Here is a 54,086-nt window from a genome sequence, read left to right on the forward strand (position 1 = left end):
GGAGGGCACCGCGGTCGACGTCGCTGAGCCGGGCGCGCTCGTGGTCGACACCGACGAGAGGCGGCGACGCGTCCACGCGGGCGACTGCGAGCACCTCCGCGACGCGGAGTGACGGCGGCCGGCCGTCCGGGGGGCGCGGCGACCGAGTCGTCGCGGCTCCCTATCCCGTCTCGGTCGCGTCGGAGACCGATCCGTCCGCGTCGGTTCCGCCGACGCTCGCGGAGTCGGTCGCACTCGCGGAGTCGGTCGCGCTCGCCGCTTCCTCCTCGTCGCCGATCCGGACGGTCAACACGGGGACCGACGACCCGCGGACGACCTTCTCCGCGACGCTGCCGAGGAGGAGTCGGTCGATTCCGCCGCGGCCGTGGGTCCCCATCACGACGAGGTCGCAGCCCGTCTCCTCGGCGTGAGTGATGATCTCGCGGCTCGGCGACCCCTCGACGACCGCCGTCTCGACGTCGACGCCGCGGTCGGCGGCCAGCTCCTCCACCGTTTCGAGCGCGGCCTCTCCGTCGTCGTACAGCAGGTCGCCGACGCCCTCCCACGTCGTCTCCATCGGCATCCCGGCGTACCGCGCGGTGTCGACCACGTAGATGGCGCGGACCGAAGCCCCGTGGACCGCGGCGAGGTCGAGCGCGTGGCACACCGCCAGCTCCCCCTCCGAGGAGCCGTCGGTCGGGACCAGGATCCGGTCGTATAGGGGCATGTTCACGTGTACCATGTCACCGACGACGGATAACCCTTTGCGGTTCTTGCCGGTTCCTCGCCCTCAACGGGCGCCGTCAACGCCGATCGACGCTCGCGGCGACGGTCCCGACGAGGCGCGCGTTTATGCGGCGTCCCGCCGATGGGACGGTATGTCCGACGAGATCAACCTCTCCCGGCTCGAACCGACGCTCGAATCCCACGCGTACCCCGCCGAGCGCGAGGCGCTCGCCGAGTCGTTCGCGGGCACGACGGTGTTGTTCGCCGACGGCGACGCCGACCTCGGTGACCTGCTCGCGGACGTCGACCAGCAGACGTTCGAAAGCGCCGCCGACGCGGTCGCCGCGCTCCAGAACGTCCTCCCGATCGAGGCGCTCGGGGAACCGGGGCAGTCCGACGGCGACGCCTGAGCAGTCCGACGGCGACGCCTGACCGCCCCCGAATCCCGCCCCTCGTCACCGCTCCCCACGCCACGGCGCGTCTCGCATCGCTTTTTACCGCGGATCGCGCACTGGTGGTAATGAGCTACCGGATCGGACTCGTCGGCAAACCCTCGGTGGGGAAGTCGACGTTCTTCAACGCCGCGACCATGAACGACGTGCCGGAGGGCGCGTACCCGTTCACCACCATCGACCCGACCGTCGGCGAGGCGTACGTCCGCGTCGACTGCGCCGCGCCCGAGTTCGACGAGACCTGTACGCCGAGCGTCGGCGTCTGTAGCGAGGGCACGCGGTTCGTCCCCGTGAAGCTGGTCGACGTGGCCGGGCTCGTCCCGGGCGCCCACGAGGGGCGCGGGCTGGGTAACCAGTTCCTCACCGACCTCAACGAGACCGACGTGCTGATCCACGTCGTCGACTTCTCGGGGAAGACCGACATCGAGGGCGAGGCGACCGAGGGCCACGACCCGCGCGAGGACATCGACTTCTTGGAGGAGGAGTTGGACGCGTGGTACCTCGACGTGTTAGAGAAGGGACTGGAGAAGTTCGAGACGCGGTACCACGGCGCGGACGCGGCCATCGAGCGGGAACTCGCCGAGCAGATGTCCGCGTTCGGCACGGACAAAGACCGGATGAAGCGGACCATCCTCGCGCAGGGGCTGGAGCTCGACCCCGAGACGTGGGACGAGACGGACAAGGTCGAGCTGGCCCGCGAGATCCGGAAGCGGACGAAGCCGATGGTGATCGCCGCCAACAAGATGGACACGCCCGAGGCGCAGGCCAACTGGGAGGAGATCACGACCGACCCCGAGTACGACCACCTCTCCTTCGTCCCCGCGAGCGCCCACGCGGAGAAGGCGCTGAAGAACGCCGACGACGCCGGCGTCGTCGACTACACCCCCGGCGACGACGCGTTCGAGGTCGTCGGCAACGTCTCCGGCGAGCAGAAGGCCGGACTCGATCAGATCGGCGAGTTCGTCGACGAGTACGACGGCACCGGGGTCCAGGGGGCGCTCGAAGCCGCCGTCTTCGACGTGTTGGGCTGTATCGCCGTCTTCCCCGGCTCCGCGAACGGGAGCAAAGACGAGAAAGGGGTGTTCCGCGACTGCTTCATCCTCCCCGAGGGGTCGACCACCGAGGACTTCGCCTTCCACATCCACTCCGACATCGGCGAGGGGCTACTCCACGGCACCGACTGCCGGAGCGGCCGGCAGGTCGGGACCGACCGCGAGCTCTCCCACCGCGACGTGATCGAGCTGGTCTCGACGAACCAGGCCGCGCCGTAGTCGGCCCGGAACTCCCCGGTCCCCGCCTCCGGGAACTCCGATCAGCTATTACCCGCCGCGGTCCAACCCGACACCATGGAACGGACCGTGACGGTCGAACCCGAGGCCGGACTCCACGCGCGACCCGCCTCGAAGCTGGTACAGACGGCGAACCGATTCGACGCCGACGTGTCGATTGGCCGCGCCGCCGACGGCGACGACGGACTCGTCCGCGCCGACAGCATGCTCTCCGTGAGCGGGCTAAACGTCGAACACGGCGAGTCGGTCCGCGTGGTCGCCGAGGGTCCCGACGCCGAGGCGGCGCTGGACGCGGTCTGCGACCTGCTCACGAGTCCGGTGGAGGAGGACGCGGACGGGAAGGAAACCGAGACCGACGGCGACGACACGGAGGACGCCTCGTGAGGACGCTCGACGGCGTCGGCAGCACGCCGCGCTCCGGGGTCGGGACAGTGCGCTGGTACCGGCCGGACGCCGACCTGACGCTTCCCGACCGCCCCGACCCCGAGTCGGTCGACGTCGACGCCGAACTGGAGCGGTACGAGACGGCCCGGGACGCGGTCAGGTCGGCCCTGCGCGACGCCCGCGACCGGACGGCCGAACGCGTCGGCGAGGAGGAGGCCGCGGTGTTCGAGGCTCACGAGGGGTTCCTCGACGACCCGACGATAATCGAGGACGTCGAGACCGCTATCCGCGACGGGACGCCCGCGGCCCACGCCGTCGCGGACCGGTTCGACGAGGCGGTCGCGCAGTTCGAGGGGATGGAAGGTCGGATGGCCGAGCGCGCCGACGACCTGCGCGACGTCCGCGACCGGCTGCTCCGCGCGCTCCTCGACGCAGACGGAGGCGGGCCGGCCGCCACCGACCTCGCCGCGCTCCCGGCCGGCACGGTCCTGCTGGCGGAGCGGCTCACGCCGAGCGACACCGCCGCGCTCGACCCCGACGCGATCGCGGGGATCGCGACGGTCGAAGGGGGCCGGACCTCGCACGCCGCGATCATCGCGCGGTCGCTCGCCATCCCCGCCGTCGTCGGCGTCGGCGAGGCGCTCGAATCGATCGCCGACGGTGAGACGGTCCTCGTCGACGGCGACGCCGGAACGCTCGTCGTCGACCCCGACGACGAGCGCCGCGCCGCGGCGGAGGGGACCGGACCGGCGGTGATCTCCGAGCGCGTCGCGACCGCCGACGGTCGGCCGGTCGAGGTCGCGGCCAACGTCGGCGGAGAGTCCGAACTGGACCCGGCCGCCGAGCGCGGCGCCGACGGAATCGGGCTGTTCCGGACCGAGTTCCTCTTCATCGACCGCGAGGCGCCCCCGACCGAGGCGGAACAGTACGAGACGATCACGGCCGCGCTGTCGGCGTTCCCCGAGGACCGCGTCGTCGTGCGGACGCTCGACATCGGCGGCGACAAGCCCGTTCCGTACCTCGATCTCTCCGACGAACCGAACCCGTTCCTCGGTCGGCGCGGGGTCCGGCTGTCGCTCGACGAGCACGCCGACCTCTTCGAGACGCAGCTCCGTGCGCTGCTCCGCGCGGCCGCGACGGAACACGGCGACGACCTCGCCGTGATGTTCCCGCTGGTCACGCGGGTCGAAGAGGTCGAGCGCGCGGTCGAGACGGTCGAATCGGTCGCGGCCGACCTCGCCGACGAGGGCGTCGACCACGCGGTTCCCGACCTGGGCGCGATGGTCGAGACGCCGGCGGCGGCGTTCGTCGCGGACGCGCTCGCCGACCGGCTCGACTTCCTGAGCGTCGGGACGAACGACCTCGCCCAGTACGTGATGGCGGCCGACCGCGGCAACGACGCCGTGGCCGAGTACCACGACCCGCTCCACCCGGCGGTGTTGCGCGCGCTCGACCGCACGACCGCGGCCGTCGAGGAGACCGACGCGTGGGTGGGGATGTGCGGCGAGATGGCCGGGGACCCGGCGCTGACGGAGCTGCTCGTCGGACTCGGCTTCGACGAGCTCAGCATGAGCGCGGTGACGGTCCCGGACGTGAAACGGCGGATTCGCGAGGTCGACGCCGACGCCGCGGCGTCGCTCGCGATCGACGCGCTCGCCTGCGAGACGCGCGGCGAGGTGCTGGACGTGCTGGGACTCGACGACCGCGAGGGGTAGGCCGACGGGAGGATCGGGACCGGCGGCGGAGGGGGCCGGGACCGGTGGCGGAGCGGTCCGAGACCTACAGCTTCTCGATGTCGCGGGCGGCCTCCGCCTGCTCGCGGACGGACTCGACCGTGGCCGACGGATCGGTGGCCGCGACCGCCGCGTTGACCGCGCCTTCGAGGACGGGTGCGTCCGCGATCACGGCCTCCGCGTCGCTCAGTTCGACGGCGACGTCCGCGTTCATCACCGCGCTGCCGAGGTCGACGAGGACGACGACGCCGTCGGACTCGGTCGCGTCGCCTCTGTCCTCCGCGTCGGTCGCGTCTCCCTCGTCCGTCCCGCCGGCCGCGGCGTCGATGGCGTCCCCGATCGCGTCCGGGACGGTGCCGATCCCGCCCTTCCCGTCGCCGCCGACCGGTTCGATGCGGGTGTCGCCGGCCATCTCGGCGGCGACCTCCGCGATCCCCTCGGCGGCGCGCTCGCTGTGCGAGACGACGACGATCCCGACCATCAGTCGTCCTCCGAGGCCGCAGCGGGGTCGTCGCTCGCCTCCTCCGGGTCGTCGTCCGGGATCGTCGGCGAGGCGGCGTCGGTCTCCGGCACGTCGACGTCGAGCCGCTCGGCGGCGACCGCGAGCAGCTCCTCGAGGATGATCAGCGCGCTCGTCGCGCCCGGGTCCTGGTGGCCGACGGAGCGCCAGCCGAGGTAGGAGGCCCGGCCCTTTCGCGCGCGGATCGGGACGGTGAACGCGACGCCGCGCTCCGCGGCGTCGACCGCCTTCGCGAGCGCCTCGATCGGCTCTACGTCGTCGACCTCGATCGACTTCTTGAACGTGTGGACCGCGGGCGTCAGCGCGTCCACCATCGTCTGGTCGCCGACGCGCGCGTCGCCTCTGTCCTCGACCTTCTCGAGGTACGTCTCCGCGAACGCGACCGCGGTCTCGGGGGTGACCCCCTCGTCGAGCTCGCCCGCCGCGAACACGAGCGACCCGCCGAACAGCGGGCCGGCCGCGCCGCCGACCTCGGCCATCAGCGTCTTGCCGACCGTCTTCGCGACGGTCTCGGCGTCCGGGTCGTTGAGGTCGCGCGCGGCGTCGGCCGCCTCGGCCCACCCGCGAGCCATGTTCCCGCCGTGGTCGGCGTCGCCGATGGCGGAGTCCAGTCGGGTCAGGTGGTCGCGCTCCGCCTCGATGCGCTCGGCGACCGCGTCGACCGCCGCCACGACGGCCGCGCCGTCGTCGGTCATGTCGTCGTCAGCGCCGGGGTGTCGGCCGGCGCGTCGAACAGCTCCTTCAGTTCGTCGTCGACCGCGCACACCGTGATCGACGCGCCGGCCATGTCCAGCGAGGTCATGTAGTCGCCGACCCACGCGTCGTAGGTCTCGAGGCTGCGCTCGCCCAGCAGCTCCTGAAGCCGCCGGTTGACGACGAACAGCTCCATCTGCGGCGTGGCGCCCATCCCGTTGACGACCGTGAGCACCTCCTGCCCCTCGTCGAGGTCGAGGTCGTCGAGGACCGCGTCGGTCAGCTCCTCCGTGACCGCGTCGGCGGGCATCGCCTCGGTGCGCTCGGTGCCCGGCTCGCCGTGGATCCCGATGCCGAGTTCGATCTCGTCGTCGCCCAAGTCGAAGGTGGGTTCGCCCTTCTCCGGGGTGACACAGGAGGTGAGCGCGGTGCCCATCGTGCCGACGTTGTCGACCACCTTCTCGGCGACGCGTTTGACCTCCGAGAGGTCGGCGCCCTGCGCGGCCTTCGCGCCCGCGGCCTTGTGGACGAGGATCGTCCCGCAGACGCCGCGGCGGCCCGAGGTGTACAGCGAGTCCTCGACCGCCACGTCGTCGTCCACCACGACGCTCTCGACCTCGACGCCCTCCATCTCCGCGAGTTCGATGGCGGTCTCGAAGTTCATCACGTCGCCCTCGTAGTTCTTGATCACCGCGAGGACGCCGTCGCCCGCGTCGCAGGCGCCGATCAGCTCCTCGAACTCGTCGGCGGTCGGCGAGGAGAACACGTCGCCCGCGGCCGCGCCGTCGAGCATGCCGTCGCCGATGTACCCCGCGTGGGTCGGCTCGTGGCCGCTTCCCCCGCCCGTGACGATCCCCACCTTCCCCTCGACCGGCCCGTCGTCGCGGACGAGCACCTGCGTGTCCGGCAACCGCCGCAGGCGGTCGGGATGCGCCGCGGTCATCCCGTCGAGCATCTCGTCGACCACGTCGTCCGGATCGTTGATCAGCTTCTTCATGTTCGATCGAAACGACTCGCCCGGACCGGTTAAACGTAGTGGGAAACGGGGGGTGTCACCCCCGCCCGCGGGCGGTCCCCGCCCTCGCTCGTCCGCTCCCCGCCCGTCGCTGGTCCCCCTCGTCGCTCGCCGTCGGTCAGTTCGGTTCGAGGTCGAGGGAGCCGCACTCCCGACAGCGGAACACGCCGGCGTCGGTCCGGTCGGGAACGCGGAACTCGTGGCCGTTCTCGCAGACGCCGCCGTCGTCGAACGCCTCGTCGCTCGGTTCGAGGTCGGTCGACTCGCAGGCCGGGCAGGCGAACGCGCCGTTGCTCAGCTGCGTCGGCTCGACGAAGTAGTGGCCCTTCCGACACCGCCCGCCGTCCTGAATCCCGTCCGTGCTCGGCGAGACGTTCTTGACGTTGCACTTCGGGCAGTAGTACGTCCCGTCGCCGGCCTGCTTCGGCGACGCGAAGTAGTGGCCGTTCGTACAGCTACCGCCGTTGTCGAAGGGATCCATACCCCGCTCCACGGGGAACTGCGTGTAAACTGCTGTGGTCGGGGTCGTTCAGGTATTTCGAAACGAAACTCAATACGGCCGTGACGAGAGCAACGAGAACGGCTATCCGCGGGACGTGAAGGGGTCGATAGTCAACAGCGTGCCGGCCTGGGAGGACCAGCACGAGACGCTCGTGGGCGCTGACGGTAGGTACGCGCTCGTGTGGTATCGAGCGGAAGGCAGAGAGATAACCGTCATGTCGTCGCGCACGGTCCGCGCTCGGGACTTGGAGATAACGAACTGGACAAATCCGGGAGAGACGCACTATCGGAGTCACAGTCGCGAGGCACAGATCTCCGTGAGCCGGCTCCAGCCGTGAACTCTGGATACTATAGTGCCGATCAAATTGCCCACTCAGGAACCACTTCTTGGATCTTCTCGCTTAATGCTTCTCTCGATTCCGCCTGAACAGATGCGTTATCAAGCTTGCTTAGAAGCTTTTCTTTTGGAAAGTCTTCAGATAGAAGTAGATATATCACAATACAATTGCGTGTGTAATCTACAATATCAGATACTAGATCTTCTCCGTAGTCTTGATCTGTTTCCGACCCGTGTACGTATCGACTTCTAATTGAATAAGCAGTTTTGATCTTTCTACTAATTTCAATGGGTTGATGCCCGAATAAGCCAAGTAATATGTCCGCTCTTCTAGAAAGGCGCTCTGACAACTCACCTTTCTCCTCATCTTTGAGTAACATCGCCTCTAAAGACATGATTGCCGAGGTTAACTGTGATTCTGGCGAATCATTTTCTTCTATTGCATTTTCATATCTATCAAACGAAATAGTTAGATAATCTTGTTCATCAGTAGAGTAGAGTCTTTCTTCTACAACTTCATACATATGCGTGTAGAAAAGTGACAAATCTGATATTTCCGATTCTGATATAGTATAACTAAATGGAGTATCTGGAGAATTATACCTGCCAGGTAAAGGAAATGGCTTAATAATAGACTCTGTATGAAGGTCGACTTTCATTGAGGAGACAGATCCCACATCATATAATTGTAGTACCGAGATCATAACCTGTATAGTATCATAGATATCCCTGCGGTCTGGGGCACGCTTAGAGAACTCAATAATAGCCGTAGGTGCCCGCTCGGGCATTCCGGTTGCTCTTCGATTGAACCCTGCGTCATCCTCAATACGAATCTCCTCTACAAGATCATCTTCATCTGGCTTTCTAATGGTGATATTTTCTTCCAGTTGTACAGAATCATCCTCAATATCCAACCCTAAAATCCAAATTTTAGGATTCCAAGAGATAGGGGCGCTGTCTATTTCCGACGTGAATATTGAAATGTGTCTCGCTATGTCCCTATCAGAAACACCGTTTTTTGCTCCGTTCAGTATAGATTGAATATATGCAGTAACCGATGACTCTGGACTAGGGACGATTAAACTCTCAAATTCGCGGCTCTCAACCTCACTAATTACCCGATCATATATTTCTGTCTCTTGTAACTGTTGAGAAGTATCTCTCAACACATCGGTACTAATCTCATTCTTGTTACTCTCTTCCTCGGTAGTTCTAATGATCCTACTACCGTCTATACTATCGTCTATTGTTTGGTAACGTCTTTCCAAATATGGGACTTCGGTAGTCTCAATTATATCGCCATCGGAGTTGGACTGTGCGATTTCAATGGCCTCCTCAGCAAGATCGTATAGGAGTGAGTGAAGGTCCTCCCTAGTCTGACTCATGAAAAATTAACCACACCCCTCTCATGTAAAGGATCCCCTATATGACACGAAAGTATGGAAGAATATCGGTGTAGTAGTCCAATACAAGTAGGGTGCGGTACCTTAGCAGTGTGGCCTTAGCCATACCCCTAACCGCCAACCGACCCCTGGGTATCGGTTCGGCGTCGACGAGCAGCTCGTCGAGTCCGAGATCGCGCTTGTGTTGCGGTCGAGATCGTCGCGAACCTATCGGTCGAAAGAGTCGATCGAGGCAAAAAACGGCCGCAAAAAGAGGGTCAGAGTAGTGTTGCCACTCACGAGGGGCCGCGCTACCAGAGCGTCTGCCCCTTCCCCACGTACTCCGACCGGCCGAATCTTCGGACCCGACGCGCCCCGGTAGTGCGACACCGCCTCGGTTAACGCAGATTGAGGGACGGTAGTGACTACCGGCTTCAGTTTAGCCCGGACGAGAAACGCCAGCAGTGACTCTGGAGATGTAGAACGACGAAATACACCCACCGCCAGAACACTTTTCACCGATTCCACGCCTCGTTACACCTAATGGCGACCACTTCGGAGAACGACCGTCCCGACGGGGTGGAGTTCACCTACGAGGGCGATCTCGTGACGGCCCGCGACGTCGAGTCGGGCGTCGCCGCGTCGGGCGAGTCGAAGCCGGTTGCGCTCTCGCGTCTCGCGGACGCGTTGACCCTCCACGGCGGCGGTGGCGAGCCGATCGACGACGAGGAGGCGTTCCTCGAGGAGATCGGCGTCGACCCGGACGAGGTCGACGACGCTGGCGACCCGCCGTGGGAGTAGCTCCGAATGGTCTATGCGAGCTTTGACGGCCGAGAGATCGTGAAGGCACTCCGATCGATGGGGTACCGACCGGTCGGCCGCGAGGGGAGTCACGTGAAGCTCCGGTACGACCACCCGGAGACCGATGAGGTCCGGGTCGTGAGCGTTCCGCTCACCGACAGCGACCAGATCTCACAGGACACGTACCGGTCGATCGCCGACCAGTGCGGAGCCGACGACTTCGAGGCGTGATGCGAGTGGATCGACGAACATCGGTGACCTGCCGACTTCTTTCGGAAGTTCACATGCGATTAGCGGCGACCCGGAAGCCGGATCTACACAAGTGTAGGCTCATGGGTACCGACCTCGAGGGACTCCGCTGCGCCGCGGGAAGTCACCGAGAGGACCTCGTGATACAGCTCGGCGGATTCGTCGGTCTTCACGCCTTCGAGACCCACGATTCACGCCGGCACATGTTTCCATACCTCGACGACGGTCACTGTGGCTCCGCGCACCGCTGTACGGCGTGGCTGCGCGCTAAGTGACCTGTGGGGATTACGATTCCGCACTCACCTCTCAGGCGTGTTAGAAGACCGAAATTGGGTGGCTGGGGAGTCCCAGCCCACCAATCCCGCACGGCCGAAGACCGTGCGCGTTGTAGGTGGGCCAACACGGATTTGAACCGTGGACCTCCCGGTTATCAGCCGAGCGCTCAACCTGACTGAGCTATTGGCCCAGGTGAGCGCATTCAGTCGTTGCGCGGGTAGGATTTTAAGGGTTTCCTTTCGGGAGCCGCCCGCCGTGTGGCGGTTTCACTGGCGTTGGCGAGGCCCGCGCCGTCAGTCGGTTCCCTTCTGCTCCTCCTCTTCGACGGTGAAATCCACGTCGACCACGTCGTCGTTCGCCGCCGCGCCGCCGGGGTTCGCGCTCCCCCCGACGCCGCCGTCCTCGTCGTCTCCGTCGCCGCCGGTGAACCCGTCGGGACTGCCGCCGGAGGCGCCACCGGGACCGCCGCCGGGGAACCCGCCGCCCATCGTGAAGCCGCCCTCACCGTCGTCGGGGAAGCCGCCGATGTAGACGTTTCCGGAGAGGAAGCCGTCCGTCTCGCGTTCGAGGTACGGGACGACGACGTACTTCTTCAAGGCCATTCGGATCGGGACCCGCGAGAGCGGGAGCGCGAGCAGGAAGCCGACCGCGTCGGTGACGAGTCCCGGCGTGAGCAGGAACGCGCCCGCGGCGATGAGCAGGCCGCCGTCGAGCAGTTCGTCGGTCGGGGGCTTCCCCTGCGCCGCCTTGCGCTGGATGCGGGCGAGGGTCGCGCGCCCCTCGGCGCGCAGGAGGAGCATCCCGAGGACGGCCGTCAACACGACGAGCGCGACCGTCACGGGCCACCCGAGCCGCGTCGCGACCACGATCAGGAACAGCGCGTCCACGAGGGGGACGACGAGCAGCAGCGCGAGCAGCGTTCGCGGGCGCATACCCCCGCCTTCCCGCCGAGCGCCCATAGCCCTTTTCGTCGCGGCCGCGGGTCGGGCGAGGGTCGGGCGAGGGTCGGGCGGGGATGGGGTGCTCATCCCACATCTGCGCCGCCGGTCACGTCCGCCGCGACCGCCACGGCTTTGCCCGCCCGGTCCGAGCCGGCGGTATGGACATCGTCGGCGCGCTCGGCCGCGACCCGCCGGACCGCGAGTCGCTCCCGCGGTGGGTCGCGCCGCTCCCGAAGCGGCTGGAGGACGTCGCCTTCCGGTTCGCGTGGGTCATCGTCGCGATCAACCTCGTCGGCACCGCGTTCGGCTTCTGGTACTACCGGTTCCAGTTCCAGGCGCTGCCGACCGAGATGTGGATCTTCATCCCCGACAGCCCGGGGGCGACGCTGCTCATCGCGCTCGCGCTCGGCGCGTGGGCGCTCGGGCGGTCGAGCGACACGCTCGCCGCGCTCGCCTTCTTCGGCAACGTCAAGCTCGGGTTATGGACCCCGTACGTCCTCGTCGTCTTCTACCCGCAGTTCCTCGCGAACTCGGGGCCCGCGCTGTACGCGTTCCTCCTCGTGAGCCACCTCGCGATGGTCGTGCAGGCGTTCGTCCTCCACCGCATCACCGACTTCCCGCTCCGCGCGGTCGCGGTCGCGACCGCGTGGTACACCGTCGACCTGCTGATGGACTACTTCGTTCCCGTGATCGGCGACGTGACCCACACCGCGCTGCCGTACGCCGACGGCGAACCGTGGTTCACCACGACCGTCCTTCAGGTCGCGGCCGCGGGCGCGGTTGTGCTCACCGTGATCCCGCTGTTCTGGACCCTCGGCACTCGGATCGCGACGCTTCGGAGCCGTGCGACCGACTCCCGGCCGTAGTCGGGCCTCGGACGGGGTCGGTCACGAATCCGCTCCGCGCTCACCGATTTAAGTGACCGGGCGACCTCGACGAGAGCATGAGTCACTACGAGCGGATTGCGGACCTATCGGTGACGATCGAGTCGGTCGCCCGCCGGCGACACACCGCCGACACGACGAGCGGCTTCGAGCGGACGACCACGGAGTTCCGCCTTTCGGGCGACGGCGTCGTCGGGCGCGGCGAGGACGTGACCTACGAGACCGCCGACCACGACGCGCTCGCCGGGACCGACCCGATCGACATCGAGGGGGAGTGGACGATCGACGCGCTGTCGGACCGCCTCGACGAGATCGACCTCTTCCACGGGAACCCGCCGGAGAGCGAGACGTCGCGGAACTACCGCCGGTGGGCGGTCGAGAGCGCCGCGCTCGACCTGGCGCTCCGCCAGCGCGAGGAGTCGCTGGGCGACCGGCTCGGGATCGACCCGGAGCCGGTCCGCTTCGTCGTCTCGACGCGGCTCGGCGACCCGCCGTCGACCCAGCGGGTCGAGGAGCTGCTCGCCCGGAACCCCGAGTTGGAGTTCAAGCTCGACCCGACGCCGGAGTGGCCCGAGGAGGCGTTCGAGACGCTGCGGGAGACCGACGCGGTGCGCATCCTCGACCTGAAGGGGTGGTACGAGGGGACCGACGTCGACGTCGAGCCGGACCCGGAGCTGTACCGCGACGTGTTCGCGGCGTTCCCGGCCGCGGTCGTGGAGGACCCCGCGTTCACGCCCGCGACGGGCGCGCTCGTCGAACCGCAGGCCGACCGGCTCTCCTTCGACTACCCCATCGACGGCGTCGAGAGCCTCGAATCCCTGCCCGTCGAGCCGGGGTGGTGTAACATCAAGCCCTCGCGGTTCGGCACGCTCGAATCGCTGTTCGAGACGATCGCCTACTGCGACCGGAACGGGATCGAGCTGTACGGCGGCGGGCAGTTCGAACTCGCGAGCGGGCGCACCGCGATCCAGACGCTCGCCGCGCTCTGTTACCCGGACGGCCCGAACGACGTGGCGCCGCGGGCGTACAACGACCCCGACGCCGAGCCGCCGTACCCGAAGAGCCCGCTCCGCCCGAACCGCGACGCGGTCGGCTTCGAGTTCTGATAGCTCTCGGTCGGCTGACCGCCACGGTCCACGACTTCCACCGGATCCGCGGTGGCGCGTGCCGGCGAGCGCCCGGAGGGCGCGAGTCGCACGCGCGAGGGAGTCGGTCGCCCGGAGCGGAGCGACGGGCGACCGACGAGGCTGGGGAGGCGTGAGGCGCGGTGCCGTGCGGGCGGGCGGGACTCAAAGGGGCAGCCGCGAGGGCGAAGCACGCCGCAGTAAGCACCGCAACGAGGGAGCGGTAGCGACCGAGTGAGGCGCGCAGCAAGGCGCGCGAGCCGTCGCGGCTGGGGCTTTGGAGGTGTTCGCCGTCCATCCGCACACACTCACGTATAAACAGACGACCGAACTCACGGAGCGAGCGATCTCACCGACACACACCGACATTTACGAGACGAACTTCAGCAGGTCGTCGCGGTTGTGGTCGTGGAAGCGCGTTCGCAGACACTCCTCCAGAGATTCGATGTCGCCGCGCTTCGCGCAGATGGGCGCCACCCGATCGGACCACTGCTGCCACGGCGGGTACAGGCCGAGCCGATCACAGATCTCGTCGAGGCGCTCGTCGAGGTCGTCGATCTTGTCGGTCTTGTTGACGGCGATGATCGGCTCCACGCCCACGTCCTCCAAGAACCCGAACATCTCCACGTCGTGGGGGACGTTCCCGCGCTCGGCGTGGCGGTCGATGATGTCCACCGCGGCCTTCCCGTCCATCACGACGACCCCCGCGAGAATGGAGTCGGCGTTGTCCTCCAGGTAGCGGACGATGTTCGTCTTGATCTGCTCGCGCTGCTCCTCTTCGACGCCGGACATGAACCCGAACCCGGGCAGGTCCGTGAACATGAAGCTCTCGCTGGCCCAGTCGAAGTGGTTCGGCTGCCGGGTGACGCCCGGTTTGCCGCCGGTCGAGAAGTCGTGGCCCGTCAGCTCGCGCATCAGCGTGGACTTGCCGACGTTCGAGCGCCCAACGAGGACGACCTCGGCGTCGCGGTCCGGCCGGTCTTCGAACATACCCGACCGTGGACGCCTGAACGGGTTAAAAGGCGCGTCGCGGCCGCGCCGGTCTCACGCCGACGCGGCGAGTTCCGCGGAGACCACGCCCCGCGGCGACGACCTTCACGCCGACGCGGCGGCCCCCACGGCGACGACCCTCACTCCGACGCGGCGGGACTCATGGTCCGCCCCTTCGCCACGGCGTCGCCGATCAGCTTGTACGTCGCCCCGAAGATGCCGGCGAGCACGACCACGGCTCCCAGAAGGGCCACGAGCAGGCCGAACAGCGCCAGCCCCCAGTTCGGACCCTGTCTGAATCCGGTTTCGGTCGCCGCGGCCACCATCCCGCCGCCGACGGCGGCCACGACCTGGCCGACGACCACCACCGCGACGTAGTAGATCATGATCCGGAAGCCGTACGTGATTCCCTCAGTCACCGAAACGGTGTCCATGTGGACAAAAATCATCACTCACACATAATATTTGCTTCTGATATGTTTAACATCCGATCTGAGGACCCACGGCGACGGAAGCTTGATGCCCGCGACCGGTCAGGTCGACGCATGGACAAGCAGGCCGTCCGCGAGACCGTGTGGGACGCCTTCGACGAGGGAGACCAGGCTCGGTTCCCGTTCCCGCCCCACGACCGGATCCCCAACTTCGCCGGGGCCGACGCCGCGGCGGAGCGGCTCGCGGCGACCGCGACGTGGGAGGCGGCCGCGACGCTGAAGGCCAACCCCGACGCGCCGCAGCTCCCGGTTCGCCGGGCCGCGCTCCGCGCCGGCAAGACCGTCTACGTCGCGCAGCCGCGGCTCCGCGACCCGAACCCGTTCCTCCGGCTCGACCCCGCCGAGATCCCGCCCGAGGAGATCGACGACGCGACGACCGTCTCCGGCATCTCCGAGTACGGGACGCCTACCGCGCCCGAGGACGTCTCTCACGTCGACCTGATCGTCGCCGGCGCCGTCGGCGTCACGACCGACGGCGCCCGGATCGGGAAAGGCGAGGGATACAGCGACCTAGAGTGGGCGATCCTCCGTGAGATCGACGCAGTCGACAGCGACACGACGGTCGCGACGACTGTCCACGAACTCTCCGTCCTCGACGGGCCGGAGTCCGCGGTCGGCGCCGACCTCTCCGACTCCGACCTCTCCGAACCCGACGCGCACGACGTGCCGCTCGACCTCGTCGTGACTCCCGAGCGGACGGTCCGGACCGACACGCCCTACGCGCGACCCGAGGGCGTCGACTGGGACGCGCTCGACGCGGAGAGACTGTCGAAAATACCCGTCCTCGCGGATCGGGCGCCAGAACGGCGGTAACGACGCGTTTGACGGCGATTAATCGGCGTGCTGCGGCGTCGGCGCGGACCGCTCGGACCGGTGGTCGGCGACGTGGCCGCACTCCGGACAGACGACGGTGCGCTCGTCGCCGTCGCTGACGACGAGCCACCCGTCCGACAGGGCGCTCTCGAAACGACACTCCGGGCAGAAGAGGACCGACTTCCCGCGGGAGGGCGGGGAACCGCTGGCGTCTGCGTTCATGTCTCACCACAGGAGCCGGAGCTATAAGGGTCTTTTTCGACCTGATCGTTCAGTATGATCGGGAGTATCACGCGTATACGTCACGTGTTTCGAGATAGAACGGATCGTTTATTTCTAAAAGCGGAAAATTACTGATCGGTATTGTTCACAATCGTTCCCGACGAACCCGGTCGGTTTCGCCGGTACCGTTCGTGGAGCGGCCTATCGGGCCAGCGGCATGTTGTAGCTCGTCTCCTCGTCCATCACGTGCTCCCACGTCGCCTCGCAGTCGCAGGACACCTGCTCGAAGACGCTCGGGTCCTGCCGCTTGTCGAAGTCCTTGATCGCGGTCTGGACGCGGTCGTCGCACTCGCCGCAGTTGTGCGCGCCGCGGTCGGAGCCGTGGCCGACCGGATCGGAGACGACGATGGCGTCCGCGTCGGCGGTCTCCTCCAAGACGTGCGCGACCGACCAGAGCCACGGCGGGCGGTAGCCGCCCTCGAAGAACAGCTCGTCGACCATCGTGTACCGCTGGACGTTCGTCGGGTTCATCGAGACGGTGTGACAGCCGTCGACGTCGGCGCAGCGCCGGATCGAGTCGATCATGTCGGCGACCGCCTCCGGCTCCGCGAGGAAGGGCGGCTTCATGAGGAGGTACGCCTTGATCCCCACGTCGGCCGCGAACTCCTCGTCCGCCGCGGCCGCCTCCGCGCAGGCGTCCTCGAAGTCGGCGAAGTCGAAGTACTTGTTCACGCAGTCGTGGCGCACCCGGTCCGTCGCGGTCTCCAGCCCGACCGCCACGTCGGTGGCGATCCCGTGATCCGCAAAGTCGCCGATCTTCTCGCGACTCACGAAGTCCGGCAGCGACTCGACGACGATCCGGTCGCGGTCCGCGAACGTCTCCGCGATCGCTTGGCGGGTCTCGGCCGACACCTCGCGCTCGTCGAGGAACGAGCCGGAGGTGTAGATCTTGATCAGCTCGGCCGGCTCGTCGGCCGCCTCGGCCTCGTGGTCGAGGCACGCGTCGATCTGCGTCATCAGGTCCTCGTGGGCGACGCTGCCGCCCTCGACCGACTCCGCGACGTAGCCGCACATCGTACAGCCGCCGGCGCGCGCCCACCGGCAGCCGCCGGTGTTGAGGATGATCGTGAGGGAGTTCACCACGCCGTCGGGCGTGTTGTCCTCGTCGATCCACACGCGGGTCGGCTCCGTCGGGTCGTACGTCTCCGAGCGCTCGGCGCGGATGTCGCGCATCACGGCGTTGTGCGCGTCCATCCCGCGCCCCTGCTCGTACGCGTCGGGGCTCGGCTGACTCATTGCCGGAGAAAGCGGTCGAGCGCGTAAAGCCGTGTCGTCATCGCCGCTCGCGGAGCCGCCGGCGAGCGGCTCCCCGCAGGGCGACGACGGCTGCGACCGCCGCGACGCCGAGCACCGCGCCGACCGCGTTGACCGCGGCGTCGGTCCAGGCGAACGACCGCCACGCCACCTGCGACTGGAGGAGTTCCGCGAAGAAGCCGACCGCGACCGACGCCTCGGCGGCGACGACGCTTCGATCAGTCGCCAGCGTCCCGAGCGCGGCCAGCCCCGCGTAGCCGATCAGGTGGAAGACCGCGGTGGGACCGAGGACCGCGAGGGGACCGACCGCCCCGCCGCCGCCCGGAGCACCCCCGGAACCGACGAGCGCGTCCGGCACGGGGAGCAGCGACGCGACGAGGACGACCGCCGCGCCCGCGAGAAACGGCGTCCACGGTCCTCCCCGCTCGAACGGTGACCGGTCGGCGTCGATACCGCTCACCGTCTCCCGAGGAGGAGCGCGGCAGCGAGGACGCCGAGGACCGCCGCCCCGACCGGGGCCGGGACCTGGTCGCCGGTCTCGGTCCCCGAAGCGCCGCCGTCGCTCCCCCCGTCTCCGCCCGTCTCGTCGCTCTCGTCCGCGTCTGTACCGTTACCCGCGCCATCGCCTGCGTTTCCGCCCTCGTCGTCAGCATCCCCGCCGTCGTCAGCGAACGCAGCCTCGTCGTACTCCGGCGTGACGACCGTTCCGTTGCCTCCGCCGGAGACGTTGAACGTCGCCGAGGGCGTCGCCAGCGGCTGCGGGTAGTCCCGGCGGCTCGTGAGTTCGGTGCTCGTCTCGCGGGTCCCCAACTCCGCGACGGCCGGATCCGCGTCCGGCTCCACGCGGACGGTCACCGTCGCGACGAGCGCCTCGCCGGTGACCCCGGTCGTCGGGTCCGCGAGCGACTGGCGCAGCCGCGCGGCCCCGCGTTCGTCGTCGTAGTCGACGGACTCGCGAACCTCGGTGTCGGGCTGCGACCTGGCGTCGGGGCGTCCGGCCGGTGCCTCCCGGAACCAGCCCGCGGACTCGATCTCCGTGACGGTCAGGTACTCCGTCGGGTAGTCGAGCCGGAGCGTGAACCCGTACACCCCGTCGTCGTCGCGCTCGCCGTCGTTGATCATCGCGACCTCGAGGGTGACGGTGTCGCCCGGCTCGACGTCGAACTCCTCGGGCGAGACCGAGAGCGCGCCGGCCGTGTCGCCGGCGCTCGCCGGTCCCGCCAGCGCGCCCGCGGCGCCGACGATCAGCGCGAGCGAAGCGAGGGCGACGAGCGCGACCCGGGACGGCGGGGCCGCGTCTCGCCGGTCCCCGCGGTCCTCCGAACGTTCCGTCGCTCGGCCCCCCGAACGTTCCGCCGCTCGGCTCACTCTCCCACCTCCAGGGTCAGCGAAACGTCCCCCGTCTCCAGCAGCGCCGTCTCGTAGCCCGCGTGCCGCGAGACGTTCGGCGCGGTCGTCACCGACAGGGTCAGTTCGTCGCCCGACGCGGCGTCGGCGAGGGGGGTCCCGTAGTGGTAGCCGACCGCGTCGTCGAGCGCGGCGTCGAGCGCCCCGGACGCGACGACGCCCCCGTCGCGGCGCACGGCGTAGTCGATCGCCGCCATCGGGAGCATCGAACGGTTGTACGGGGTCCGCGGCGAGACGGCGAGGTACCGCTCGTCGCGGTCGACGAACCGCGACCCGGGCGGGAGCAGGCTCGCGGCGAGCAGCGCGTCGCCGACGACCGGCTCGCCCTGAAGCCGTCCGGGGAGGTGCGCCGCGGGCGGCAGTTCGCCCTCCTCGGGGGGGCGCCAGTAGGTCCCGTAGCGCCGGTCGCCGACGCGGGCCTCCCAGCGCGGCTCCCCGCGGTGGTCGCGCTCTGTGTCCTGTCGCTGCGCGTCGACGTGGTCCGGCCCGTCGCGGCCGGCGTCGCCGTAGCTCCGACCGCCGCCGCGCCCGACCGCGCCGTTCGCCATCGCGCCGCGGGCGCCCCAGTCCGACTCCTCTTCGACGTACACGATGTCGCCGATCACCGACTCGCGGAACGCCTGATCGTACTGGAAGGTGAACGAGCCGGTCGCCGGCTCCGCGAACCGCCCGGCGAACGCCCCGGTCTTCCGGGCGTCGACGGCGCCCACCCGCACCGTCGCCTCGTAGGTGCCGTCGCCGTCGAGCGAGAGGTTGTCGCCGAAGTGGAACCCCATCTCCTGTGAGACCATCGGCCACGGAGCGGTGGGCGTCCCGGACTCCCCCTCGCGACCGACGGTCACCTGTAGCCCAGTCGCGGCCGGGAGGATGCGCCCGGTCTCGGCGTCGCGGACCGTCACCATCAGGTGGACGTCGTGGTCCTCGGTCGGCGCCGCCGCCTCGACGCGGTCCCCGGTCACGTTCCAGAAGCGGTGCGGGTACGTGACCATCGGTTCGAGCAGGTACTCGCCCGCCTCCACCGGGTCGAGGCGCCGCATCGCCTCGAAGTGCGTCGGCACGTACGTCGCCGCGGGCGGGTCCTCGACCCTCGGGAGCGACGGCGCGGCGCCGCCGTCGCCGTCGTCCGCGGCTCCGCCGTCGGCGCCGCCACCGGCCTCACCCCCGGAATCGCCGTCCGCGTCGCCCTCGCTCACGACGTCGGAGCCGGCGTCGGTCAGACACCCCCCGAGCGCGCCCGCCCCGGCGGTCGCGCCGAGCGCGAGCACGCGGCGGCGGCTGTGCGATCGCTTCGCTTCGGTTCGGTCGGTCGGCGTCGTGTCGCGTGTCATCTGTCTTGTCTCGGATTCGCGTCGGGAAGCGCGCGCAACTCGCGGGGCGGCACGAGGAAGTTCCCGCGGCTCCGCACGAACAGGTACTGGAGGATCCCGTTGTTCACTCGGCTCCCGACGGCGGTCTCGTCGGCGATGTCCGCGCCGGTCATCGCGTCGCGGACGGCGACGAAGTCGCCGATCGACTCCTGAAGGGTGAGGAAGTGGATCCCGGTGTGGTCGCCGTCCGTCGTCGGGAAGTCGCGGCGCAGCAGGCGCGGTTCCCCGTTCTCGCGGGCGCGAGCCGCCTTCTGCGCGTGGCCGACCACGCCCTCCTCGCGGGCGTACGCGACGGCGTCCTCCGGGAGGTCCGCGACTCCCGGGTCGCTTCCGAGCCGCTCGCCGTGCTCGCCGACGCGCTCCTCGTCGGCGTGGGTCGGGCTGAAGAGCTTCGCCACGCGCTGCGCGTGGCTCTCCTGTGACCACCAGGCGTCGAGCTGCGTCCGTATCGTCGAGACCTGCTGCGTCGTCCCGCCCGCGAACGGTCCCGTCCCGATCGTCACGCGGTCCTCGGTGGCCTGCGACGCCGCGAAACCGTTCGCAAACCCCATGAAAAGCGGCGCACCCTCCGGGATCGGCGCGTCGTCGGGAATCCCGTCGACGTCGCGGCGCTCGCGCGGCAGTCCCGGCCCGAGGAACCCGGTCCGGCGGTCGACCGGCTCGAACAGGTCGCTCGCGTCGGTCACCGCGACGCCGTTGGCGGCGGTCGCCGCGCCGAACAGCGCCTCGTCGGCCGCGAGCACCGCCGCGGGGTCGTCGCCCGCCAGATGGACTAACACGTCGGTCTCGTCGAGTGCGGGGTCCTCTAACCCGGTCAGCGACCGCGGCGCCGGGAGGTCGACCGACTCCGGGAGCGTCCCAGACAGCCGGTCGAAGTACGACGGCGAGTAGCCCGCGGTGAACAGCAGCCCGGCGGCCGAGCGCTCGAAGGCGCGTTCGAGGTCGGCGAAGGCGGCTTCGAGCCGATTCCGGGATTCCGCCCGCGACGCGTCCCCGCGGTCGATGTTCGCGTATCGGAGCACGTGGTGGACCGGCGGGACGACGTTTCCCGCCTCGTCGCGGTCGAGCGCGTCGTTCCACGCGTGTTGGCGCACCGGAGCGCCGTCGGAGTCGCCCGCGGGCACCCCGTCCAGCGGGCCGCCGTCGACCCCGTCCTCGACCGAGCCGTCGCCGCGGCCGAGACAGGCGCTGAGTCCGGCGGCGCCGCCGAGCGCGACGGCGGCCTTACAGAACTCGCGACGGGGTACCGAGTCCGGATCCGGAAGTTCCATTCTGTCGTGTGAACCGTTCGTGGGCCGACGGTAAGACGGCGTCGGCGAGCGGAGCGCTCGGCCGCCGACCGCGGATTACTCGTCGCTCGCGGAGCCGTCGGACTCGTCGCCGCCGTACTTCTCGTACAGGTACGCCGCGCCCGACACGCCGGCGGCGCCGGCGAGCGGGCCGAACCCGGGCGTGCTGTCCGCGGTCTCGCCGTCTCCGTCGGAGCCGTCTCCGCTGGAACCGCCGGACTCGTCCGAGTCGTCAGACCCGTCGGAGCCGCCGTCGCTCCCGTCGGAACCGTCGCCGTCGGAGTCGCTTCCGTCGTCGCCGTCCGACCCGTCCGAACTGTCGGAGTCGCTTCCGTCGTCGCCGTCCGAACCGTCGCCGCCGACGGTCGCACGGGCGTCGTCCGCCGACACCGAGGTCCGCAGCTCGTAGTAGTCGTAGTTCGCGTTGACGGGGAGTTCGATAACCTCCCCGTCATCGTTCTCGTAGCCGTAGTGCTCGCTGTTCGGATCGAACCCCCCGACGAGCGAGAGCGCGTCGGTCTCGGTCGCGTCGAACGCCTCGACGACTGCGTCCGCGGCGAGTTCCACGACGACCTCGCCGTCGGTTGACGCCACCGACCCCTCCACGACGCCGTGGCCCGGCGCGACGAGCCGGAAGGTGTCGTCGACGACGGACGCGACCGCGTCGGTCGGCGCGAACGAGACCGTGAGCGTCCCCTCCGAACCGTCGACGGTCGCGTCCTCGATCACCTCGTCGACCCGGATCATGCGCTCCTCGCGCTCCGGGGCGATCGTGTCGTACTCCGCGTCGAGCGTGTCCTTGACGAACGGTCCCTGGAACTGTCCGGAGTTGAACACGCGGGACTCCTCGACGAACTCCTCGCTCCGGCCGGCGACGAAGTCGTTCGTCGAGACGAGGTACGTCGCCTCCGGATCGAGCGGCTCCCCGCCGACCCAGACGTTCCGGACCTGTCCCTCCCCGTCGTGGCCGGTCCACTCGTAGGAGACGCCGGACACCTGAATCGCCGGCTGCGCCCCGTAGTCCCCCGGCATCGGCCGGACCGACCCTTCGAGGTACGACCGGATCTGCTCGCCGCTGAGCTCGTAGACGACGATCTCGTTCGGGAACGGGAGGATGTTCATCACGTCGCTGCCGGTGAGTTCGCCCGGCCCGTAGGTGGAGCCGGATCGGATCCCGCCCGCGTTCTGGACCGCGACGTCGATCCCCTCGTCGAGGTTGCCGACCTGTCGCATCAGGTCCGTCATCAGGTTCCCCCAGCCCGTCTCGATCTCGTAGTTGTCGAAGCTGGCGTTGAGTTCGACCTCCGTCTCGACGACCGGCTGCCCGAGGCGCTCTTCGAGGTCGGAGAGGTAGCCGTCCGCGATCTCCGCGACCGCCGTGTGTCGGTCCACCGACCGCACGTCGCGCGGCGTGTAGTTCTCCGTCTCCTCCGGCGGCGACTCGTCCTCGCCGAGCGCCTCGGAGTCGTACAGGTCGATCCGCTCCCAGTCCGAGAGTTCGCCCGAATCGACGTCGAACGTCAGCCGGCCGAGGTGGGCGAACTCGTCGCCGAACTCGGCCACCGTCGTCCCCTCGATGGTCTCCGGCTCCTCGTAGACGACCCCCGAGTGCGAGCCGACGATGGCGTCGACGCCGTCGACCGCCGCGATCGTCTCGTGAACGCCGCTGGAGACGTGGGAGGCGCAGACGATGAAGTCGGTCTCGGGTTCGAGCGCCTCGACGGCGGCCTCGGCGGCCTCGGTGTAGCCGAGCACCTGCCAGTCCTCGGGGTAGTCCGTGATGTCGTAGAAGCTGGTGGTGCCCATCCCGAAGACGCCGACGGTGTGGCTCCCGACCTCGACGGTCGTCCAGCGCTCCGCGCCGGGGACCGGCTCCCCCTCGGGCGTGAGGAGGTTGGCGATCACCCACGGGAACTCGGAGGTCTCGAAGCGCTCGCTCGCGGTGTCGACGCCGAAGTCGAACTCGTGGTTCCCGGCGCCGACGGCGTCCGGTCCCATCTCGTTTAACGCCTCGACCATGTGCTCGCCCTCAAACTCCAGCCCGAGCACCGACGGTGCCAGGTCGTCTCCGTTTCCGAGGAAGGCGGCGTTCGGGTACTCTCCGCGGAGTTCCTCGACGATGGTGTAGTACCGCGCGATGTCTATCGCCTCGTTGCTCGCGTCCTCGAACCGCCCGTGGAAGTGCGTGTCGTGGACGAGCGTGAGCGTTCCGTCGTCCTGCGCCGCCACGCCGCCCGTCGCCCCCGTTCCGAGGGCGCCGACGGTTACCCCGCCCGCGGCCGCCGCCAGCAGGCGACGACGCGTCTCATCGACGACCTCTCCGGAGCGCGTGTCTTTCGACATACTCTCGAAAGACGGAGACCTGTATTAAACATTTATATGCCGGATAGCTGGTGGTACCCAGCGCTATATATCCACGAACGTGTGGATCCTCGACGAACGACGGCGACGGACGCTCCGCGAGACGTGTCAGCCGGTATGATTTCCCATCTGGCGATCGCGGCCAGAATAGGTAACCGATACTCCTTACGTCGGTGTGTGAAGGAATAACTGTACGCGGTACGAATATAACGAACGAGAATTACATGACTGAAATGGGCGGCTACAGAGACCGAGTGGCACAGGTCGATCTCGGCGGTGGCGAGGTAAGCTACCGCGGGATCGACGACGAAGACGCGCAGAAGTACATCGGCGCGCGGGGGCTGGGCGTCAAGTACGTCTTCGACAAGGGTCCCGACGTGGACCCGCTGGGACCGGAGAACCGACTGGCGTTCATGACCGGCCCGCTCACGGGCACGCAGACCGTAATGAGCGGCCGGATCGCCCTCGTGACGAAGTCCCCGCTGACGGGGACCGTCACCGACTCGCACCACGGCGGCTGGTCCGGCGCGCGGCTCAAGTGGGCCGGGCTGGACGGGATCCTGCTCGACGGCGAGAGCGACGATCCCGTCTACCTGTTCGTCGAGGACGGCGACGTAGAGGTACGCGACGCCTCACACCTCTGGGGACAGGGCGTCCACGACACGATCGACCAGATCGGCGAGGAGGTCGACGGGAAGGTCGGTCGCAACGTCTCCGTGATGGCGATCGGACAGGGCGGCGAGAACCAGGTGCGCTACGGCTGCGTGATCAACGAGGACGACCGCGCCTCGGGCCGCGGCGGCACCGGCGCCGTGATGGGCGCGAAGAACGTGAAGGCGGTCGTCGTGAAGTCGGGCACCGACATGCCCAAGCCCGCCGACCCGGAGACGTTCCAGGAGGGCTACCAGCAGGCGATGGGGGTCATCCGCGAGTCCGACGTGACCGCCCCCAACGAGGGCGGGCTCTCGATGTACGGGACGAACGTCCTGATGAACGCGACCGAGGAGATGGACGGTCTCCCGTCGAAGAACGCGAAGTACACCTCGACGGAGGCGTACAACGAGGCCGAGGGCGTCGATATCGAGGCCGAGCGCGTCTCCGGCGAGAACGTCCGCGAGAACATCCTCGTCGACGAGCCGACCTGTCACTCCTGTCCGGTCGCGTGTAAGAAGGAGGTCGAGGTCGACGTGACGCACAAGGGCCAGGACATGAACGTTCGCACGGAGTCGTACGAGTACGAGTCCGCGTGGGCGCTCGGCCCGAACTCCGGCCACTCCGACCGCGACGAGATCGCCGTCATGCTCGACCGGTGTAACGACCTCGGCATCGACACCATCGAGGCCGGCAACATGATGGCGATGGCGATGGAGATGAGCGAGGAGGGGAAGCTCGACGGCGTCGGCCACCTCGACTGGGGCGACTCCGAGACGATGATCGACCTCATCGACGAGATCGGGCACCGCTCCTCGGACCTCGGCGACCTGCTCGCGGAGGGTCCCGAGCGCGTCGCCGACGCGAAGGACGCGCACGGCAACAAGCTCTCGGTCAAGGGCCAGACGATGGCCGCCTACGACCCGCGCTGTATGAAGGGGATGGGGATCGCGTACGCGACCTCCAACCGCGGCGCCTGCCACCTGCGCGGCTACACGCCGGCCGCCGAGATCCTCGGCATCCCGGAGAAGGTCGACCCGTACGAGTGGGAGGGGAAGGGCGAACTCACCGTCACCTTCCAGAATCTCCACGCGGTCTCCGACTCGTTCGACATCTGTAAGTTCAGCGCGTTCGCGGAGGGGATCGAGGAGTACGTTCTCCAGTACAACGGCATGACCGGCCGCGACGTCACCGAGGACGAGCTGTTCGAGGCCGGCGAGCGCGTGTACAACCTCGAGCGCTACTACAACAACCTCGTCGGCTTCGACGGCGCGGACGACACGCTGCCGAACCGGTTCGTCGAGGGGCACCCGGACGCGGTTCCCGGCACGGGCGCCAGCGAGGGCGAACTCGTCGAGCTCGACCAGCTGAAGGCCGAGTACTACGAGACTCGCGACTGGGTCGACGGCGTCGTCCCCGACGAGAAGCTCGCCGAACTCGGCATCGAGGTCGGTCCCGGCACCGGCGTCTCCGCCGGTGACTCCGCGGCCCCGGCCGACGACTGAACGAGACGGCGGCCCGAGCGCGGAACCGACCGCGGTCGCGTCCGACAACTCCTGTTTATTTTTAAGTGATCCGCGCCGGTAGCATCGCTCATGCCCCACGACCCGCTCTCGCCCTCCGAGGCCGTTCGCACTCCGATCGGTGCCGTCCTGGCGGCCCTGAGTCTCCTCGTATTCGTCTACTCGCTCGTGATTATCGGACAGGTCCTGTTCGGCGTCATCGTCGTCCTCACGCTCTCTGTCGGCCCGTACCTCTCGTACCGGCTGTTCGCCGCGCTCGACTCCCTCGCCGACGCCGCACAGCGGATCGCAGACGCCCGCGAGCGAGAGGTCGACGGCGACGCTCGGTTCGACCGTCCCGTCGACCGCGACCACTCCGAGACGCGCGAGCGCCCGTCGGAGCGCGAGATCGAGCGCGAGCGCTGACTGAACGCTCCGCTCGGTCCGTGCTCGTTCGCTCCCAGCGGCCGGGTTTCCGGTCCGTCTCGCCGTCCCGATTTAAGATACCTCGCCGCGACCGTGCGGCCATGACCTGGCGACTCGTCGCGGCGCTCGGCGTCGGGGTGACGGCGTTCCTCCTCGCGAGCGCCGCCGTCACGGAACTGCTCGCGGCGTCGATGGAGTTCTCCGCGCCCGCCTCGCGCTGCTCGGCGTCGCCGCGGTCGGCTACGCGGTGTGCGCCGTCGCGGCCGCCTCGTACGCGGTCTCGTCGGTCCGCGGGCTCGTGACCGTCGACCGCGTGCTCACCGCCGCCCTCCTCGTCGGCGTCGTCGTCTTCGCGCTCGCGAGCCGCCGGCCGAGCCGGTTCGAGTGACCGAGAGCGATTCGCCGCCTCGAAGTCAGCCCGTCCGCTTCACGCGAACACGACGAACCGGAACATCCACAGCGTGACCATCCCGGTCGCGATGGTCGCGAACACGTTCTCCGTCCGCCACGCGACCGCGCCCGCGACGAGGCCGGCGATCAGCCGCTCGTCGAGGAGGGTCGCCGCGACCGACGGACGCAGCGTCACTAGGTCGGGGAGGACGAGCGCCGCGAGGACCGCGGGCGGGACGTACCGAAGCGGCCGCTGAACGCGCGTCGGCACCCCGTCGATCCGCCCGAACAGGTGGATGAAGGAGAGCCGGATCCCGTAGGTGATCGCGCCGATCGCGACGATGGCGATCCAGGCGCGCGGCGAGGCGACGACTCCCCCGAGCGCGCCCGTCACGGCGTCGTCACCCCCGTGCCCGGCGCGTCCGTCACGACGCCATCGCCTCCGTTACCAGCCCGGCCGCGATCCCGCACAGCGCGCCGGCGAGCAGCCCGAGGTTGAGCGGGAGTCCGGCCGCGGCGACCGCGACCGCGCCGCCCGCGGCGCCCGCGACTGTCGTCGGCCGGTCCTTCATCGCGGGGACGAGGAGCGCGAGGAACACGAGCGGGACCGCGAAGGTGAGTCCCCACGCGTCGGGGACGCCCGCGCCGACGACGACGCCGGCGACCGTGCCGATCTGCCAGACGACCCACAGCGACGCGGCCGCGCCGAGGTAGTAGCGCCACCGGCTCCGCTCCGGGTTCTCGTCGAACTCGGCAACCGAGAGCGCGTACGCCTGATCCGTGAGGAGGTACGCCAGCCCCGCGCGGAGCCGACGCCCGTACTCCGCGAAGTGCGGCGCGATGGAGGCCGAGTACATCAGCATTCGGAGGTTGATCACCGCGGCCGTGCCGACGACGACCGCGAGGGGGGCGTTCTCGCCGAGCAGCTCCAGCGCCGCGAGCTGGGAGGCGCCCGCGAACACGATCACGGACATGCCGACCGCCTCGGCGAGTCCGAGCCCGGCGTCGACGGCGGCGATGCCGGCCACGAGCGCGAACGGCGCGATCCCTAACATTAGCGGTGAGACGTCGCGGACGCCCGCCAGCAGGTCTTCGTTGACGAAGGAGTCCCGCACGGCTACTGCTCCTTGGGGTACGGCGGCTCGTCGTACTTCGCCGCGAGGTGGTCGGCGTGCTCCAGCTTCGCGTTCGCCTTCCGGAAGGTGCCGAGCAGCGAGTGGATCTCGCGTTCGGTCGGGTGCGCCCGTCCGAGCAGCCGGCGCATCAGCAGCGCGTTCTTCTCGCGGACGTGGTCGCGCTGCCCGGTCGCCCGGAGGAACTCGCCGAAGAAGTCGTGGAAGCGCTCCACGTCGGTCTCCGGGGCGCGGGTGACCTCGGTGTCGGGCAACTGCGTCTCGTCGACGGTGAGGTCGCGGAGCTCGTAGAGGAGGACGGTGGCGGCCTGCCCGAGGTTCAGGACGGGGTAGTCGTCGTCGGCCGGAATCGAGCACACCTCGTCGAGCCGCGAGAGCTCCTCGTTGTTGAGTCCGCGCCCCTCCCGACCGAAGACGATGGCGGTGGGGGCGTCGACCGCCTTCAGCGACTCCCGCAGCTCTACGGGGGTCTTGAACGGGAAGCGCTCGTGGCTGCGGTCGTCCTCGCCCGTGATCGCCGTGGTGCCGACCGTGTGGTAGTTCGCGACGACCTCGTCGAAGGTCACCTCCTCGGCGTTCGGGAGCACGTCCTCGCGGGCGTGGCCGGCGAAGCCGTACGCCTCGCCGTCCTCCTCCAGCGCCGGCGGGTTCACGAGCTTGAGGTCAGCGAGTCCGAAGTTCTTCATCGCTCTCGCGATGGTGCCGACGTTGCCGGGCGTCTCCGGCTCGACGACGACGACGACGGGCTTCTGTCGGGCTGTCGGGGTCGCCGCCGAAGTTCCGTCCTCGGTCGCTCCCTCGTCCCTCCCCGCCCCGCCCTCGTCGCCGCTCATCGGTCAGAGGGGTAGTCGGTCGAGAGGTCGAGTTCGGACTCGGCGAGGTCCGCCTCGGTCAGTTCGTCGCCGTCGCGCTCCTCCTGCCCGGCGAGTTCGAGGATGTCGATCCGGTCGCCGTCGAACCCCTCCTCGAGCCGTTCTTGGACCTCCTGCTGGTCGGGGAGGTCCGGCAGGCCGTCGGGGTCCTCCTCGACGTGTTCGACGGAGGCGTACCCCTCCGGCGCCTCGTTGCCGGCGGCGACCCACTCGTGGAAGCGGTCGGCGAACTCGACAGAGCCTTTGTGTTCGCTGCCGCCCGCCTCGCGGAACCAGTAGAGCAGGTCCGGCTCGTGTTCGGGACAGAGCAGCACCTCGCCGTCCGGCTCGCCGTACACGATTTCCGCCTCGTTACAGCGGTGGACCTCCGCTTCGCCGTACTCGAGGTAACAGACGTCGCAGGGCTCCTCGACGAGGCCGACGAGCCGGAGGAGCCGCTCTCGCGGGTCCTCGGGGATCTCGTCGAGGGGTTTCAGCTCCTCGTCGTCGGTGAATATCTCGTCCTCCTCGAAGCGCCACCCGCGGAGGCCGATGCTCACTTTCGCCATGTCCACGCTACGCTCCGGCGGCGATAAAAGCGCGTCCTTCCCGGCACGAGGCGGTCGCTACGCCGACCCGAAGCCGGCGAGTCGGAGCGCGCTCGCCGCCGACTCGCTCCCGGAGACCTCGATCGGCCCGGAGAAGCTCGCGTAGTTGACGACGACGAACGCGACGGCGAGCAGGACCGCCAGCACGCCGAACGCGAGTGCGAGTCGGCGCCGCGCCGCGTCGGAGAGTCCGAGGCGATCGACCCCGATATCCGCGGCGAGCGCGCCGGCGACCGCGAACGAGAGACCGATCGCGACGACGTGGCCGCCGCCGAGCAGCGAGGCCGGCAGCAGGAGAAGGCCGAACAGCGCTATCGCCGCGCCGACGATCAGCGCCGCGACGCCGACGATGTCCTCGACGCCGGCGGCGGCTCGGCGGCTGCGGAGGGACTGTAGCGGGGAGTTCATGGCTTCGATGGGACCCCGGAGGGGATAACCTTTGCCGGAGCCGCGATAGCTCGGCTCCGACGCGGCCGCTTATATCCCCGGCCCCCCTCATCGCAGGCATGAGGCGACGGCGACTCCTCGGACTGACCGCGGCCGGGACCATCGGTGCCGCGGCCGGCTGTCTCGGAGACGGCGCGGGCGGGGACGACGCGGGCGGCGACGGCGCTGGCGGCGACGGTTCCGATAGCGACACCGACGTCGAGTGGCCGACCGGAACCTACGCCGACTACGAGACGACGAGTGTTACCGTCGAGAGTCCGGACGGCGAGGCTCGGGGGTCGGTGACCGCGGCGATCGCGGATAACAGAGACAAGCTCGTTCTCGGACTCAGCGACGCCGAGGCGCTCCCGGAGGACGGTGGGATGCTGTTCGTCTACGAGACTCCGAGAGAGAACCTGACGTTCATCATGCCGAACATGGACTTCGGTATCGACATCGTCTTCGTCGACGCCGACCGGACGATCACTCGGATCCACAACGCGCCCGAGCCGGGACCGAACGAGGACGGCAGCGAGCAGGAGTACGACGGGTCCGGCCAGTACGTGTTGGAGGTCCCCTACGAGTGGACCGACCGCCACGGGGTCGAGGTCGGTGACTTACTGCGATTCGATTTATAGGTATGGTTCGGGGGACCGGGAGTTCGCTTATAAGTAACTAGCTGCGGTTCTGACGGCTAACACCTCCAAAGCCCCAGTCGCGAGGGTGGCGTAGGCGAAGCAAGCACCGCAACGAGGGAGCGAACGGAGTGAGCGACCGAGTGAGGAGCGCAGCGAGCGTACGCCACCCTCGCGACTGCCCCTTTGAGTCCCGCCCAGCATAGCGACCGCACCTCACACCTCCCCAGCCTCGCGGCTCCCTACGGTCGCCGCGTCCCTCGCGCGTGCTCCTCGCGTCCTTCGGACGCTCGGAGGCACGCGCCGCCGCACCGCCGACCGTTTATAAGCATCTTCGCCGCCGGTTCCCCGGCGAGCGCGTCGGGTACTCGTCCCGTTTATGTCGCTCGCGCCCGTGGTGAGCGTATGCGAAACGTGGACGCCGCGGGGCTGGGGATCGGCGACGACCACCCGCCCCGGATCATGGGCGTGCTCAACGTCTCCGCGGAGTCGCCGTACGACCCCAGCGTGTACGACGACCCCGGCGAGGCCGCGGCGTACGTCGACGAGGAGCTGATCGGCGAGGGCGCCGACATCGTCGACGTGGGTCTCGAATCGGCGAACAAGGACCTCGACGTGCTCTCCGCCGAACAGGAGCTCGAGCGGCTCGACACCGCGATAGCGACCCTCGAATCGACCTCGGGCGACGCGGTCTGGTCGATCGAGACGCGCTACCACGAGGTCGCCGACGAGGCGCTCTCTCGGGGGTTCGACATGGTCAACGACATCTGCGGCTTCGCCGACCCCGAGATGCCTCGCGTCTGCCGCGAACACGACGCGACGGTCTCGAAGATGGCGTCGCCGCCGGATCTAGAGCGACCGGGAGCGATCGAAGATGTCGACGACATTTACGAGGCGCTCTCGATGAACGGCTTCACCGACAAGACCATCCTCGACCCCGCGTTCGGCGGCTGGTCGGTCGAGAAGACCCACGCGGACGACCGCGAGACGTTCCACCGGCTCCGGGAGTTCCGCGGGTACGGCCGCCCCCTCCTCGTCTCGATCAACCGCAAGAGCTTCCTCAAGACCGTCGCCGGCCGCAGCACCGAGGAGGCGCTCCCCGTCTCGCTCGCCGCCACGTCGATGGCGGTCGAGCGCGGCGCCCACGTGATCCGCACCCACGACGTGGCCGAGACGCGCGACGCCGCCCTCGTCGGCGCGGAGTTCGCCCGCGACCGCTTTCGGTCCGACGACTCCGACGCCGTCGCCGTCGAGGAGCTCGACGTGACGACCGTCCGCGAGGCCGAACGCCACCTCGACCGGATCGGCGCGGCGGAGGCGACTCGGGGCGACCGCGGCGCCGCCGGCAACGCGGTCGTCCGCACCTACGAACTGGCCGGACTCGACGACCCGGCGGTCGGCGCGCTCCGCGCCGCGACCGTCGGCGGCGACTCCCCCGTCGCGGCCGCGTTCGCGCTGGGCGACTCGACCCGCGAGCGAACCGAGACGACTCCCTCGGCGACCGACGGCGGCACCGGCGGAGGGGCGCTCGGCGGCGACGACCCCGCGGGCGGTCGCCGCGGACTCCTGATCGGGACGCCCCCCGCGATCGAGTCGGTCAGATCGTCGGTATCAGGTGCCTCGGAGGCGCTCGACGCCGCTCTCGACGGTATCGATCTTCACGTGAGTTAAGAGAAAGTTTATGCCCTCGTGTAGACAACCAATCGACCGGACGCCGGAGGGGCACGCGGGTAGGGGTACTCTGTGCCACTCCGGTCCATACCATATTGTAACCGACGAGCGGCGGCGCCGTTCCGCGCTCGACGCGACGGTCTCCCGGAGCGTGATCCCCCCGTGAACTTCGCGACCTTCGAACCGGCGTACGAGGCGATCCTCGCGGACTTCAGGTTCGACCGCGCGGCCGACGAGCGCGCCCGCGACGCCGCCGCCGACCTCGCGACCCCGTTCGACCTCGACCGCCTCGGCGACTGGGAGGACGAGACCGTCGCCGTCGCGGGCGCGGCCCCCCGTCTCGCCGACGAGGTCGCGCTCGCTCGGGACGCCGACGTCGTCGTCGCGGCCTCCACCGCCGCCGACGTCCTCGTCGACCGCGGCGTCGCCGTCGACTGTATGGTGACGGACCTCGACAAGAACCCGGAGACGGCGGCGAAACTGACCCGCGAAGGCGTCCCCGTCGCCGCCCACGCCCACGGGGACAACATCCCGGCGGTCCGCGAGTGGCTCCCGCGCTTCGCCGACGAGTGGACGCTGGCGACGACGCAGGCGGCCCCCGCCGGACCGGTCCGCAACACGGGCGGGTTCACCGACGGCGACCGCGCAGCGTTCCTCGCCGACCACGTCGGGGCCGGCGAACTCGTCTTCCCGGGCTGGGAGTTCGACGACCCCGCCGTCGACCCGATGAAGGCCCGCAAGCTCGACTGGGCCGCCCGGCTGCTGCGCTGGCTCGAACGCCGCCGCGGCGAGCGGTTCTCGGTGCTGGACGGCCGACGCGAGGAGACCGACGCGGCGCTCCGAGAGGTCATCGGCGACGACATCGGGAACGAGCGCGTCGACGATTCGGTCGGCGGTTAGCGGTTCGCCGCCTCTCGCTCGACCCGCGACTCGGGGAACAGCTCGTCGCCGTCGCGCTCGCCGATCCACTCCGCCAGCTGAACGAGCTGGTCCGCGGCGGCCTCGAACAGGCGCTCGCTCTTCTCCGGCGTCACGTCGGTCGGGTCGCCGAACGCGCCGTTCGCGGAGTTGTCGATCGAGTCGTAGAAGGTGCGGGCGCCGTGGACCATCGTCTCTGCGCTCTCGAGGTCGACGAGACCGCCGTCGCGAGCGTCTTCGAGCCGGTCCTCGCGAACCAGGTCGGGCGCGATGTGGGTGATCATCGCCGTCTCCTTCGGACCCGCGTGCGGGCCGTTGCGCTCGAACAGCTCGTCGACCAGCTCCGGGATCGACTCGTCCCACATCCACTCGACGGCGTAGGCGACCTCGTCCTCGTGGAGCCGGCGACCGACCTCCCGGAGGTGCTGGACGTTGCCGCCGTGGGCGTTGACGAACACCACGCGGTCGATGCCGTGGTACGCGAGGTTCCGCGCGAACGACTCGACGTAGTCCCGGAACTCGGGCGGGTCGACCCACATCGTCCCCGGAAACTGGCGGTGGTGGGGGCTGACGCCGACGTTGATCGTCGGCGTCCGGAAGGCGTCGGAGCGCTCGGCGGCCGCCGTCGCGAGCCCCTCCGCGATCAGGTGGTCGGTCGCGAGCGGCAGGTGCGGGCCGTGCTGTTCGGTCGAGCCGAGCGGGACGAGCGCGACGGAGCCGTCCGACAGCGCGTCGCCCAGCTCCGGCCAGGTGTGGTCCGCGAGGTACATATCTCCGCCTCGCGCGCGACACGTATCAACCCAACCGTCTCGGTCCCGCTCGCCGGCAACGGGGGCGAGGCCTCCCGCCATCGAGCGCGCGGGCTTCCCCGGAGCGCCGGCTCCTCGCGCCGTGTCGACACCCTTTTTGTGTCGTCCGGCCGAACCGGAATCCATGTTCGGAGGCGGCGGCATGAACCCGCGAAAGATGAAACAGATGATGAAACAGATGGGGATCGACGTCGAGGAGCTCGACGCCGAGCGGGTCGTCATCGAGACGGCCGACGGCGACGACCTCGTCTTCGACGGCGCCCAGGTCACCAAGATGGACGCCCAAGGACAGGAGACCTACCAGATCGTCGGGTCGCCCGACTCGGTGGCCGACGCGGGCGGCGGCGGCGGTGCGGCGAGCGCGGTCGAGGGCGACGCCGATCCCGCGCTCGACGACGCGGCGGACGCGGACGACAGTGACGACGGCATCCCGGAGGAAGACGTCAAGCTGGTCGCCCAGCAGGCCGGCGTCTCGAAGGAGGCCGCCCGCGAAGCGCTGGAGGCGGCCAACGGCGAGCCGGCGCGGGCGATCTCGGACCTCCAGTGACGGACGCCGCGTACCTGCTGGTCCACGAGGACCGGGAGTACTTACTGGAGCCGGGCGAGGAGTTCGGCACCGACCTCGGCGTGATCGAGGTCCCCGAGGACGTCGCGGCCGGCGACGAGGTCGAGACCCACCTCGGCACCGTCTTCGAGGTCCGCGCGCTCCGCGGCCCGGATCTGTTCAACCACCTCGAACGCACCGGCGCCCCGATGATGCCCCGCGACGTGGGACTCGTGATGGGGCACACCGGCGCGTCGGGCGGCGACCGCGTCCTCGACGCGGGCACCGGGACGGGGATCCTCGCGGCGTACCTCGGGCGGGCCGGGGCCGACGTGACCTCCTACGAGGTCGACCCCGAGTTCGCCGAGGTCGCCCGCGCCAACATGGCGACCGCGGGCGTCGCCGACCGGGTCGAGGTCCGGACCGGCGACCTCACCGAGGAGCTGGACGCGCTCGCCGAGGGCGAGCCGTTCGACGCGCTCACGCTCGACACGGGCGACGCCCCGGCGGTCGTCGAGCGCGCGGACGAGCTACTCGCGCCCGGCGGCCGCCTCGCCGTCTACTCCCCGTTCGTCGAGGGCACCCGAGAGGCGGCCCTCGCCGCCCGCGAGGCCGGCTTCAGCGAGGTCGAAACGCTCGAAACGATCCAGCGCGAGATGGACTTCTCCGACCGCGGATCGCGCCCCTCCACCGCGGGCGTGGGCCACACGGGCTACCTCGTGTTCGCCCGGGCGCCCTGAGTCTCGCCCCGGAGCCTTCGAGACCGGCGTCTCCGCTCCGACTCGGCGCAACGCTCTTTCCGATCGCGGCTGTCAGCCGCGGTGTGGCTGACGACGACGCCAAAGCCGACTCCCCTCCCGACGCCGCCAGCGACGCTCCCGAAATCCCCAGCGACGCCCCCGAGACCGCCAGTGACGCCCCTGACGCCGCCAGCGACGCCGCCGACCCCACCGGCGCCGCGTCCGGCGACGCCCCGGAGGTCGCCGACCGCTTCCCCCGATCCGACGATCCGCTCGCCGAGGCGGTCGAGGCCGCCCTGTCGGGCCGTTCAGCGGTCGTCGCGGTCGGCGTTCCGCTCCGGCTGCTTCCGCCGCTGCTGGCGGCCCGCGAGCGCTCGTCGGGACCGCCGTGGCGGGTCGCGTGTCGCCCCGGGGTCGTCGACGCGCTCTCCCGCGCGCTCGTCCTCGGCACCGCGGTCGCCGAGGCGGTCGAGACGGACGCGCTCCGGATCCGAACCGGCGAACCGCTCGACCGCGGAACGGGCGGCACGCTGTTTGCGAGTCCCGACCGCGCCGACGCCGTCGTCGGCCCGCGCGGCGATCGGTCGCTCGCGACGACGGCGGTCGGTGACGGCGCGGACGCGGCCGACGACGGCAACCCGCCCGCGGCGCTCGACGGCGCCTACTCGGCCGCCGAGGCGCGGTTCGACGCGGCGGCGGCCGAGCCGGTCGAGATGCCCTCGCGGCGGCGACTGCTCGCCGGCGCGCGAGCGATCCTCGACGACCGCTTCGCGAACGACGTGGCCGCCGTGTTGGAGTCGCTCGCTCCCGGGGAGTTCGGCCGCACGGACGACCTCTCGGACCGGACGCTCCTCGTCGCGCTCGCGGCGCGGCACGATCACCTCTTCCGCGACCTGCGCACGTGGGTCGGGGTCGACGGCGTCGGGATCGCGCCGGCACAGGAGTTCACTCGCGACCGCCGCGCGCTCGTCGAGCGGGAACTGATCGAGTCGATCAAGGTGCCGATGGGACCGGGGCGGCCGATGTTCCGGCTCCGCGCGGTCGACGACGTGCTGTTGCGCGCCCGGCCCGAGGAGGTCCCGAGCGTCCTCGAGGGGCGGTTCGCGCTGCCGACCGATTCGGACGGACGACTCCGTCACGACGCGATCCGCGAGGGGCGCCGGCCGGTCTGGGAGCGCCGGCGGTGGTAACAAGAACTAACTCTCGGCGGCGCACTCACTCGGGTATGACGACGTTCTCCGAGCGGGTCGAGCGGATCTCGATAAGCGGGATCCGCGAGGTGTTCGAGGCGGCCGGCGACGACGCGATCAACCTCGGGCTGGGTCAGCCTGACTTCCCGACGCCGGACCACGCCCGGCGGGCGGCGGTCGACGCCATCGAGTCCGGGAAGGCGGACGCCTACACCGAGAACAAAGGGACTCAGTCGCTCCGAGAGGCGATCGCCGAGAAACACCGCGCCGACCAGGGGATCGAACTCGACCCCGGGAACGTCATCGCCACCGCGGGCGGCAGCGAGGCGCTCCACGTCGCCCTGGAGGCCCACGTCGACGCCGGCGACGAGGTGCTGATCCCCGATCCGGGGTTCGTCTCCTACGACGCCCTGACGAAGCTGACCGGCGGCGATCCGGTCCCCGTGCCGCTCCGCGACGACCTCACGATCGACCCGGCGGCCATCGAGGACGCGATCACCGAGGACACCGCCGCGTTCGTCGTCAACTCCCCGGGCAACCCCACGGGCGCGGTCTCCGCCGAGGAGGACGTGCGGGAGTTCGCCCGCATCGCCGACGAGCACGACGTGCTCTGCGTCTCCGACGAGGTGTACGAGTACACGGTGTTCGACGGCGAGCACTACTCGCCGATCGAGTTCGCCGAGACGGACAACGTCGTGGTCGTCAACTCCGCCTCGAAGCTGTTCTCGATGACCGGCTGGCGGCTCGGCTGGGTGTACGGCTCGAACGAACGCGTCGAACGCATGCTGCGCGTTCACCAGTACGCGCAGGCGTGCGCCTCGGCGCCGGCCCAGTACGCCGCGGAGGCGGCCCTCCGAGGCGACCGCGACGTGGTCGACGAGATGACCGCCTCCTTCGAGCGACGGCGGGACATCCTCCTCGACCGCTTCGCCGACATCGGCATCGACTGCCCGACGCCGCAGGGGGCGTTCTACGCCATGCCCCGCGTTCCGGAGGGGTTCGTCGACGAGTGCCTCGACCGCGGCGTGGTCGTCGTGCCCGGCGAGGCGTTCGGCGAGGGCGGCGCCGGCCACGCGCGGATCTCGTACGCGACCGACGAGGACGAGCTCCGCGAGGCGCTCGACGTGATGGCCGCGGCGTACGCGGCGGCGCGCTGACGGCGGGGACCGCGACGCGGCCGCAACATCTGCCGTGGGATAACCCGAGGACATTACCCCGGGCCGGGAGGTTTCCGCAAGTTATACTGCCGCCGACGGAGTAGCGAGGGGCAATGGACCGGAACATACAGGTCAGCCGCCTCGACCGGCAGGCGGTCGAGGACCAGGAGGTCGAAATCGTCGAGCGAAAGGGGATCGGTCACCCCGACTCTATCTGCGACGGCGTCGCGGAGTCGGTCTCGCGGGCGCTCTCGCAGCTCTACCTGGACCGCGTCGGGAAGGTGCTCCACTACAACACGGACGAGACGCAGCTGGTCGCCGGGCGCGCGGCCCCCGCGTTCGGCGGCGGCGAGGTCGTCGAACCCATCTACATCCTCATCGTCGGCCGCGCCACGAAGGAGTACGACGGCGAGCAGCTCCCCGTCGACTCCACCGCGCTCGCGGCCGCTCGCGACTACCTCTCCGAGGCGATCCCGGAACTGGAGTACGGCACCGACGTCGTCGTCGACGTCAAGCTCGGCGAGGGTTCGGGCGACCTCCAGGACGTCTTCGGCGAGGAGACGCAGGAGGTCCCGATGGCCAACGACACCTCCTTCGGCGTCGGCCACGCCCCCTTGACCGAGACCGAGACGATCGTCCACGAGGCCGAACGCGCGCTCAACACGACCTACCACAACGACCATCCCGAACTCGGTCCCGACGTGAAGATCATGGGCAAACGCGAGGGCGACCGGATCGACATCACCGTCGCCGCCGCGATGGTCGACGCCTACGTCGACGGCCTCGACGAGTACGACGACGCGGTCGAGAGCGTCCGCGAGTACGTGGACGACCTCGCCCGCGAGTACACCGACCGCGAGGTCCACGTCGACGTCAACACCGCCGACGACTACGACGACGGCTCCGTCTACCTCACCGTCACCGGCACGTCCGCCGAGCAGGGCGACGACGGCTCCGTCGGGCGCGGCAACCGCGCGAACGGTCTCATCACCCCGAACCGCCCGATGTCGATGGAGGCGACCTCCGGGAAGAACCCCGTCAACCACATCGGGAAGATCTACAACCTCCTCTCGACCCGCGTCGCCGAGTCCGTCACGAGCGAGGTCGACGGCATCCGCGACCTCCAGGTCCGGCTGCTCTCGCAGATCGGCCGCCCGATCGACGAACCCCACGTCGCGGACGCGCAGATCGTCACCGAGGAGGGCGTCGCGCTCGACGACATCCAGGCGGACGTCCTCGACATCGTCGACCGCGAACTCGCGGACGTGACTGACGTGACCCGCAGCGTCATCGAGGGCGACGTCTCGACGTTCTGAGCGGGTCCGGCGGTCGGTCTCGCCGCCCCGGCCGCGCACCGCCGGACGCACGGGTTCCCGTTCCGCCCCGCCCGACGACCGCAACGGATTTGCGCCGTCCGGTCCGAGGTGCGCCCATGACGCGGGTGTGTCTCCTCGGCGATCCCGACGTGGAGCTCTCCTACGAGCTGCTCTCCCGCCAGACGGCTCGCGACGCGCTCGCCACCTACGCGATCGAGGAACCCTTCGAGAACAGCGTCGCCGTCGACACCGTGAGCCTCGGCGCCGCCGTCTCCCTGCTCAACGACCTCGACTGGTACCTCGTCCGCTTCGTCGAGGAGGCGCTGGTGCTGGAGCCGTCCGTCGCGGAAGACGAGTGGCTCTCCCGGGACCTCGCACGCGAGGTCCGCGACGGCGACGTGCCCCCCGAGGAGACCGACCAGCGCCTGAAGGTGTTCGGTCTCGTCGACGGGCGCCCGGTCGAACCGCTCTTCGTCCGACGGCGACAGGGCGAGACGCCCGAGTACGACCTCCGAGACGTCGACGAGACCCTCGTCGTCCGCGTGAGCGAGTCCGAGTTCTCGGGCTGAGAGCGGCCCCCGCTCCTCACTCGTCGACCACGGCGAGGATCCGCGTCCTGACCGGGTCGACGTCGACCGGTGCCCACGCCTCCACGTCGTAGGTCACGTCGGCGAGCGTCTCCAGACGGTCGGAATCGCCCCCGTCTATCGCCTCGACCGCCTCCTCGCGGAGTCGGTCCAGAACCGCGTCCGCGAGTCGCACGCGGTCGACCTCGCGGTCCGGGATGTCGAGGATGTGCGGGAGGTCCTCGGCGCCCTCCGGGAGCGTCGGGAACGCGGCCGGGCCGACCGCGAGGGCGGTCGATTCCGCGGTGTGGTCCGTCTCGCCGTCGCCCGAGAGCGCGTCGCCGGGAGCCGGCACGAGCGCGTACTCCGCGACCGCGAGGTCGATGGCGGCGTCGATGGCGGCCTCGTCGACCTCGGCGCGCCGCTTGAACGCCAGTTCGGAGAGCGCTCGCGAGAGCTCCGCCCGCGTCAGCCACCCGAACAGGTCGACGACGCCGGCGAGTTCGTCGCGCGCGGCGACGCTCGGCTCGATTCCGTCCGCCATCGTCAGTCCTCCCCCGGCGCCGGTTCCGCCTGAGCGTCGCCCGTCACCGAGCCGTCGATCCGATCGCTCCCGCGGACCGCGTCGAGGTCCGCGCGTGCGGCCTCCCGAATCTTGTCGGGGTCGACCGGGGCGTTCCCCCACGCCGGGAGCCGAGTGTCCGGACCGGGTTCGCCGAGCGCCTCGGCGTACGTCGCCACCTGCGAGCGCTCGTCGGAAGCGTCGTACGAGAGGCCGTTGAAGGCGGCGTCGGCGGCGTAGCCGTCGGTCAGCGTCGCCGCGGCCTCGCGGAACCGCTCGCCGAGATCGTCGTACTCCACGTCGACGCCGGCGTCCTCGACCGCGCGCAGCGTCGCCTCGCCGACCGCGCGGCTCATGTCCGCGAGGCCGGTCGGTCCCTCGACCGAGCGGTGGTCGTGTTCGTAGCGGCCCAGGTCGACCTGCGCGCTGTCGGCGAAGCCGGCGCGGCCGAACGCCTCGCCGAGCGTCCCGACCTCCAGCCCCCAGCCGCGCTGGACCCGGAGCCGCGAAGCGAGGTCGCTCGTCGCCGCGAACTCCCCGGCGAGCGCGTAGCGGAACGCGGAGAGGTACTCGAGCACGTCCGGCTGTCGACCGGGCGCGGCGTCGCCGAGCGCGCGGACGAGCGGCCGGAAGAAGAGCCTGAACAGCCGCCCGTACAGCGAGCCGTCCTCGACGCGGGCGTAGTACCCCTTCGAGAACGCGTAGCCGCGTCCCAGCGGGAACAGCAGCCGGTTCACGAACGCCGGCGAGTAGGTCTTCGTGTCGGCGTCGTGGACGACGACGAACTCCTCGTCGAGCGCGCGGCCGAGGGCGAGCCACACGTCGCGGCCCTTCCCGCGCTCGCCGTCGAGTCCACGCGCCTCCAGCAGCGACGCGAGCCGGGGGCCGTCGCACCACAGCGTCTCGACGTCGAGTTCGAACCCGTCGAGCCACTCGGCGAACGGCCCGGCGCGGTCGGCGGACGCCCGAAGCGGGACGATCACCCGAGCGGGGTCGACGGTCTCCAGCGTCGAGAGCACGCGCTCGGCCGCGAGCGTCCCGTACTCGCGCTCGGTCATCGGCACGACGACCGCGGCCCGGTCCGTCGGGGCGTCGGGCCGGTGGTCGGTCAACGCGTGAAGGGTCGTCACGCGCTCCTGTACGTACTCCATTTACCGATCACACGGGAGCGACGCCCAAAACAGGTGCGGTACCACGGGCGCGTGCCCGGGACTGTGCCGGGCGCTCGTGCCGGGGCCCTGTTCCGAATCAGTCAGGCCGCGCGCGCCGCGCCCGCGGCGCCGCCGGGGACGCGGCCGAGCCGGTACAGGACCGCGTACGCGGCGACGAGGACCGCCAGCCCGCCGGCGAGCGCGAGGAAGACGGCGTCGTACGTCGCGCCCGCCTCGATCGCCTCGCCGACGACCCAGGAGCCGGCCGCCTGCGCGGACATCATCCCCGCGGAGAACATCGCGTACGCCGACGCGCGCGATTCGTCCGGCAGCGACGCCAGCAGGTACGTGTCGCCCGCCGGGAACAGCATGTGGATGGCGAAGCCGACGACGACGCTCGCGGCGATCACCGCCGCCAGCCCCTCGGCGACGACGACGAGGCCGACCCCGCCGACGAACGCCGTGACGATGCCGAGCAGGTACGGGACGTGCGGGAGCCGGTCCGCGAGGTCGCCCGAGACGAGGAACGCCGGCACTCCGGCCGCGAAGATAACCGTCAGCAGGTTTCGAGCGGTCGCCCGCGGCAGGCCCTTGTCGATCATGTACAGCTCGTAGAAGTTGAACAGTCCCTGCCAGACGAAGCTCGTGAGTCCCATCAGCACGACGCCCGCGAGGATCAGCTTCCACTCGCCGCGCGCGGCCGCGAGGAAGTCGGTGTCGCCCGCGCCGGCGTCCGGGAGGTCGGTCCGCTTCGCGAGCGCGACGAACACGACCGTGCTGGCGGCCGCGGCGACCGCCAGCCCGTAGAAGGCGTACCGCCAGTCGTACCACAGCGCGACGGTGACCGCGGGCGCGGCGATGACGGCGGCGAGCTGGCTCGCCATGCCGTGAACGCCCATCACGCGGCCGACGCGCCCGGGGAACAGCTCCGCGATGAACGGGTTCGCGGCCACGAAGTAGACGCCGGAGGCCAACCCGATAGCGAAGGCGGCGACCATCAGCGCGAGCACGCTCGGCGCGAGCGCGACGCCCAGCGCGCCCGCCGTCAGCATCGCGCCGGAGACGACGATCACGCGTCGCCGCGTGAAGCGCGTGAGCGCCCAGCCCGCGGGGATCCGCGGGGCGGCCGAGCCGAGCCACGCGAGCGTGACGATGAGACCGGCGGTCCCCTCGCGGATCCCGAACGCGTCGATGAACTCGCCCACGAGGGGCGCGAACACGACGCGCGCGAAGTTGACGAGGAACACCAGCGCGCAAAGCGATCCGAACAGCCGGGTCCGTGACACGGGTGCGATTCCGCGCGCCCGGACACAAGCGTTGCGAAAGCGCCCGGACACGAGCGTTGCGAAAGCGCCCGGACACGAGCGTTGCGAAAGCGCCCGGACACGAGCGTTGCGAAAGCGCCCGGACACGAGCGTTGCGAAAGCGCTCGGACACAAGCGTCGCGAAGGTGCCCGGGCGCGGACCCGGGAACCGCCCGTCGGTGGTGACGACCGCGCCGCCGCGCCTTCCGTCGGTTTCGGTCGTCGCGTCAGACCGGCGTCGTACGGGGTTTTTATCCGGCCCGACCCCGAACGCCGAGGTATGAAATCCACGCGCAAGGGGCTCCGCGACGGCGACCTCGTCAAGGACACCTACGAGCGGCTCAACTGTGCCGACTGCGACCAGGTGTTGAAAAAGGAGAACGACCCGGACGAGGTGTTCTCGGTCCGGATCTGTCCGGAGTGCGGCGCCCGATTCAAGGAGCTTCGCTGACCGGCACCGTCCCCCGTTCGCCACCGTTCCGCTTCTGCCCCCTCCCCGCGTCTGTCGTCGCCCTCTCTCCGCTCTCCCACCGCGGTCGGTTCGTCGGCGTTCACCCCGCTCGCTCACGACTCGAACGCGGCCGCGACCGACTCCGTCACCGTCTGTGCCTCGTCCGTGATCATCTCGATCCAGCGGTACGCGGTGTACGCTTCGACCGCTCGACGGGCGTGCCGGTCGTCCGCCGCGAGGCTCTCGTCCGGCTCCGCGAACAGCGGGAGGAACTGCGCCGCGAGCCACCGGTTCAGCGGATTCTCGCTCCCCGCGAGCGACGCGGTCGATTCGATCGCCGCGCTGCGCGCCCCGCCGACCGCCTCGGCGTCTCCCGGAAACATCGTCTCGCCGTCCTCGATCCGCGCGGCGACGGCGTCGAGTCCTCGGAACCGAACGCGGGCGAGGAGGGTCCGCGCGAAGGCGGTCGCCGGGTGGTCCGGCTCGTAGTCGTCGACCGGAACCGGGTCGAACCGGAGGTCTTCGAACGTCCTGTGGGCCGCGTTGGAGAGCAGCGAGACGCTCGGCGCGCCGCGCGCGACGGGCCGGTCGTCGAGGAACGCTCCGGTCCCCGGGTACGAGCGGAGGCGATCGGTCTCCGCTCCGTGGAGTTCCCGAAGTCGGTCGCCGATCTCGCCGCCGAGGCGCTCCGCCTCCCGCCGGAGCGGCTCGGCGACCGGTTCCGAGTCGGCGAGCGACGCCCGATACCGGTCGCGGAGGTACCGACCTGCCTCGACGTACGACTGGACTCGCTCGACGTCGCCGACCGACTCGCCGGTCCGAATCGGGTTCGCTCGGTCCGTCGGTCCCGCGCTCCCGCCGACTAGGGTCCGTCGCCGCGACTCGTCGTACCAGCGCTCGATCGGTCCGTAGACCGCGGCGCCGGCGAGCGGCTCCGTCGCGGACCCGGGTAGCGTCTCCAGCGTGTCGGCCGCCCGTCGACGAACCGTCCCGACGTCCGCGGCGACCGCCTCCGGCTCGCCCGCGGCGGTCACGCCGGCCCAGGTGCCGACGGCGGTCGCGGCGTGGTCCCGCGCCGCGGCGTACCGCTCCGCGGCCCGTAGCGGCGGAAGCGACTCCTCGGCGCCCGGAAGCGCCTCGCGGGCAGCCGCCCGCTCCGTCTCGATCTGTTCCCGGATCTCGCCGTTCGGGAGCGTCTCCGCGGTCAGCGGCTCCGGTATCGGGCTGAGCAGGCGGTCGACGCGGTCGGCGAACGCGGCCGCGATCCCGGACTCGACGTCGACGGGGACGAGCCGAGGCCGCTCCGGGACCGGCTCGTCGAACTCGCGAGCGACGTTCCCGACGTCGAGCGACGGCGGGTCGTCCCAGAACCGCGGCTCGCTTTCGCTGCCCGAACAGCCGGCGAGCGAACCGAGCGCGAGCGCCCCGGCGGCCGCGAGCGCGCCGCGTCGGGTGAGTCGGTCCGTCATCGGGAGTCACCCCCCTCGTCGATCGCCGTCTCGTTTCCGGGCACGGTCGCGTTCGCGTCGATCACCGCGTAGTCGGTCCCGGTGGTCTGACAGGGTGCGTGCCCGCTGGAGCCGGAGCCGGTGAGCCGCCCGTCGAGCGCGACCGGAAGCCGGAAGAGCAGTCCGAGGGCGACCCGCGTGTCGGCCTCGCACGCCTCGTCCGGCGGTCGAAGCTCTCGGCAGTACTCGTACTCGACGTGGCCGGGATCCCACGAGACCGACTGAATCTCGAGGCGCTGACACGACTCGACGCCGGCGCGCGCGACGTACACGGTCTCCGCGTCGTAGTCGGTCTCGTCGAGGAACGACCGGACGCGCTCGCGGGCCGCGTCGGCGACGCCCTCGGCGACCAGCAGGTCGGCCGCCCGGGCCGCGCTCGCGACGAGTTCGCGCCCGACGGAGACCGGTTCGCCCTCGTCGTTCGTCTCGCTCCCGTCGACGAGGACGGTCTCGCCGTCCGGGTTCCGGACCTTCAGCACGGTCGGGTCGGGTTCCGTGCCGGAGACCCGTCGCCGGGCGGATTCCGATTCCGGGTCGTCAGCGCCGCCGAGACACCCGCCGAGGGCGCCGAGCGCACCGAAGGAGAGGCTACCGAGGAGGGATCGCCGCGTGGGGGACATGCGCCCGGATTGGACCGGTTCCGACAAACGCTTTGTGGCCTCCGGTTCCCGCGGTCACTCGAAGACGGCGTCGAACGCGGACGCGCCGAGCGGGTCGAACGTGCCGGCCGCGACGTTCTCGCGCACGTGGTCGGGGTCGGTCGTCCCCACCAGCGACGAGGTGACGCCCGGCGCGCTCCGCGCGAAGTTGAGCGCGCGCTGGGCCGGGGTCTCCCCCGCGAGGGTCGCGTCGACCTCGGCGGGGATCGCGCCCTCGACCGCCAGGTCTCCCTGCCCGATGCTCGCGCTCGTCACCACCGAGAGCCCGGCCGCGTGGGCGAACTCGAGCGTCGAGACGGGTCCGTCGGCGTCCGAATCGGGGGGCGCGGGCTGGTTCCGCCGGGTGAACGCGTCCGCCATCGCGACGTTGAAGGGAAGCTGGATCGCCTCGAACCCGTGGTCGTCGTCGGGACCGACCGCCTCGCCGGCCGCCTCGGCCCGCGAGAGGACCGCCGCGAGCGAGAGGTGGTCGTCGGTCTCGGGCGGGACGCGGAACGCGTCCCACGTCGCGACGCCGTAGGCGCCGATATCGCCCGCGGTGCGCCGGCGTTCGAGGGTCTCGAAGGCGGCTTCGAGCGCGTCGTACACGTCCTCCCGCGAGCGGACGGCGAGCTGCGTCTCCGGGTTGTGGACGTAAAAGCAGTCGACCGAGTCGAGACCGAGCCGGTCGAGCGAGCGGTCCAGCGACCACTCCAGGTAGTCGGGCGTCATCGCGTGCGCGCCGTTCGCGAGGTCGTCGGGTTCGACGACCCCCGGATCGACGAAGCGCTCGCGGACGTACGCGCTCGGGTCGGCCGGTCGCTCGCCGTCGAACGGGAGGAATCCCCCCTTCGTCGCGACGACCACGGACTCGCGGTCGACGGGCGCGTCGCGGAGCGCCTCGCCGACGACGCGCTCGGCGCGGCCGCAGCGGTAGTTCGCGGCGGTGTCGACGTGGTTCACCCCCGACCGGAGCGCCAGTCCGATCGACTCGCGGGAGGCGTCGTCGACCGCGGGCGTCGGCTCGCCGAGGTACGTCCCGATCCCGACGCTGGAGGCGACGCCCGGTCCGAACCGCCGGAAGTACGTCCGGCCGAAGGCGTCGCCGAACCGGTTCCGGTACCCCCAGAGCGCCTCGCGAGTCGCCATACGCTTTCCTCGGCGCGGCCGGAATAAAAACCGCCCGCGTCGGTCCCGCCCGATCGCCCGGCGACGGATAGCGCCCTTGACGCGTTCGTGCGACGGAGGTGCCCTCGACGCGTTCGGGCGGATCGCGTGTGCGTCAGACGCTCGCACGACGCAACGACTATACGGATTCCTGCTGTCGGGTCCGGTAATGGCCTCGCTCACCGACCACCTGGCGGACCTCGTCGCGGACGTGGACGCCACGCTGCTGTTCTCGCCGACGAGTTCGTTTCACGAGCGGTTCGCGGACGACGAGGTCGAGGTCGTCGTCGTCGCGCCCGACAACGACGTCGACGCCGAGACGTTCGTCGAACTCCCGCTCCCGTTCGACAACGTCAAAGACCGGATCCGGTTCGGCATCGAGGGCGCGATGGACGAGGGCCTCCTCGCCGAGGGCGACGAGGTCGCCTGCGTCGCCTCCGTGTTCGACGGCGGGTCGGACGCGGTGATCCGCGTCACCGTCGACGAGGGGATCCACACCGGCATCTACGACCTGTTCGTCAACTCCCGGGCGGAGCCGAGCGTCATCCGCGACGTGTTCGAGGTCGCGATCGAACTCGGACAGAAGGGACAGAAGGGGAAGCCGGTGGGCGCGCTGTTCGTCGTCGGCGACGCGGGGAAGGTGATGAACAAGTCGCGGCCGCTGTCGTACAACCCCTTCGAGAAGAGCCACGTCCACGTCGGCGACCCCATCGTGAACGTAATGCTCAAGGAGTTCTCGCGGCTGGACGGGGCGTTCGTCGTCTCCGACTCCGGGAAGATCGTCTCGGCGTACCGCTACCTTGAACCCGCCGCCGAGGGAGTCGACATCCCGAAGGGGCTTGGCGCGCGCCACATGTCCGGCGCCGCGATCACCCGCGACACCAACTCGACCTCCATCGTGCTCTCCGAGTCGGACGGCCTCGTCCGGGCGTTCAAGGCCGGCGAGCTCGTCTTGGAGATCGATCCGGAGGAGTACTGACAGATGTCAGCGGTCCCGACCGCCCTCTCCGAGTTCGTACGCGTCGTCCCCGACCGGCTCTGGCTGGCGCTTTTCGTCCTCGTCGTCGGGCTGGTGTTGGCGTACCTCGTCGGCGTGATCAACCGCCGGCTGCTCCGCCGCGCCGGCGTCCCCGAGGTGATCGAGGGGACGGCCTTCGAGCGGACGGCCCGCGAGTTCGACACCTCGACGGTCCGGATCTTGGCGCAGCTGTCGAGCTACTTCATCGTCGCCGTCACCGTCATCGTCGTCCTGACCGTCGCGGACGTGAACTACCTCGAACAGTTCTGGTCGGGCGTCGCCGCGTTCCTCCCGCGGCTGTTCGTCGCCGCGCTCGTCCTCATCGTCGGCGTCGTCGTCGGCGACAAGACGGAGCTGCTCGTCGCGGAGCGCCTCCGCGGGGTCAAGCTCCCCGAACTCGGCGTGCTGCCGACGCTCGTGAACTACAGCGTGGTGTACGTCGCCGCGCTCATCGCGCTCGGACAGGTCGGCGTCCAGACGCTCGCGCTCATCGTGCTGCTCGCGGCGTACGCGTTCGCGGTCGTGCTGTTCGCCGCGCTCGCGACGAAGGACCTGGTCGCCTCGGCCGCCGCCGGCGTCTTCCTCCTCCTCCGGCAGCCGTACGGTATCGGCGACGAGGTCCGGGTCGCGGGCGAGCGCGGCGTCGTCCAAGAGGTCGACCTGTTCGTCACGCACATCGAGACGGACGGCGAGGAACACGTGGTCCCGAACCACGCGGTGTTCCGGAACGGAATCGTTCTCATCCGAGAGTAGCGTCGCCGTCCCGGCTGAACGCGGCAATCACGGTTTTCCCGTCCCCTCTTCTCACGTCGTGAAAGTCGTTGACACCCTATAACCCGACGCGGCGACAACGTCGAGACATGACTCCCGATACCGCGAGCGTCGCCTGCGACGGCTGGGACGGTAGCGAGTGCGAGGGGACGCCGCACTGCCCGCCGCGCTGTCCGCGGTTCGTCGACAAGGCGGGCGCGCGCTGGACGGTCCGGCCCGCGGTCGACGCCGACGAGCCGTTCCTCGCGGAGATGTACGAGCGGTTCGACCGGGCCGACCGCGCGCAGGGGCTCCCGCCCGTGAGCCGCAGTCGCTGCGCCGAGTGGATTCGGTCGATGCTGACCGAGGGGAACAACGTCGTCGCGGAGCGGGACGGCGAGCTCTTCGGCCACGCGATGTACACGCCGACCGACGCCGCGGTCCCCGAACTCGCGGTCTTCGTCCACCCCGACGCGCAGGACCGCGGCGTGGGGACGGAGCTGTGCCGGCACGTGATCGCCAACGCCGCCTCGGCCGGCCGCGAGGGAATCGAACTCCACGTCGAGACCGGCAACCGCGTCGCCCGGAACGTCTACCGGACGGTCGGCTTCGAGGTCGTCGAGCGCCGCGGGGACCTCCGGATGCGCCTCGACCTCGACGACCCGGTCGCGGCCGAGGTCCGCTGGCCGCCGCTCGCCCGCGAGGGACCGACCGAGTCGCTGCTCGAAGCGCCGTCCGTCGACGCCGCGCCGGCACCGTCGCCGGCGGACGACTGAGGGGCGCGTTCGCCGGCGGACGACTGAATGGCTCCCCGCTGCTTTCGTCTCGTCGCCACCGCAACCGTTAGGCCCCGCCGACCCCAGGGTACCGTAACCGTGGACGACGCCATCGAGTGGCTGCGGAACCGCCCGTTCTACGAGGGACAGATCGCCGACCACCGGCGGCTCCCGGCCCGCGACCCCGAGTTCGCGGACGTCGACCTCGAACCGCGGCTCGCCGACGCGCTCGCGGAGCGCGGGATCGACCGGCTCTACCGCCACCAGGCCGACGCGATCGAGGCGGTCCGGGACGGCGACGACGTCGTCCTCGCGACCGAGACGGCCAGCGGGAAGTCGCTCGCGTACACCGTCCCCGCCTTCGAGGCCGCGATGGATCACGGCGGGCGAACGCTGTACGTCGGCCCGCAGAACGCGCTGATCGCCGACCAGGAGGAGTCGCTGTCGGAGCTCGCGGCCGACCTCGGCTTCGGCAGCCGGGTCTCGGTCGACTCCTACACCGGACGGCTCTCGCGCTCGGAGAAGCGCGACGTACGCGACCGCCGCCCGACCGTCCTGCTCTCGAACCCGGACATGCTCCACTACGCGCTGTTACCGTACGCGGAGCGCCTGTGGGACTGGTTCTTCTCGTCGCTGGAGTACGTCGTGATCGACGAGGTCCACAGCTACCGCGGCGTGTTCGGGTCGCAGGTCGCGCTGACGCTGCGCCGACTCGCGCGGACCTGCGAGCGGTTCGGCTCGTCGCCGGGGTTCGTCTGCTGTTCGGCGACGATCAACAACCCCGTCGACCACGTCGCGACCGTCACCGGCCGCGACCCGGACGGGATCGCCCTGGTCGACGAGGACACGTCGGGTCGCGGACCCCGCGACTGGGTGCTGTGGAACCCGCCGGAGTACGACGACGACTGGCAGGAGCGCGGGAGCGGCCGCCGGAAGTCGAGCCACACGGAGAGCAAACGGCTGTTCGTCGACCTCGTGACCGCGGGCCAGCAGACGCTGGCGTTCACGCGGGCGAGACAGACCGCCGAGCAGTACGCGACCGACAGCGCGAGCGACCTCCGCGAGCGGGGCGAGCGCGACCTCGCCGGGAAGGTGGGCGCGTACCAGGCGGCGCTCACCGACGACCGCCGCCGCGAGATCGAGTCGGCGCTCCACGCCGACGACCTGCAGGGCGTCTGGTCGACGAGCGCCCTCGAACTCGGCGTCGACGTGGGCGGCCTCGACGCCGTGGTGCTCGACGGCTACCCCGGCACGCGGATGTCGGCCCACCAGCGCGCGGGCCGGGCGGGCCGCAGCGACGACCCCGCGCTCGTCGTGATGGTGGGCGGGGAGGACCAGCTCGACCAGTACCTGATGCGCAACCCGAGCGACTTCTTCGACGCGCCGCCGGAGGACGCGATCTGCGACCCCGAGAACGGCCAACTGATGCCCGGCCACGTCGCCTGCGCGGCCGACGAGGACTGGCTCTCGCCGGAGGACGCGCGCTTCTTCGGCGACTCCTTCCCGGGCGTGGTGGCGGACCTGACCGACGATGGCGTCCTGAACCGACGCGAGGCCGCGGACGGCACGCGCTGGGTCCACGCCGGCGGCTCCAGCCCGCAGCAGTCCGTGAACCTCCGCACCGCCGAGGAGCGCGAGATATCGCTGATCGAGCGGTCGAGCGGCGAGACGGTCGCCACCCTCGGCTTCGGGGACGCGCTCCGCGACGCCCATCCCGGCGCGATCTACCACCAGCAGGGCCGCACCTACGAGGTGGTCGAACTGGACCTCGACCGCGACGTGGCCGAACTCCAGCAGTCGTGGGCGGACTACTACACGCAGGTGCGCTCCGACAAGGACATCGTCGTGAACGAGGACCTCGAGGAGCGCGCGCTCTCGGCGCGCGAGGACGTCCCCGTCCGCTTCGCGGACGTCACGGTGACCGAGCAGATCACGGGGTTCGTGCGGAAGGACGCCGCCACCGGGGAGTCGCTCGGCGAGTCGACGCTCGACCTCCCGGAGACGACGCTGCGGACGAAGTCGCTGTACTTCCCCGTGCCCGAAGACGTCGAACGCGAGATGCGGCGCCTCGGTGGCGCGCTCGGCGGCGAGGGCGCTGAGGGGAGCGAGGTCAGTGCCGACGGCGGCGACGTACCTGACTGCGACGGGGCTCCGAACCCCGACGGCGACGCCCCCGACGGCGAACCGATCCCGGGCGGGGAGTACGCGTTCAACGGCGGGATCCACGCCGCCGAGCACGGGATCATCTCGCTTTTCCCGTTCCACCTGCTGTGCGACCGCGCCGACGTCGGCGGCATCTCGACGCCGCACCACCCCCACACCGAGGGACCGGCGGTGTTCGTCTACGACGGGTACCCGGGCGGCGTCGGACTCACGCGGCGCGGCCACCGGCGGATCGAGGAGCTGATGACCCGAACGGCGCGGCTCATCGACACCTGCGACTGCGAGGGCGGCTGTCCCGCCTGCGTCCAGTCGCCGCACTGCGGCAACGGGAACGACCCGCTGGCGAAGGCGCCCGCAGTCAGCCTGCTCGAATCGCTGACGGGCGCCGAGTGATCCGGCCGCGAGGAATCGCCGACGGGATCACCCCGGATCGACAGATCCCTGACCGCGTCCACCAAAAACCCCTTGCTGCCGGGCGCCCACGCCTCCGTCGATGGGAATCGATCTCGACGACGCCGCCGATCCTGCGGCCCGAGCGATGGAGTGGCTCGTCCTCGGCGCGGCGTACTTCCTGCTCCTGTTGTTCCTCATCGGCGTGTTCGACCTGTTCGTCTCCCTGTACCGCCTCCTCGCGGCGGGCGACTTCACCGACCCGGTCGAGGTCGTGGGACTGCTCGACAGCGTCCTCCTCCTTTTGATCATCGTCGAGGTCCACCGGACGCTCGTGGCGTACGCGCGCGGTCAGCCCGTCCTCCGGATCGTCGTGAGCGCCGCGATCATCGCGGTTTCCCGCCGGGTGATCAGCTTCCGGCTGGAGGACTACGGCGGGGGCAACGAGGCGCTGCTCGCGGCCGCCGCGCTCGCCGTGTTGGTGCTCGCGCTCACCGTCGGCTACTTCCTGCTCGACCGGGTGAGCGTCCCGGGGCGACTCGAACTCTGAACTCGGAGCGAACCGGACCTGTCCCGGTCGTCGCCGCGGGGCGTCCGCCGCCGGTCCCGGTGGTTTCACGGTGGACGCGCCCGTGGCGATCCCATGGAGCTGTTCTGGCACCGACGGGACCTCAGAGCCGCCGACAACGTCGGACTCGCGGCCGCGACGGGGACCGGCGACGAGGGCGCAGACAGGGGACCGGCCGCGCCCGTCTTCGTCTTCGACCCCGACGTCCTCGACCACGCGAGCGACGTGCGCGTGCGCCGCCTGCTCGACGGGCTGGCCGCGCTCCGCGAGGACTACCGCGAGCGCGGGAGCGACCTGCTCGTCGCCGGCGGCGACCCGGAGACGGTCCTCCCGCGGCTGGCCGAGGCGCTCGACGCGGAGCGCGTCGTCTGGAACCGCGACTACTCCGGGCTGGCTCGCGAGCGAGACGCGGGCGTGCGGCGCGCGCTCGACGCGGTCGACGTCGAGCGCGAGGCCCACCACGACGCGGTCCTCCACGACCCCGACGCGATCCGGACGAACGCCGGCGACCCCTACTCGGTGTACAGCTACTACTGGAAGAAGTGGACCGACCGCGCGAAGGACGACCCGGCGCCCGCGCCGACCGGCGGTGGGCTCGTCGACGCGAACCGGCTCGCGGACGCGGTCGACGCGGTCGGCGGAACCGACGCGTCGGTTGCGGTCGCGGACGGGGGCGACGCGGAGACCGTCGGCGCCCTTCCGACTCCCGCCGACCTCGGGTTCGCGGAGCCGGACGCCGAGATCGGGCCGGCCGGGACGGCGGCCGCCCGCGAGCGCCTCGACGCGTTCCTCGACGAGGCGGTGTTCGCCTACGAGGCCGAGCGCGACTACCCGGCCCGCGAGGCGACCTCCCGGCTCTCGACGTTCCTCAAATACGGAGAGATCGGGATCCGAGAGGCGTACGCCGCGACCGCGGCGGCGATGGCCGAGGCCGAGTCCGATGCGCGCCCCGACGACGCCCCGGAGGGGGTCGAGGAGTTTCAACAGCAGCTGGCGTGGCGGGAGTTCTACACGCAGGTCCTCTTCCACAACCCCGAGGTGGTGACGGCGAACTACAAGGCGTACGAGGAGGGGATCGCGTGGCGCGACGACCCCGGGGAGATAGCCGCGTGGAAGCGCGGCGAGACGGGCTACCCGATCGTCGACGCCGGGATGCGCCAGCTCCGCGAGGAGGCGTTCATGCACAACCGGGTTCGGATGATCGTGGCGTCGTTCCTCACGAAGGACCTCCTCGCCGACTGGCGGCACGGCTACGACCACTTCCGTGAGCACTTGGCCGACCACGACACCGCCAACGACAACGGCGGGTGGCAGTGGGCGGCCTCGACGGGGACCGACGCGCAGCCCTACTTCCGCATCTTCAACCCGATGACGCAGGGGGAGCGGTACGACCCCGACGCGGAGTACATCACGGAGTACGTCCCCGAGCTTCGGGGGATCGACGCCGACCTGATCCACGAGTGGCACGAGCTGTTGCCCACCCAGCGCGCGAACGCGGCGTCGGAGTATCCCGCGCCGATCGTCGACCACTCCGAACGGCGGGAGGAGGCCTTGGCGATGTACAAGCGAGCGCGGGGCGAGGACCCAGAGGAATAAGTGGAAACTGTCGAGGGTCACGTCATCGTTCGGGTGACGATATCTGCCGTCGCTGCGACGACGAACACCTCCAAAGCCTCAGCCGCTCGGTTATAACTGAGTGATAACGGATCGACTGTGACCATCTCCAAAGCCCCAGCCGCGAGGGCTCGCGCGCCTTGCTGTGCGCCTCGCTCAGTCGCTACCGCTCCTTCGCTGCGGTGCTTACTGCGGCGTGCTTCGCCCTCGCGGCTGCCCCTTTGAGTCCCACCCGGCCGCACCGCAACCGCACCTCACACCTCCCCAGCCTCGCGGCTCCCTTCGGTCGCCGCGTCCCTCGCACGCGCGGTTCGCGCTCTCCGAGCGTTCACCGGCGGACGCCACCGCACCGCGGTTTCTATTTAAAACAGCGCCTCGCTCTCGTCGAGGACGCGCGCCGGCCCGCCGACCTCCCAGACGTCGGTGTCGATACCGATCTCCGCGATCCGGCTCTCGACCTCGTCGACGTGGTCGGCGAGGGTGTTCACGTACACCGACGCGCCGGTGTCCGTCGAGAAGTAGACGGGGACGCCCGACTCCCGGAGTTCGCGAACCGCGTTGAACACCGCGATCGTCTCGGGCTGCCAGTACACCCAGCCCGACGGGCCGGTCATCGTCGTGGCGGTGAGGGAGAGCGAGTCGTGCTCGGCCGTCTCGAAGATCCGGTCGAAGTCGCCCGCGCGGAGCGCGTCCGTCATCTCGACGAGCTGGTCCTGGACGTGGGCGGTCCGCGCCTGCATCATGTGGCTCGCGGCGGCCTCGCGGTGGGCCTCCTCCGTCTCCTTGTACGCGGGGACGTGCGCGGCGACGATCCGCAGGTCCTCCTCGGGGTCGAACCCGTCCTCGCCCACGCCCACGTCGAGCCGGTAGGAGCGGCAGTCCTCGTCGTTGAGCCCGGCGTCGAGCCGCGAGTACGCGCCCGTGACGGCGCGGGCGGCCGAGGAGGAGCCGCG

General features: G+C 70.1%; 59 protein-coding genes and 1 tRNA gene (2 of these 60 cut by a window edge). 30 read left to right on the top strand and 30 right to left on the bottom strand.

What is annotated here, in order from left to right; translation table 11 throughout:
* Window positions 1-112, top strand: partial view of a biotin--[acetyl-CoA-carboxylase] ligase gene (locus J2744_RS00255; RefSeq protein ID WP_209543016.1) — the 3' end only. Its footprint begins 878 nt before the window's first position; only the last 112 of its 990 coding nucleotides appear in the window; the start codon falls outside the window, past its left edge; it ends in the stop codon at window positions 110-112.
* A 48-nt stretch (window positions 113-160) separates the two neighbouring features.
* Here J2744_RS00255 and J2744_RS00260 read toward each other — a convergent pair whose 3' ends face one another.
* The gene (locus J2744_RS00260; protein ID WP_209543017.1) at window positions 161-706 is read right to left on the bottom strand and encodes a universal stress protein; all 546 of its coding nucleotides are present in this window, start codon (window positions 704-706) and stop codon (window positions 161-163) included.
* A 151-nt stretch (window positions 707-857) separates the two neighbouring features.
* On the opposite strand from J2744_RS00260, the gene J2744_RS00265 reads away from it, so the two are divergent.
* The 4 genes from J2744_RS00265 (at window position 858) to ptsP (ending at window position 4,545) form a co-directional block, all read left to right on the top strand.
* A complete protein-coding gene (locus tag J2744_RS00265; RefSeq protein WP_209543019.1) occupies window positions 858-1,115 on the top strand; it encodes a DUF5789 family protein in 258 nt (85 codons plus the stop codon).
* A gap of 110 nt (window positions 1,116-1,225) precedes the next feature.
* Window positions 1,226-2,428 (top strand): redox-regulated ATPase YchF, encoded by a 1,203-nt coding sequence (locus tag J2744_RS00270; RefSeq protein WP_209543022.1) that lies wholly within the window; start codon window positions 1,226-1,228, stop codon window positions 2,426-2,428.
* Between the two features lie 75 nt (window positions 2,429-2,503).
* Window positions 2,504-2,830 (top strand): HPr family phosphocarrier protein, encoded by a 327-nt coding sequence (locus J2744_RS00275; RefSeq protein WP_209543024.1) that lies wholly within the window; start codon window positions 2,504-2,506, stop codon window positions 2,828-2,830.
* Entirely contained in the window at window positions 2,827-4,545 is a 1,719-nt protein-coding gene (gene ptsP, locus J2744_RS00280; RefSeq protein ID WP_209543026.1) for a phosphoenolpyruvate--protein phosphotransferase, read from the top strand. The genes J2744_RS00275 and ptsP overlap by 4 nt, the downstream gene beginning before the upstream one ends.
* A 64-nt stretch (window positions 4,546-4,609) precedes the next feature.
* On the opposite strand, the gene J2744_RS00285 is transcribed toward ptsP, so the two are convergent.
* From J2744_RS00285 to J2744_RS00300, 4 genes are all read right to left on the bottom strand, one after another.
* Window positions 4,610-5,044, bottom strand: coding sequence for a PTS-dependent dihydroxyacetone kinase phosphotransferase subunit DhaM (locus J2744_RS00285; RefSeq protein WP_209543028.1), 435 nt, complete (start codon window positions 5,042-5,044; stop codon window positions 4,610-4,612).
* The gene (gene dhaL / locus J2744_RS00290) at window positions 5,044-5,778 is read right to left on the bottom strand and encodes a dihydroxyacetone kinase subunit DhaL (RefSeq protein ID WP_209543031.1); all 735 of its coding nucleotides are present in this window, start codon (window positions 5,776-5,778) and stop codon (window positions 5,044-5,046) included. The genes J2744_RS00285 and dhaL overlap by 1 nt, the downstream gene beginning before the upstream one ends.
* Window positions 5,775-6,773 carry a dihydroxyacetone kinase subunit DhaK gene (gene dhaK, locus J2744_RS00295; RefSeq protein WP_209543033.1) on the bottom strand — a complete coding sequence of 333 codons (999 nt, stop codon included), beginning with the start codon at window positions 6,771-6,773 and terminating at the stop codon, window positions 5,775-5,777. The genes dhaL and dhaK overlap by 4 nt, the downstream gene beginning before the upstream one ends.
* 136 nt (window positions 6,774-6,909) lie before the next feature.
* On the bottom strand, window positions 6,910-7,272 hold the full coding sequence (locus J2744_RS00300) for a hypothetical protein (RefSeq protein WP_209543035.1): 363 nt from the start codon (window positions 7,270-7,272) through the stop codon (window positions 6,910-6,912).
* A 34-nt stretch (window positions 7,273-7,306) separates the two neighbouring features.
* Between J2744_RS00300 and J2744_RS00305 the strand changes: the two genes are divergently transcribed.
* A complete protein-coding gene (locus J2744_RS00305) occupies window positions 7,307-7,630 on the top strand; it encodes a hypothetical protein (protein ID WP_245203106.1) in 324 nt (107 codons plus the stop codon).
* 22 nt (window positions 7,631-7,652) lie between these two features.
* Here J2744_RS00305 and J2744_RS00310 read toward each other — a convergent pair whose 3' ends face one another.
* Complete coding sequence (locus J2744_RS00310; protein ID WP_209543037.1) at window positions 7,653-9,014, bottom strand: HEPN domain-containing protein; 1,362 nt, start codon at window positions 9,012-9,014, stop codon at window positions 7,653-7,655.
* A gap of 540 nt (window positions 9,015-9,554) precedes the next feature.
* Between J2744_RS00310 and J2744_RS00315 the strand changes: the two genes are divergently transcribed.
* Together J2744_RS00315 and J2744_RS00320 are read left to right on the top strand one after the other, a co-directional pair.
* The gene (locus J2744_RS00315; RefSeq protein WP_209543039.1) at window positions 9,555-9,812 is read left to right on the top strand and encodes a type II toxin-antitoxin system HicB family antitoxin; all 258 of its coding nucleotides are present in this window, start codon (window positions 9,555-9,557) and stop codon (window positions 9,810-9,812) included.
* A gap of 6 nt (window positions 9,813-9,818) precedes the next feature.
* Window positions 9,819-10,043, top strand: a complete 225-nt coding sequence (locus tag J2744_RS00320) for a type II toxin-antitoxin system HicA family toxin (protein ID WP_209543040.1) — start codon at window positions 9,819-9,821, stop codon at window positions 10,041-10,043.
* A gap of 410 nt (window positions 10,044-10,453) precedes the next feature.
* Here the strand turns inward: J2744_RS00320 and J2744_RS00325 are convergent.
* Window positions 10,454-10,527 (bottom strand) — tRNA-Ile (locus tag J2744_RS00325).
* Window positions 10,528-10,630: 103 nt separating this feature from the next.
* The gene (locus tag J2744_RS00330) at window positions 10,631-11,269 is read right to left on the bottom strand and encodes an FxsA family protein (protein ID WP_209543042.1); all 639 of its coding nucleotides are present in this window, start codon (window positions 11,267-11,269) and stop codon (window positions 10,631-10,633) included.
* Between the two features lie 167 nt (window positions 11,270-11,436).
* Here J2744_RS00330 and J2744_RS00335 point away from each other — a divergent pair, with 167 nt between their 5' ends.
* Both J2744_RS00335 and J2744_RS00340 read left to right on the top strand, forming a co-directional pair.
* Entirely contained in the window at window positions 11,437-12,144 is a 708-nt protein-coding gene (locus tag J2744_RS00335) for a DUF1405 domain-containing protein (protein ID WP_209543044.1), read from the top strand.
* 77 nt (window positions 12,145-12,221) lie between these two features.
* The gene (locus J2744_RS00340; RefSeq protein ID WP_209543046.1) at window positions 12,222-13,268 is read left to right on the top strand and encodes an enolase-like domain-containing protein; all 1,047 of its coding nucleotides are present in this window, start codon (window positions 12,222-12,224) and stop codon (window positions 13,266-13,268) included.
* Window positions 13,269-13,655: 387 nt separating this feature from the next.
* Here J2744_RS00340 and engB read toward each other — a convergent pair whose 3' ends face one another.
* Both engB and J2744_RS00350 read right to left on the bottom strand, forming a co-directional pair.
* Window positions 13,656-14,276 (bottom strand): GTP-binding protein EngB, encoded by a 621-nt coding sequence (gene engB / locus J2744_RS00345; protein ID WP_209543048.1) that lies wholly within the window; start codon window positions 14,274-14,276, stop codon window positions 13,656-13,658.
* 140 nt (window positions 14,277-14,416) lie between these two features.
* Window positions 14,417-14,710: a hypothetical protein gene (locus J2744_RS00350; protein WP_209543050.1), complete on the bottom strand. Its 294-nt coding sequence runs from the start codon at window positions 14,708-14,710 to the stop codon at window positions 14,417-14,419.
* A gap of 111 nt (window positions 14,711-14,821) precedes the next feature.
* On the opposite strand from J2744_RS00350, the gene J2744_RS00355 reads away from it, so the two are divergent.
* Complete coding sequence (locus tag J2744_RS00355) at window positions 14,822-15,580, top strand: 5-formyltetrahydrofolate cyclo-ligase (protein WP_209543052.1); 759 nt, start codon at window positions 14,822-14,824, stop codon at window positions 15,578-15,580.
* A gap of 18 nt (window positions 15,581-15,598) precedes the next feature.
* On the opposite strand, the gene J2744_RS00360 is transcribed toward J2744_RS00355, so the two are convergent.
* From J2744_RS00360 to J2744_RS00390, 7 genes are all read right to left on the bottom strand, one after another.
* Window positions 15,599-15,802 (bottom strand): hypothetical protein, encoded by a 204-nt coding sequence (locus tag J2744_RS00360; RefSeq protein WP_017343413.1) that lies wholly within the window; start codon window positions 15,800-15,802, stop codon window positions 15,599-15,601.
* A 201-nt stretch (window positions 15,803-16,003) separates the two neighbouring features.
* Window positions 16,004-17,098, bottom strand: a complete 1,095-nt coding sequence (locus tag J2744_RS00365; protein ID WP_209543054.1) for an archaeosine biosynthesis radical SAM protein RaSEA — start codon at window positions 17,096-17,098, stop codon at window positions 16,004-16,006.
* A 37-nt stretch (window positions 17,099-17,135) separates the two neighbouring features.
* The gene (locus tag J2744_RS00370) at window positions 17,136-17,576 is read right to left on the bottom strand and encodes a hypothetical protein (protein ID WP_209543056.1); all 441 of its coding nucleotides are present in this window, start codon (window positions 17,574-17,576) and stop codon (window positions 17,136-17,138) included.
* Window positions 17,573-18,484: a cellulosome anchor protein gene (locus J2744_RS00375; protein ID WP_321169777.1), complete on the bottom strand. Its 912-nt coding sequence runs from the start codon at window positions 18,482-18,484 to the stop codon at window positions 17,573-17,575. The genes J2744_RS00370 and J2744_RS00375 overlap by 4 nt, the downstream gene beginning before the upstream one ends.
* Complete coding sequence (locus J2744_RS00380) at window positions 18,481-19,851, bottom strand: DUF7350 domain-containing protein (RefSeq protein ID WP_209543058.1); 1,371 nt, start codon at window positions 19,849-19,851, stop codon at window positions 18,481-18,483. Before J2744_RS00380 ends, J2744_RS00375 begins: the two co-directional genes overlap by 4 nt.
* Entirely contained in the window at window positions 19,848-21,161 is a 1,314-nt protein-coding gene (locus tag J2744_RS00385; protein ID WP_209543060.1) for a DUF7405 family protein, read from the bottom strand. Before J2744_RS00385 ends, J2744_RS00380 begins: the two co-directional genes overlap by 4 nt.
* A 75-nt stretch (window positions 21,162-21,236) precedes the next feature.
* Window positions 21,237-23,522, bottom strand: coding sequence for a bifunctional metallophosphatase/5'-nucleotidase (locus J2744_RS00390; RefSeq protein WP_209543062.1), 2,286 nt, complete (start codon window positions 23,520-23,522; stop codon window positions 21,237-21,239).
* Window positions 23,523-23,764: 242 nt separating this feature from the next.
* Here J2744_RS00390 and J2744_RS00395 point away from each other — a divergent pair, with 242 nt between their 5' ends.
* From J2744_RS00395 to J2744_RS15270, 3 genes are all read left to right on the top strand, one after another.
* Window positions 23,765-25,696, top strand: a complete 1,932-nt coding sequence (locus J2744_RS00395; protein ID WP_209543063.1) for an aldehyde ferredoxin oxidoreductase family protein — start codon at window positions 23,765-23,767, stop codon at window positions 25,694-25,696.
* A gap of 90 nt (window positions 25,697-25,786) precedes the next feature.
* Window positions 25,787-26,119 (top strand): hypothetical protein, encoded by a 333-nt coding sequence (locus J2744_RS00400; RefSeq protein ID WP_209543065.1) that lies wholly within the window; start codon window positions 25,787-25,789, stop codon window positions 26,117-26,119.
* Between the two features lie 247 nt (window positions 26,120-26,366).
* Entirely contained in the window at window positions 26,367-26,507 is a 141-nt protein-coding gene (locus tag J2744_RS15270; RefSeq protein ID WP_245203107.1) for a hypothetical protein, read from the top strand.
* A gap of 39 nt (window positions 26,508-26,546) precedes the next feature.
* On the opposite strand, the gene J2744_RS00410 is transcribed toward J2744_RS15270, so the two are convergent.
* The 5 genes from J2744_RS00410 to J2744_RS00430 form a co-directional block, all read right to left on the bottom strand.
* Window positions 26,547-26,903, bottom strand: coding sequence for an AzlD domain-containing protein (locus J2744_RS00410; protein WP_209543071.1), 357 nt, complete (start codon window positions 26,901-26,903; stop codon window positions 26,547-26,549).
* Window positions 26,904-26,934: 31 nt separating this feature from the next.
* Window positions 26,935-27,564 (bottom strand): AzlC family ABC transporter permease, encoded by a 630-nt coding sequence (locus J2744_RS00415; RefSeq protein ID WP_245203125.1) that lies wholly within the window; start codon window positions 27,562-27,564, stop codon window positions 26,935-26,937.
* Window positions 27,565-27,626: 62 nt separating this feature from the next.
* Window positions 27,627-28,475: an RNA methyltransferase gene (locus J2744_RS00420; protein WP_209543073.1), complete on the bottom strand. Its 849-nt coding sequence runs from the start codon at window positions 28,473-28,475 to the stop codon at window positions 27,627-27,629.
* The gene (locus tag J2744_RS00425; RefSeq protein ID WP_209543074.1) at window positions 28,472-29,062 is read right to left on the bottom strand and encodes a hypothetical protein; all 591 of its coding nucleotides are present in this window, start codon (window positions 29,060-29,062) and stop codon (window positions 28,472-28,474) included. The genes J2744_RS00420 and J2744_RS00425 overlap by 4 nt, the downstream gene beginning before the upstream one ends.
* Before the next feature lie 57 nt (window positions 29,063-29,119).
* On the bottom strand, window positions 29,120-29,509 hold the full coding sequence (locus J2744_RS00430; protein ID WP_245203108.1) for a hypothetical protein: 390 nt from the start codon (window positions 29,507-29,509) through the stop codon (window positions 29,120-29,122).
* Window positions 29,510-29,607: 98 nt separating this feature from the next.
* On the opposite strand from J2744_RS00430, the gene J2744_RS00435 reads away from it, so the two are divergent.
* The 3 genes from J2744_RS00435 to J2744_RS00445 all read left to right on the top strand — a co-directional run bounded on the left by J2744_RS00435 (window position 29,608) and on the right by J2744_RS00445 (window position 32,733).
* The gene (locus J2744_RS00435) at window positions 29,608-30,165 is read left to right on the top strand and encodes a DUF192 domain-containing protein (protein WP_209543075.1); all 558 of its coding nucleotides are present in this window, start codon (window positions 29,608-29,610) and stop codon (window positions 30,163-30,165) included.
* Window positions 30,166-30,567: 402 nt separating this feature from the next.
* Window positions 30,568-31,833, top strand: a complete 1,266-nt coding sequence (locus tag J2744_RS00440) for a dihydropteroate synthase (protein ID WP_209543077.1) — start codon at window positions 30,568-30,570, stop codon at window positions 31,831-31,833.
* A gap of 162 nt (window positions 31,834-31,995) precedes the next feature.
* Window positions 31,996-32,733, top strand: coding sequence for a 6-hydroxymethylpterin diphosphokinase MptE-like protein (locus tag J2744_RS00445; RefSeq protein ID WP_209543079.1), 738 nt, complete (start codon window positions 31,996-31,998; stop codon window positions 32,731-32,733).
* Here J2744_RS00445 and J2744_RS00450 read toward each other — a convergent pair.
* Window positions 32,730-33,521 (bottom strand): creatininase family protein, encoded by a 792-nt coding sequence (locus J2744_RS00450; RefSeq protein WP_209543081.1) that lies wholly within the window; start codon window positions 33,519-33,521, stop codon window positions 32,730-32,732. The two genes, J2744_RS00445 and J2744_RS00450, sit on opposite strands and share 4 nt — an antisense overlap.
* A 163-nt stretch (window positions 33,522-33,684) precedes the next feature.
* On the opposite strand from J2744_RS00450, the gene J2744_RS00455 reads away from it, so the two are divergent.
* From J2744_RS00455 to J2744_RS00480, 6 genes are all read left to right on the top strand, one after another.
* A complete protein-coding gene (locus tag J2744_RS00455; protein ID WP_209543083.1) occupies window positions 33,685-34,107 on the top strand; it encodes a nascent polypeptide-associated complex protein in 423 nt (140 codons plus the stop codon).
* Window positions 34,104-34,844 carry a methyltransferase domain-containing protein gene (locus J2744_RS00460; protein WP_209543085.1) on the top strand — a complete coding sequence of 247 codons (741 nt, stop codon included), beginning with the start codon at window positions 34,104-34,106 and terminating at the stop codon, window positions 34,842-34,844. Before J2744_RS00455 ends, J2744_RS00460 begins: the two co-directional genes overlap by 4 nt.
* A gap of 83 nt (window positions 34,845-34,927) precedes the next feature.
* Complete coding sequence (locus tag J2744_RS00465; RefSeq protein ID WP_209543087.1) at window positions 34,928-36,034, top strand: transcriptional regulator TbsP domain-containing protein; 1,107 nt, start codon at window positions 34,928-34,930, stop codon at window positions 36,032-36,034.
* Window positions 36,035-36,069: 35 nt separating this feature from the next.
* Complete coding sequence (locus J2744_RS00470; RefSeq protein WP_209543089.1) at window positions 36,070-37,191, top strand: pyridoxal phosphate-dependent aminotransferase; 1,122 nt, start codon at window positions 36,070-36,072, stop codon at window positions 37,189-37,191.
* Between the two features lie 113 nt (window positions 37,192-37,304).
* Complete coding sequence (locus J2744_RS00475) at window positions 37,305-38,507, top strand: methionine adenosyltransferase (protein WP_209543092.1); 1,203 nt, start codon at window positions 37,305-37,307, stop codon at window positions 38,505-38,507.
* A 116-nt stretch (window positions 38,508-38,623) separates the two neighbouring features.
* Window positions 38,624-39,076 carry a DUF5804 family protein gene (locus J2744_RS00480; RefSeq protein ID WP_209543093.1) on the top strand — a complete coding sequence of 151 codons (453 nt, stop codon included), beginning with the start codon at window positions 38,624-38,626 and terminating at the stop codon, window positions 39,074-39,076.
* 16 nt (window positions 39,077-39,092) lie between these two features.
* Here J2744_RS00480 and J2744_RS00485 read toward each other — a convergent pair whose 3' ends face one another.
* The 3 genes from J2744_RS00485 to J2744_RS00495 form a co-directional block, all read right to left on the bottom strand.
* On the bottom strand, window positions 39,093-39,617 hold the full coding sequence (locus J2744_RS00485; RefSeq protein WP_209543095.1) for a DUF7109 family protein: 525 nt from the start codon (window positions 39,615-39,617) through the stop codon (window positions 39,093-39,095).
* A 2-nt stretch (window positions 39,618-39,619) separates the two neighbouring features.
* A complete protein-coding gene (locus J2744_RS00490) occupies window positions 39,620-40,786 on the bottom strand; it encodes a glycosyltransferase family protein (RefSeq protein ID WP_209543097.1) in 1,167 nt (388 codons plus the stop codon).
* Window positions 40,787-40,887: 101 nt separating this feature from the next.
* On the bottom strand, window positions 40,888-42,072 hold the full coding sequence (locus J2744_RS00495) for an MFS transporter (protein WP_209543099.1): 1,185 nt from the start codon (window positions 42,070-42,072) through the stop codon (window positions 40,888-40,890).
* A gap of 298 nt (window positions 42,073-42,370) precedes the next feature.
* On the opposite strand from J2744_RS00495, the gene J2744_RS00500 reads away from it, so the two are divergent.
* Window positions 42,371-42,541, top strand: a complete 171-nt coding sequence (locus J2744_RS00500) for an HVO_0758 family zinc finger protein (protein ID WP_209543100.1) — start codon at window positions 42,371-42,373, stop codon at window positions 42,539-42,541.
* A 113-nt stretch (window positions 42,542-42,654) separates the two neighbouring features.
* Here the strand turns inward: J2744_RS00500 and J2744_RS00505 are convergent, their stop codons facing one another.
* Genes J2744_RS00505 through J2744_RS00515 form a run of 3 tightly spaced genes read right to left on the bottom strand, consistent with a single transcriptional unit; the run spans window position 42,655 to window position 45,836 of the window.
* On the bottom strand, window positions 42,655-44,010 hold the full coding sequence (locus tag J2744_RS00505; RefSeq protein ID WP_209543102.1) for a hypothetical protein: 1,356 nt from the start codon (window positions 44,008-44,010) through the stop codon (window positions 42,655-42,657).
* Window positions 44,007-44,669 carry a hypothetical protein gene (locus J2744_RS00510; protein ID WP_209543103.1) on the bottom strand — a complete coding sequence of 221 codons (663 nt, stop codon included), beginning with the start codon at window positions 44,667-44,669 and terminating at the stop codon, window positions 44,007-44,009. Before J2744_RS00510 ends, J2744_RS00505 begins: the two co-directional genes overlap by 4 nt.
* Window positions 44,670-44,723: 54 nt before the next feature.
* A complete protein-coding gene (locus tag J2744_RS00515; RefSeq protein ID WP_209543104.1) occupies window positions 44,724-45,836 on the bottom strand; it encodes an aldo/keto reductase in 1,113 nt (370 codons plus the stop codon).
* A gap of 187 nt (window positions 45,837-46,023) precedes the next feature.
* Here J2744_RS00515 and dacZ point away from each other — a divergent pair, with 187 nt between their 5' ends.
* The 6 genes from dacZ to J2744_RS00545 all read left to right on the top strand — a co-directional run bounded on the left by dacZ (window position 46,024) and on the right by J2744_RS00545 (window position 53,115).
* Window positions 46,024-46,833 carry a diadenylate cyclase DacZ gene (dacZ, locus tag J2744_RS00520; RefSeq protein ID WP_209543105.1) on the top strand — a complete coding sequence of 270 codons (810 nt, stop codon included), beginning with the start codon at window positions 46,024-46,026 and terminating at the stop codon, window positions 46,831-46,833.
* Between the two features lie 3 nt (window positions 46,834-46,836).
* Window positions 46,837-47,625 carry a mechanosensitive ion channel family protein gene (locus tag J2744_RS00525; protein ID WP_209543106.1) on the top strand — a complete coding sequence of 263 codons (789 nt, stop codon included), beginning with the start codon at window positions 46,837-46,839 and terminating at the stop codon, window positions 47,623-47,625.
* 107 nt (window positions 47,626-47,732) lie between these two features.
* Window positions 47,733-48,398 carry a GNAT family N-acetyltransferase gene (locus J2744_RS00530; protein WP_209543107.1) on the top strand — a complete coding sequence of 222 codons (666 nt, stop codon included), beginning with the start codon at window positions 47,733-47,735 and terminating at the stop codon, window positions 48,396-48,398.
* A 99-nt stretch (window positions 48,399-48,497) separates the two neighbouring features.
* Entirely contained in the window at window positions 48,498-50,954 is a 2,457-nt protein-coding gene (locus tag J2744_RS00535; protein ID WP_209543108.1) for a DEAD/DEAH box helicase, read from the top strand.
* A gap of 100 nt (window positions 50,955-51,054) precedes the next feature.
* The gene (locus J2744_RS00540) at window positions 51,055-51,501 is read left to right on the top strand and encodes a phosphate-starvation-inducible PsiE family protein (protein ID WP_209543110.1); all 447 of its coding nucleotides are present in this window, start codon (window positions 51,055-51,057) and stop codon (window positions 51,499-51,501) included.
* A gap of 93 nt (window positions 51,502-51,594) precedes the next feature.
* Complete coding sequence (locus J2744_RS00545) at window positions 51,595-53,115, top strand: cryptochrome/photolyase family protein (RefSeq protein ID WP_209543112.1); 1,521 nt, start codon at window positions 51,595-51,597, stop codon at window positions 53,113-53,115.
* 380 nt (window positions 53,116-53,495) lie between these two features.
* Here the strand turns inward: J2744_RS00545 and mvaD are convergent, their stop codons facing one another.
* Window positions 53,496-54,086 carry the 3' portion of a phosphomevalonate decarboxylase MvaD gene (gene mvaD, locus J2744_RS00550; protein WP_209543113.1) on the bottom strand. 408 nt of this gene lie beyond the right edge of the window, so the window shows 591 of its 999 coding nt (coding positions 409-999); the start codon falls outside the window, past its right edge — the gene reads right to left on this strand; its stop codon occupies window positions 53,496-53,498.

It is taken from the genome of Halorubrum trapanicum, from assembly GCF_017873555.1.
Taxonomy (GTDB): Archaea; Halobacteriota; Halobacteria; order Halobacteriales; family Haloferacaceae; genus Halorubrum; species Halorubrum trapanicum.

What these genes read in the sequence shown, in the direction of transcription:
- J2744_RS00515 (WP_209543104.1), bottom strand. Translation starts at nt 45,836, where the DNA reads ATGGCGACTCGCGAGGCGCTCTGGGGGTACCGGAACCGGTTCGGCGAC.
- J2744_RS00335 (WP_209543044.1), top strand. Translation starts at nt 11,437, where the DNA reads ATGGACATCGTCGGCGCGCTCGGCCGCGACCCGCCGGACCGCGAGTCG.
- J2744_RS00435 (WP_209543075.1), top strand. Translation starts at nt 29,608, where the DNA reads ATGAGGCGACGGCGACTCCTCGGACTGACCGCGGCCGGGACCATCGGT.
- J2744_RS00310 (WP_209543037.1), bottom strand. Translation starts at nt 9,014, where the DNA reads ATGAGTCAGACTAGGGAGGACCTTCACTCACTCCTATACGATCTTGCT.
- J2744_RS00425 (WP_209543074.1), bottom strand. Translation starts at nt 29,062, where the DNA reads ATGGCGAAAGTGAGCATCGGCCTCCGCGGGTGGCGCTTCGAGGAGGAC.
- J2744_RS00355 (WP_209543052.1), top strand. Translation starts at nt 14,822, where the DNA reads ATGGACAAGCAGGCCGTCCGCGAGACCGTGTGGGACGCCTTCGACGAG.
- J2744_RS00285 (WP_209543028.1), bottom strand. Translation starts at nt 5,044, where the DNA reads ATGGTCGGGATCGTCGTCGTCTCGCACAGCGAGCGCGCCGCCGAGGGG.
- J2744_RS00320 (WP_209543040.1), top strand. Translation starts at nt 9,819, where the DNA reads ATGGTCTATGCGAGCTTTGACGGCCGAGAGATCGTGAAGGCACTCCGA.
- J2744_RS00270 (WP_209543022.1), top strand. Translation starts at nt 1,226, where the DNA reads ATGAGCTACCGGATCGGACTCGTCGGCAAACCCTCGGTGGGGAAGTCG.
- J2744_RS00455 (WP_209543083.1), top strand. Translation starts at nt 33,685, where the DNA reads ATGTTCGGAGGCGGCGGCATGAACCCGCGAAAGATGAAACAGATGATG.
- J2744_RS00530 (WP_209543107.1), top strand. Translation starts at nt 47,733, where the DNA reads ATGACTCCCGATACCGCGAGCGTCGCCTGCGACGGCTGGGACGGTAGC.
- J2744_RS00330 (WP_209543042.1), bottom strand. Translation starts at nt 11,269, where the DNA reads ATGCGCCCGCGAACGCTGCTCGCGCTGCTGCTCGTCGTCCCCCTCGTG.
- J2744_RS00485 (WP_209543095.1), bottom strand. Translation starts at nt 39,617, where the DNA reads ATGGCGGACGGAATCGAGCCGAGCGTCGCCGCGCGCGACGAACTCGCC.
- engB (WP_209543048.1), bottom strand. Translation starts at nt 14,276, where the DNA reads ATGTTCGAAGACCGGCCGGACCGCGACGCCGAGGTCGTCCTCGTTGGG.
- J2744_RS00540 (WP_209543110.1), top strand. Translation starts at nt 51,055, where the DNA reads ATGGGAATCGATCTCGACGACGCCGCCGATCCTGCGGCCCGAGCGATG.
- J2744_RS00365 (WP_209543054.1), bottom strand. Translation starts at nt 17,098, where the DNA reads ATGAGTCAGCCGAGCCCCGACGCGTACGAGCAGGGGCGCGGGATGGAC.
- J2744_RS00490 (WP_209543097.1), bottom strand. Translation starts at nt 40,786, where the DNA reads ATGGAGTACGTACAGGAGCGCGTGACGACCCTTCACGCGTTGACCGAC.
- J2744_RS00525 (WP_209543106.1), top strand. Translation starts at nt 46,837, where the DNA reads ATGTCAGCGGTCCCGACCGCCCTCTCCGAGTTCGTACGCGTCGTCCCC.
- J2744_RS00350 (WP_209543050.1), bottom strand. Translation starts at nt 14,710, where the DNA reads ATGGACACCGTTTCGGTGACTGAGGGAATCACGTACGGCTTCCGGATC.
- J2744_RS00390 (WP_209543062.1), bottom strand. Translation starts at nt 23,522, where the DNA reads ATGTCGAAAGACACGCGCTCCGGAGAGGTCGTCGATGAGACGCGTCGT.
- J2744_RS00440 (WP_209543077.1), top strand. Translation starts at nt 30,568, where the DNA reads ATGCGAAACGTGGACGCCGCGGGGCTGGGGATCGGCGACGACCACCCG.
- J2744_RS00385 (WP_209543060.1), bottom strand. Translation starts at nt 21,161, where the DNA reads ATGGAACTTCCGGATCCGGACTCGGTACCCCGTCGCGAGTTCTGTAAG.
- J2744_RS00340 (WP_209543046.1), top strand. Translation starts at nt 12,222, where the DNA reads ATGAGTCACTACGAGCGGATTGCGGACCTATCGGTGACGATCGAGTCG.
- J2744_RS00315 (WP_209543039.1), top strand. Translation starts at nt 9,555, where the DNA reads ATGGCGACCACTTCGGAGAACGACCGTCCCGACGGGGTGGAGTTCACC.
- J2744_RS00400 (WP_209543065.1), top strand. Translation starts at nt 25,787, where the DNA reads ATGCCCCACGACCCGCTCTCGCCCTCCGAGGCCGTTCGCACTCCGATC.
- J2744_RS00420 (WP_209543073.1), bottom strand. Translation starts at nt 28,475, where the DNA reads ATGAGCGGCGACGAGGGCGGGGCGGGGAGGGACGAGGGAGCGACCGAG.
- J2744_RS00450 (WP_209543081.1), bottom strand. Translation starts at nt 33,521, where the DNA reads ATGTACCTCGCGGACCACACCTGGCCGGAGCTGGGCGACGCGCTGTCG.
- J2744_RS00510 (WP_209543103.1), bottom strand. Translation starts at nt 44,669, where the DNA reads ATGTCCCCCACGCGGCGATCCCTCCTCGGTAGCCTCTCCTTCGGTGCG.
- J2744_RS00415 (WP_245203125.1), bottom strand. Translation starts at nt 27,564, where the DNA reads ATGTTAGGGATCGCGCCGTTCGCGCTCGTGGCCGGCATCGCCGCCGTC.
- J2744_RS00395 (WP_209543063.1), top strand. Translation starts at nt 23,765, where the DNA reads ATGACTGAAATGGGCGGCTACAGAGACCGAGTGGCACAGGTCGATCTC.
- J2744_RS00475 (WP_209543092.1), top strand. Translation starts at nt 37,305, where the DNA reads ATGGACCGGAACATACAGGTCAGCCGCCTCGACCGGCAGGCGGTCGAG.
- J2744_RS00265 (WP_209543019.1), top strand. Translation starts at nt 858, where the DNA reads ATGTCCGACGAGATCAACCTCTCCCGGCTCGAACCGACGCTCGAATCC.
- J2744_RS00500 (WP_209543100.1), top strand. Translation starts at nt 42,371, where the DNA reads ATGAAATCCACGCGCAAGGGGCTCCGCGACGGCGACCTCGTCAAGGAC.
- J2744_RS00430 (WP_245203108.1), bottom strand. Translation starts at nt 29,509, where the DNA reads ATGAACTCCCCGCTACAGTCCCTCCGCAGCCGCCGAGCCGCCGCCGGC.
- J2744_RS00260 (WP_209543017.1), bottom strand. Translation starts at nt 706, where the DNA reads ATGCCCCTATACGACCGGATCCTGGTCCCGACCGACGGCTCCTCGGAG.
- J2744_RS00300 (WP_209543035.1), bottom strand. Translation starts at nt 7,272, where the DNA reads ATGGATCCCTTCGACAACGGCGGTAGCTGTACGAACGGCCACTACTTC.
- J2744_RS00480 (WP_209543093.1), top strand. Translation starts at nt 38,624, where the DNA reads ATGACGCGGGTGTGTCTCCTCGGCGATCCCGACGTGGAGCTCTCCTAC.
- dhaL (WP_209543031.1), bottom strand. Translation starts at nt 5,778, where the DNA reads ATGACCGACGACGGCGCGGCCGTCGTGGCGGCGGTCGACGCGGTCGCC.
- J2744_RS00275 (WP_209543024.1), top strand. Translation starts at nt 2,504, where the DNA reads ATGGAACGGACCGTGACGGTCGAACCCGAGGCCGGACTCCACGCGCGA.
- J2744_RS00470 (WP_209543089.1), top strand. Translation starts at nt 36,070, where the DNA reads ATGACGACGTTCTCCGAGCGGGTCGAGCGGATCTCGATAAGCGGGATC.
- J2744_RS00505 (WP_209543102.1), bottom strand. Translation starts at nt 44,010, where the DNA reads ATGACGGACCGACTCACCCGACGCGGCGCGCTCGCGGCCGCCGGGGCG.
- dacZ (WP_209543105.1), top strand. Translation starts at nt 46,024, where the DNA reads ATGGCCTCGCTCACCGACCACCTGGCGGACCTCGTCGCGGACGTGGAC.
- J2744_RS00380 (WP_209543058.1), bottom strand. Translation starts at nt 19,851, where the DNA reads ATGACACGCGACACGACGCCGACCGACCGAACCGAAGCGAAGCGATCG.
- J2744_RS00545 (WP_209543112.1), top strand. Translation starts at nt 51,595, where the DNA reads ATGGAGCTGTTCTGGCACCGACGGGACCTCAGAGCCGCCGACAACGTC.
- J2744_RS00360 (WP_017343413.1), bottom strand. Translation starts at nt 15,802, where the DNA reads ATGAACGCAGACGCCAGCGGTTCCCCGCCCTCCCGCGGGAAGTCGGTC.
- dhaK (WP_209543033.1), bottom strand. Translation starts at nt 6,773, where the DNA reads ATGAAGAAGCTGATCAACGATCCGGACGACGTGGTCGACGAGATGCTC.